This window comes from Streptomyces sp. NPDC015032 (genome assembly GCF_043080425.1).
In the GTDB taxonomy this organism is placed as follows: domain Bacteria; phylum Actinomycetota; class Actinomycetes; order Streptomycetales; family Streptomycetaceae; genus Streptomyces.
In genome coordinates this window covers 1-56655 of sequence record NZ_JBIBVN010000028.1, presented here as the reverse complement: position 1 = coordinate 56655, position 56655 = coordinate 1, and the positions used below count along the sequence as shown (strand labels likewise).

The following is a 56655-nucleotide window of genomic DNA, read 5'->3' as shown; positions in this document are numbered from 1 at the left end:
GAAGTAGTTGGCCGAGAATCCCATGGCCGAAGCGACCGGCAGGAACAGCGAGATGATCGCGAGGAACGCCGCCGCGGCGAGGATGGCCGGGGCCAGCCCCGTCAGCTTGGCCATGCCCGGACGCGAGGCGCTCTGCTGCACCGAGCGCGCGGCGCTCTGGGCCGCAGGGGCGACGCGGTCGTTGAAGAAGTCCCGGGCTCCAGAGCTCTCGGCCGCAGGCGAAACCTTGGCATTGAAGAAGTCCCGGGCGCCGTTGGCGATCTGCTTGGCCCCATCGGCCATCTGCTGCATCGACGGATCACAAGGTCGGCGCTCGGGAACAATCAACCCGGCATGGACGGTCGCCTGGTACTCAGCCATCGTCGGCTCGCGGTGATGCGTCTGTCGGAACCCGGCGGACCACTGCTCGGCCGTGACAACGGGCGGGAACCTGCGGCCGTGGCGACATAGCCTGCGTCGATTGATCGGGTATCTGTGACTGACCTTCAGTCATGATTGCCCCCCGCTTCCTCGCGTTCAGTCCTGCGTGTCCAGGCGGTGTCCTCTTCCAAGGGACCAGCGTCTCGGCTCCACAGTTCTACACTGCATCCCCGAGATCCCAGATCCCGACCACGCTCGGGAGCCGAAACCAGCCCTCTTGAGGACCACCTGATTCGACTTCCGAGCTTCCTTCTCGCACATCAGCACTTGCGACCGCATTCACAAACGCACTATCAGTATTGCAGATTGCTGTACCGGATGTACCACCAAACAACAGAAGGCCAGTCAAAGTCGCCTATTCATAGGCGACTTTGACTGGCCCAGAGCTAGCGGACTCAGCTGTCAAGCGTCTCCTCGGAGGTTGTCGAGCCGATGCTCAGTCAGTGCCAGTGCTACTTCGGATTGGTTGAGCGCATGCTCGCCGTCCTGGATGCGCCACTGAAGACGTTGCACCGGCGGGGCGTCCTCTTCCTGGATCGCCAGGTCGCCGAGTTCGCGCAGCTCTGCGTACGCACCTTGCAGCTGCTCCTCGTGGTGTGCCGCCCGGACCCGGAGGCGTGCGACTCGCTCTTTCCACCAGCTCAGTCGCGACTCGGGGTCGAGCGTGGTCTTCCCCTCGAGCCAGGCACGAAGCTCGGCCTGGTCGACGTCACTGGGAAGCCCGGTGCCGAACGGACCTTCGGGTTCCGGAATGTCGATAGGGATGTGCGACAGCAGCACTGCGGGGGTCGTGTCGAGCACATAGGCGATCGCGACGAGATCGTCGACGGTCACGGGGCGAGCACATCGCTCCATCTCCGCGAGGGCGTCGGCTGAGATCGGGTGATCGAGCATCAAGAGCACGTAGGCCAGCTCGTCGATGGTCAGCTCGCGCAGCTGGCGGTAGTGGGTGATGGCGTCGGACACAGCAAGGGACGTGGGAAGGGGCGACGGCATACATCGATCATAGGCGTGCTCGGCGCGGCCCCAGGTGGGTTGTGACGTACTCCCTGGCCGTCGTCACAAAGACAGTCACAGAGGCCCGGGAGCAGTGCTCTGTGCGGACGGGTTCGAGTTCGCGGTGCTCGGCGATTACAGGGTCGACGTGAACCGGCTGGCCGCGCGGGTACGCGCTGAGGCCGACGCGGAGATCGGCCACTGCTACCTGGAGCCGGACCCGCATGGCGCGGGGTGGAAGCTGACCCGGTGGCCCGGCTCGTACTTGGTCATCGCCCGCAAAGTGGAGTCGATGCACGAGATCACCGTGGGCAGGGTCCGGTCCCAGACCGGGATGACCACCCGGAACCGCGACCAGGCCAGCCAGGCGCAGAACAGCAACGTCTCGCGCTCGCTTCCACCGCCCGGACCAGGGACTTTCGGGCCCCAGCCCCAGTCGAACTGCAACCAGAGACCGGGCTCGGTGATCCATGGCCGATAGGTACGGCGGTGTCCGGCCCGCCAGCGTTCCTTGGCCTTGGCCACCGCTCGCCGGGTCGTGCGCTCGTCGCCGGTGAATCCCAGCAGTTCCAGGCGTTCGTGGAGCTTGTCGGCCCGCACCGTGCCCTGCGAGCGGTCGACCCACTCCTCGATCTTCGGGATGAACGGGTCAATCAGCTTCGGTCGCGCGACGGGGCCGTTGACCGGCCGGCCCGCGTCCCTCATTTGGGCGTACCGACGCACGGTCTTCGGATCAACCCCCGCCAGCGCAGCCGCCGAATGCGCGCATCCGGTGGCATCGAGAGCCTCGAAGATTTCCATGATCTCCTGTCAGACTTCTTCAAGATCCCTCCGGGGGTGAGTTGGTTCGCTGCCAGGCAGCACCGAGCCAACCCCCGGAGGGATCACCTGTTCGGAATCGACACGAATGGGTCCACGGAAAGGGAGATCAGCTGTCCGCAGATCAGGACCTGACTTGTCCGCCTACAAGGATCTTGAGCTGTCCGCTCTCACATCGCCGCGGTCGCGTGGGCGTCGACGCTGCCGCCCTCCAGGCGCCGCAGCATATCGATCCGGGCAGCGGCACCGAGGAGTTCGTCGAACACAATTGAGCGCTGTGCCCGGCAGTGGGCCGCGCACAGCCTGGAGATGGGACGCCCTCTCTGGCGGCGGCTACGCAGCTGTGCCGTCGGCGCGGATCGGGGCCGGGAGCGTGCGCAGGCGCTCGGCCAGCTCCGTTGCCAAGGAGATCGTCGAACTGTCGAGCAGGCGCCCGAGGCGGGCCAGGCGGTCGCGTGCGGTCGCGCGGAGCCGCGGCGGAGGGACGAGGTCGAGCACGCCCAGCGCGCGGGCGGCTGCTTGTTCCGGTGCGTTCCGGGCTTCGGCGAGCGCGAGGACGAGCGTAGCCGCGACCCACGCCGGTGTCTGGTCGGGGGCGGCGGCGATCGATTCGCGGGCGACGTCGGCAGCGCGGTCGCAGCGCTTGAGGGTCAGGTATGCCTCGGCGACGTGGAGACGGTGCTCGGCGCGGTCGTAGCCGAAGCGTCCGGGCAGTTCGGCCGCGGAGCGCATGATCTCGTCGCTCTCGCTGACCACGTCGTCGGCTTCCGAGGCCCGTTGCAGGGCGGCGAGCGTGGGCAGCAGTGCCCAGCCGAGGAGCTGTGCCCGACGCAGGCCCTCGGGTGCGTACTGAACGCCGTATTCGGCGTGTCGGCGGGCGTGGTCCCAGTCGCGGCGGGCGGTGGCGACCATGGCCAGCGCCCCACTGGCCCAGGCGGTGAGCGCCTTCTCCTGGGTGGATTCGCCAAGGGCTCCCGCCAAGGTGAGGTGGGTGCGTGCCCCGGCGCGGTCGTCCAGGTGGTAGGCCAGGTTGCCAAGGAGGGCCGAGAGCCATCCGACCTGGCGTCGAAGACCGTACGCTGTCTCGCGGTCAGCCGCTGCCGTCGCGGTGGAGAGCAGGTTGCGGGTCCCGCGGACCTCTTCGAGCAGGACGGCGGGCGGGTGCTTGCTGTAGTTGAGGGCGTAGTGCTCCACGGCCGCCTCGGCCAGGGCAACCAACGCCGGGGAGCCGCCAGGGGCATCCAGCACGGCCCACTGGACGGATTCGCGGATGGCGGGCAGCCCGCTGGCGGTCGTCATGGGTTCCTTCCGGACGATGTTCATCTCTTCGCTCTGATGCTGACCGTAATGGAGTGGCGGCGGAGTCGCGCATGTGCTGCACCACAGGCAGCGTGTCACCAGCCCGAGTTGGTCGGGGCGGGCCCCATACGCCCGGGAAATCATCAGCCGGTACTCGTCCCCGGGCTCCTCCTGGCCGTGCTCGTACCGGCACAGCGTTGCCGGCGTCAGGCCCGGCGGCAGTAGGCCGTCGGCCCGGTAAACGACGGCCACCTCGCGGATCGCCTGGGGCCGCGACCACCCCAAGGCCAGACGCCACGCCTCCAGGGCCGTCAGCTCCGGCAACGCCGATCGAAGGGTAGTGACGATCCGCTCCTGGGTGTGCCCGTCGCGCTGGCACTGAGCGCGGATCCGGGATGCCTCCCGCTGGATCTCCGCGCGACGACCTCGGGTAACCCCGCCCACTGCCCGCCCCTCCATCACATCCCTAAACCGTCCAGGACGGCATTGGTGACCCCGGACAGACATTGCACAGACCCGTCAATGTTCCTACGGATGACCGGCAATGACGACTGGTCAGGTCGAGGCGCATCGTAGATGACACCCGGCGCCGGGTTCCGAGCATCCGGTCGATCCGCCGACCTGTGGCCCCTCTCAGAACGATGCCGGCGTGTACGGCGTGCCCGAGCTGGCTTCCCCAGGTGGGCCGACCTCTGCGGGAATTTCTCCGGCGGCTGGAGCTGCCAACTACGCGATTGACGAAGGGTGATCATGCACCTCGGTCCCGTTCCACTCCCGCCCGGTCGCCTCGCTGTCGGCAAGAAGTTCACCTTCGAGGCTGGCCACAGCTTGTCCGGACTGCCGCAGTACAGCGGCCTCAGCACCGTGGGTGCGGAGCGCGTCCATCCGCGGCTGGAGACATCCGGATGATGACCAGTGCGCTCTGCCCAGCCGCTCCCCTCCGTCTCCGTCTCACACCCTGCGGTCTGCAAGTTCAACGACTGTTCGGACGGTTCGCGCTGCCGGGCGAACTGGCCGTCAGAAGGCGCGCCTCACTGGTAGGTCCAGTTCTGGCCGGTGCCGCGATACTCCTCGACGGGGATCGGTTGGGTTCCCGGGTCCATGCGGGAGCGGTACAGCTTGCCATCGAGGTGGTCGACCTCGTGCAGGGCCAGGCGCGCCAGGCCGTGGTCGAACCGGGTGAGCCGGGGTGTTCCGTCGATGTCCGTGTGCGCGATGACGATGTGGAGCGGTCGGGGGACAAGGCCCCGTACGTCGAAGAACGACAGGCAGCCTTCGTACTGCCGGTCGGTTTCTGCCGAGGACTCTGCGATCGTCGGGTTGAGCAGCACGATCGGGTTGGATCCGTCGCCGGGAGGGACGACGACGGCGGCGGCGCGGCCGATGCCGATCTGCGGGGCGGCGATGCCCATGCCCTTGCCGAAGTCGTGGAGCTCCTTGACGCGCGTGATCGCGGCGTCGAGTTGACCTACGACATGGCGTGCATCGTCGGCCTCGGCGGGGAGATCGAAGGGCTGAGCGACGGTCCGGAGGAGGATGTCACCTTCCTGGACGATGCCTGCGGCGGCCATGAGGGCGCTGGGGGTGAGGGTGTTCACGGGCTCGCTCTCTTGAAGGTGTGCGGTCTTGAGCCGCCATTCCATGCGGTACCGGGCGTGGAGTGGCGGGTCCAGGGTCGTCCAGGTGTAGACCGTGTGGTCTTCGTCGACGACCTGGGTGGGAGGGGTGTGCAACGGCGCGAAGCTGGCGCTGAGGGAGGTCTCGGTGCCCCAAACGGTGGGCTGCAGAGCGGTGGGGAAAGAGAGGCTGACGGTGAGCTGGCGGGTGGGCAGTCGGACGGCCCGCTGGAACCAGGGACCCCATTTGTCGGCAGTGACCGAGTAGCTGTAGGCGATTCCGGTTTCCTGCCCCGGGTAGAGGGGGAAGCGGGTGCGAGTGTTCGCGAACTCGAGCCAGACCTCCTTGAAAGCGTCGCGGTCGTGCTTGACCACGCGCCCCATCTCTTCGTCACCGCAGTGCGCTTGGAGCTGGAGTTCTTCCCAGGTCAGAGGATGGTTCCGGTACAGCGCGTTGGAGCGTTCGGGCTCGCCGGGGTAGCGGTCGACGGCGATGCGGACGAGGTAGCGGGTGATCGGCTCCGTACCGGTGTTGCGCAGGCTCCGGTGCATCGTCAGGTGGTAGACGGAGCCGTCGTAGCGCAGGTCCGCGGTGTCTTCCAGAACGAGGATCCCGGCGGACGGCGGGGTCTCGGCCGCCTCCGGAATCGGCTGTGCGCTGCCGTCGACTTCTTGCCACGCCTTCCAGATCTTGCCACCCGCATCGAGTTCCTTGTCGAGGCGACGAGCGAGGTCCGAGGAGCCTCGTTCCCTCTCGGATTCGAGGTGGCTCACGTACGACGGCGAGATGCGCAGACGACGGGCCACTTCCGCCTTGGTAAAGCCACGCACCTCACGGAAATGGGTCAGCTCGGCCGCGAACGGCGACGGTTCCCCTTGGCCTGGCATGTGAAGCCCCCGTAGGTGAGTTCGTGCGTTGCGTGAGTGAGCGCGGCTCACCGGTGCCTCATCCTGCCCGCTTCGGGCTGACTGTCACCAGGCGATGGCGGAAGCAGTCCGGCCTCGCCCGCATGGCTGGCGGATTCTTCTCCGCCAGCAGACCCCAGGTCCACAAAATCCACCGCCCCGGACACGGTTCGGGGGACCTCGGAAGGACACACCCATGCCTCGAACTGCCGCACCGCGTCACGCGGTGCTCATCTTCTCCGGCGGCCTGGACAGCGCCGTCACGGCCTACAAGCTCCTCGACGACGGCGTCATCGTGAGCCTGCTGTCGTTCAACTACCTGCAGCGCCACGTCAAGGAACTGGCTCACGCCGCGAACCTGGCCGACCAGCTCGGCGTGTCCCACGACATCGTCGACCTGACATCACTGGGCCGGATTCTTGGCGGATCCGCCCTGACCGACCCGGCCATCAAGGTGCCGCACGGCCACTACCGCGCCGAGACCATGCGCAGCACGGTCGTCCCGAACCGGAACGCGATCATGCTGGAGATCGCGGCCGGGGCCGCGGTCGCGGCGGGGGCGGACGCCGTGGCGTTCGGCGCGCACTCCGGGGATCACGCAATCTACCCGGACTGCCGGCCGGAATTCTTCACCCTCATCGAAGCGTCCGTGAAGGCCGGGAACGAGGGGCACATCGTCTCCGACTTCCAGCTCGTCGCCCCGTTCCTGCAGCTCACCAAGGCCGACATCGTGCGCGAGGGCGCCCGCCTGGGTGTGCCGTTCGAGCTGACCTGGTCGTGCTACGAGGGTGGTGAGGTGCATTGCGGAGCCTGCGGGACCTGCATGGAGCGCCGGGAGGCGTTCGACGAGGCCGGGGTGACTGACCCCACCCTCTACGTGCGGACGCCGAAGGGCGCCGCCCGATGAGCAGCCGCCAGCCCTTCTTCCGGATCGGGAAGATGTTCCGCTTCGAGGCCATGCGACGGCTCGACGGCGGCTATGACGGCCACTCGTTCACCGCGGAAGCCGTGCTGTCCTCCGGTGTGCTCAGCCCGGAGGGATTCGTTGCCGACTTCGGTGATCTGGCCCCTCTCAAGCGGTACATCGACGGAGCTCTGGACCACCGGATCCTGAACGACTGCGTCAAGGACGCCTCGAACGAGGGGCTCGGCAAGCACCTCCTCGGATGGGCGCAGAGCCACCTGTCGGCCGGCGTCGCCTCCGTGCTGGAAGAGGTCCGGGTCCGGACCGGGAGGCCGCAGCCTCTCCCGCCGGCCGCATTCGCCGCTTTCGAGGCGTCGCACCAGCTGCGCGGGCTGCGCGACGGGCATCCGTGCGGGCGCCTGCACGGCCACTCCTACGTGCTCAGCGTGCCCGTCTCCGCCGTTCCCCGGCCGGGGGACGTCCCTGTGTTGCTGCGGAACCATCTGCGCAGCGCCATGCACGGCACAGTGCTGAACGAGGTGGTCCCCGGGTTGAACCCGACCTCGGAGAACCTCGCCCAGCACTTCTCGCGGTGGCTGACCGACCGGGCCATGGGCGGCGCGTGCGTGCGGGTCTCGGAGACGGAGTCCAGCTGGGCCGAGTACGTGGGAGGCATAGCGTGAGCACACTGCGACACTCCGGCTTACGCATCCGGGTCTCGGAGAAGTTCGGCGGCACGGTCCAGGGCGAGGGCCCCAGCACCGGGGTGCCGGCGTGCTTCATCCGTCTCGCCCTGTGCAACCTCATCTGCTCGCCGTGCGACACCCCCTACACCTGGGACCACACGCGGTACGACCTGCGCAAGGAGGCCCACTACGAGAGCGTCGAGGAGCTCCTCGCGTGGGCCCTGGACCAACCTGAGGACCTCGTTGTCCTCACCGGCGGCGAGCCGCTGATCCAGACGGCCGGCCTGACCGAGCTGGTCAAGGGACTGCGGGCCGCCGGTCGGACGGTGGAGATCGAGACGAACGGCACCATCGCTCCCTCCAGGGCCCTGGTCGTTGCCGGACCGTACTTCAACGTCTCCCCGAAGCTGTCCAGGTTCGGAGCCGCCATGGCGGAGACGCGGCGGCTCGTCCCAGACGTTCTGCGGGCCTTCGTTGCCACCGGCCGGGCCCGCTTCAAGTTCGTCGTCTCCGAACCGGCCGAGGTGGCCGAGATCGCCGTGCTGGAGGCGGCCTACGCGTTGACCGACATCTCGGTGATGCCGGAGGGCACGGACCCGGAAGTGATCATCGCGGGGATGCGCACCTTGGAGGGTGCGGTACGCGAACGGGGCTACCGGCTCGGCACCCGCCTGCATGTGCTGCTGTGGGGTGACGAACGTGGCCGCTGAACATGCCGGCCCGGGCGGGTTGGTGGTCGTGGCGTGCTGCAAGGAGAAGCGGGTGACCACCGCCCCGGTTCCCGCGCTCGACCTGTACGAGGGGTGGGTCGTTCCGCTCATCCGCGACAGGGTCACCGAGCACAGCGGGCTGCGCAGCCGGGTCCTGGTGCTGTCTGCGTTCTATGGGCTGGTCACCGCCGACGCACCCGTTTCCACGTATGAGCAGCCCATGACCGAGGAGCGGGCACGCGTCCTGGCCGGGACGGCGCCCACGGTCCTGCGCTGGCATCTGGCCCGGTTCCCCTCCTCCGAGGCCCTGCTTCTGATGGAGCCCCCGTACGCCCAGGTGCTGGGCCCGGTCCCGGTGGCCAGGACACGCCTGATCACCGATCCGATGGTCCGTCACGCAGAGATCCACGCCGTCCTCGACTCCTGGAGCTGGCCGTGACCAACCGCATCTTCGAGAACCGCCGCATTTGGCGGCTCACCCGTGACGACTTTCTCGCCGCGGCATGCCTGATTGCGGACCAGGAAGCCGAGCGCGCTCCGGCCGCTGTCCTGGGCATCGCCCGCGGCGGTGTCCGCCTGGCCGAGATCGTCGCCGAGCGGCTCGGCGTCCCGGCTGCCGTCGTCCGGGCCCGCCACAACGAGCCCGAGGGCATCCAGCAGGCTGCCACCGGCCGGATCCTCCTCGACCACGAGCACAACCATGACGCGCTCGCCGCGCTGCCGGCCTCCTGCCCGCTGCTGGTCGTCGACGACATCTGCGGCTCGGGGGCGACCCTGCACGCGGTCGTGGACACGCTCACCACCACGGTGAGCCCGTCCGCGATCCGTACGGTCGTGCTCTGCCGCAACGAGGGCTCCGACTACCCGCTCGACAGCTGGGGCTGGGATGTCGCCGACTGGGTCCACTTCCCGTGGGAGCCCGAGCCGGAATGCGGCCGCATCGAAGTTCTGCCCCCGTTCACCGGTCTCCGCAGCCGTATCAGGCCGCCGTGGACCCGTGGCTGACCGGCGCCGTCTGCACCCGTCCCCCTTCCACGGATCAAGAGGAGGCAAGCCCATGTTCGGCCTGAAGCCCGGCGACCGTGTCCTGGCCGTCGCCCCGCACCCCGACGACGAAACCCTCGGCGCCGGGGGCGCCATCGCCCGCCTCACCGCCGCCGGGATCTCCGTACACGTCCTGGCCGTGGCGTGCCTGACGCAGCTCCGGTGGGGAACCCCCACCGACAGCCGGCTGCGACAGGGAGAGTTCAACGCGGCCTGTGACGTCCTCGGCGTCACCGGCCGCCGCATCGCCTGGAGCGATGTGGCCCCGGCCGGGGACCTCGCCGGTCATGTCGCGGAACTGGTCCGCCTCATCGAGGACGGCCCTGACCTGTCCCTGGCCGCGCTGGAGCCGGCCGCGCTCCTCATCCCGGCGGCGGGAGCCGTTCACCAGGACCACCAGGTTGTCCACCAGGCCGCCTACGCGGCGGCGAGGCCCAGCGGAGCGTTGCGTCACTGGCCCCGGATGGTTCTGGGCTTCCACGGCCCCGAGGACCACGCCTGGAGCCGGGAGGACACGCGCCCCACCGTGTGGGTCGACGTCACCAGTACGGCGGCGGTGAAGGACAAGGCGCTGGAGTGCTACGCCCGCGAGCTGCGTGATGGCGGCCACCCGCGGTCCCTGGAGCGGATCCGGGCGATCGACTCCGCGACCGGGGCGGCGTGCGGCGTCGAGCGGGCGGAGGCATTCGTGGCCTACCGGATGGCGTGCTGATGGGCGACGTACTGGTCGCCCATCAGCCGGCCTACCTGCCCTGGCCCGGCTACTTCTCGCGACTGACCGACGCGGACGAACTCGTCCTGCTCGACGACGTGCAGTTCAACGAACGAGGCTGGCAGAACCGCAACTACATCCGCGGCGCCGCGGGCCCGGTCAGGATCACCGTGCCGGTGCGCCGCCGCTTCGGCCAGAGGATCACCGACACCCGGATCGCCGACGGCGCATGGGCCGGGCGGCACTGGCGAAGCCTCGCCCAGACGTACGGGCGCGCCCCGTACTGGCCCGAGCACCGGGAGGCTCTCGAAGCCGTCTACCGGATGCCGTGGACTCACCTTGTGGACCTGAACGAGGCGCTGTTGAGGCTGCTGCTCGATGCGTTCGGCCTGCCTGTGGCGATGGTCCGCACCAGCGATCTGTCCCCGGCCGGACGGCAGACCGGCATGCTCATCGATCTCTGCCGCCAGCGGGGCGCGACGCGCCTGCGGGTGGGTACCGGCGCGCTGGCCTACCTCGACCACCGCCTGCTGGCCGAGCACGCGATCACGGTCGAGGTCGCCACGTACTCCCATCGCCCCTACGGCCGCGCGCCGGGCTGGCGGCCGGCCCTGAGCGCCCTGGACCTGCTGCTGCACCAGGGCCCGAACGCCGCTTCCATCCTCCGTGCCGGTGCACGGACCGAGACGAAGGTCAGCACCTGATGACGAGCCTGGACAACCCGCTGCCGCGCCCGCGTGTGGATGGCGAGCGGGTCGCCAACCTGTGCCGGCAACTCCTTGAGGCTGTGGGCGAGGACCCGCAGCGCGAGGGGCTGCAGGGCACCCCGCAGCGGTTCGCCCGCTGGTGGACGGAGTTCCTCGACCACGACCCCGGCCGCACCGACACCCTCTTCGAGGAGGACCTGCCCGCCGGCACCAACCGCGTCGTCATCGTGCGGGGCATCGTCGCCCGGAGCCTGTGTGAGCATCATCTGCTGCCCATGAGGCTGGAGTTGACGATCGGCTACCGGCCCTGCGGCAGCGTGCTCGGACTGTCGAAGTTCGCCCGGATCGTCGACACCCACGCGCACCGTCTCCAGCTCCAGGAGCGGATCGTCGACGGCGTCGCCGCGGACGTGGCCAAGGCGACCGGATCGGCCGATGTCGGGGTGGTTGCCGACGGCGCGCACCTGTGCATGAGCATGCGGGGCGTCCGCCAGGACCAGGCCCGCACCCTGAGCCACAACCTCAGCGGCGACTTCGCTGACGAGGGTGCCCTCGGCGGGCAGCTCCTCGCGGCGGCCGGGGCCGAGCAGCGGTGAGCGGGCGAGCACCCGGACAGGGCCGTCTTTCGCCGGAGGCAAGCCCGCGTGTGCTGGTGAGCGGACCGGTTCTTCCTCCGGGGAACGTACCTGCTGCCCAGGACGCGTCCACGGTAGCGGCTGGCGTCGATCCGGTGAAGTGGATCCGCATATCCGGCGGCACGGTTCCTGCCGGAGAGTGGCACCCCGCCCAGGAGGCGGCGGGGCTGTGGTGGGCGGCGACGCCCCTGACAGTCGCCGGGGTGCCGGTCACCGGCCTGACACTGCCCCATGCCGCCCAGCTCGCTCACCGGCTCGGTGCCAGGGTCCCGACGTCCGCCGAATGGGAGTGGATGGCCTCCGGCGGAGTCCGCCGCTTCCCCTGGGGCGACGACGCACCGAGCCGAGGCCACGCCAACCTGCGCGGCCTCGGTCCCGGCCACCCCACACCGGTCCGAACCCGTGCGGCCGGCCGCACCCCGGACGGCCTGTGGGACGTCGGCGGCAACGTCTGGGAGTGGACGACGGCCCCCTGGCGCCGTGACCGCGTCGCCCTGCTCCGCGGCGGCTCCTACAACTCCCTCGCCCAGTACGCCGAGTGTGCCCACGCCAACGACGTCCCGCCCGGCATCACCTCCCCAGGCATCGGGCTGCGGCCCGTCAGAGACACCGCCCCCACCCCGCCAACCCATGGAGACACCCCATGAACGTCGCCTTCGTCCTGCTCACCCACAACCCCGACGAGCCCGCCGGGATCGAGCGCAGCATCGCCGCACTCGCCGTCGGCCTGCGCGAACTCGGCCACCACGCCCTGATCATCGCCGCCGGGGCGGGAACCGCCGCCGACGGCGAGGACCTGCTCCGCCTGACCAGCCTGACCCTGCCCCGACCCGCGCTGGAGGAGAACCTCACCGCCCTCCTGGCCGATCCCGCTCCCGTGGAGGAAGAGGTCCGCGGGCTTCTGGCCGGCCACGCGGTAGACCTGGTGTGCTGGGTGGACGCGGTGTGGGGGCTGGGCTACCTCAGCCCGGCCCCGGCCGGGACGGCCACCGCACTGATGGTGCACGTCCCGCGCACCGACGCCCCCCTCTACCGCAGCCTGGAGCACCGCCCGGGCCGGGTCCTGACGATCAGCGATTTCATGGTCGAGGAACTGGCCCGCGAGGGCGTGGACTCCAGCGACTGGGCCGTGCTCCCCAACGCCCTCATGCACACGCTCACGCCGCCGGTGCGGGACGAGCGGGAGGCGCTGCGCGAGCGCGGGCCGGTGCGGATCGTGGCCCGGGCCGAGCCGCACAAGGGCATCGCCGAACTGCTGAAGGCGTACCCGGCCGGGCTGGGCAGGCCAGTGCAGATCGTGCTGGCCGAGGCCGGATTCGAGTACTGGCCGGGCATGCAGAACGAGGTGGTCACCGAGTGCCGGGCCCTGGCCGCTGGTCTGCCCAACGTGGAGATCCTTCCGGCCCTGCCCTGGCAGGAGGTTCCGGGCTTCCTCGCGGGGGCGGCCGTCACAGTCGTGCCCTCGACCAGCCCTGAGACGTTCGGGAACGTCGCCGCGGAGGCACTGTCGGTGGGGACGCCGGTGGTCGGCTACGGGCTCGGGCACCTGCCGGCCCTCACCGGGCCGGCCGGGCGGATGACCGCGCTGGAGAGCGGGCCCTGTGTCGTGTGGGAGGCGGTGACGAGCCTGCTCGACGACCCGGCGGCCTACCGCACGGCCTCCGACCAGGGGCCGCGTCAGGTCGCCGCCCACACCCCGGCGGCCGTCGCCCAGGCGTTCCTGGACGCGACCGGCCCGGCCAGGTGAGCGGGCGTACGGCGGCGCACTCGCTGATGCGGCAGGCCGTCGGTGAGCGGGCGCTGACGCGGGCCGCCCGCCAGTGCATGGGGCGCACCGGCTCCCCCGGTGCCGACGGCATGACCTGGAAGACCTTCCGCCAGGACCTGCCTGGTCGCATCGAGGCGCTGTCCGCGGCCCTGGCCGACGGAACCTGGCGGCCCGGGCCGCTGCGCACCGAGGAGTTCGACGCCTGGGGCAAGCGGCACACCGTCACCATCCCCACGGTCACCGACCGGATCGTCCACCGGGCGCTGCGCAACGCGATCGAGCCCGTCCTGGAGCGGGACGCCTACCCGCCCTGGATGTTCGGCTGGCACCGGCGGGCCGGGCGGCCCCTCGCGGTCGCAGCCGCCGCACGCCACCTGAGCGCCGGCCTTACCTGGGTCGCCGACATCGACGTCGCCGCCGCCAGCCGCGGCGTCGCCCTGGAGGAGGCGGTCACCTCCGTCGCCCGCTTCGTCCACGACGGCAGCGTGCTCGCCCTCCTGCGCCGCATCCTGACCGCGCTGCCCGACCCTCTCGCACCGGGCAGCGGCCTGAGCCCGATGCTGACCAACCTCCGAATGACCCCCGTCGACCAGCAACTGACCGGATGGACGGCCGTGCGGATGACGGACAACTACACCCTGTTCGCCACCACCGAACCCGAGGCTGAATCCGCCTACCGGCACCTGACCGGACTGCTCACCGCCCACGGGATGAAGCTGGCACCGGCGAAGTCGAAGATCTGGCGCCCGAACCCGGAAGACCTCTACGCCGCCGGCTGACACACAAGGAGGAGCCCTCGTTGTCCACGACCAACGCGCTGCTGTACTGCGCCGTGAACGGCATCGCCAACAACACCAACGGCATCGGCCGCCAGACCAAGACCTTCCTGGCCACCCTCGCCCGCCACCACCACCGCCTGAGCGCGCACACCGGCGCCTTCACCCCGTACCTCGCGGTCCCCGAGCCCGGCCCGGCCACCTGGGGCTACAACGAGGACGACCTCCGCTACGCCCGCCGCGTCGTCGAAAGGCTCGGCGGCCAGGTGATCACCCTGCCCTACGACACCCGCCGTCCCTTCTGGCACCCGGACACCTGGCGGCACCTGTCCTGCGAAGCCGCCCGCGCCGCCGGACACCTCGCCGACCGGCACGAGAAGGTGCTGGCCATCGGCGTCGACACCCCCTTCGCCGGACTCGCCCACCACGCCGGCGCCCACTCGGGCGTGGAGGTCCTGCTGGCCTTGTTCTCCACCGCCCGCATCACCGAACGCCCCCACCCCGACTTCGGCCGCGTCACCTGGGAGGAAGAGACCATCGCCGCCGCCAACCGCCACCCAGGCACTTGGGTCGCCGACATCGGCAACTTCCTCACCCGCCACCTCAAGGACCAGTACGGTCTCGATCCGGCCAGCCTCCGGTCCTGGCCGTCCGGGCTTCACCTCACCTCCGCCGACCTCACCCCACCGACCAGGACCGAAGCCGAACGCATCGTGCGCGCCCTCGGCATCCCGACAGGTCGGCCGGTCGTCGCCGCAATCGGGCGCACCGACCACACCAAGGGCCTCGACCTCCTTATCGAAGCCCTCGCCCCGCTGCGCGACGACGTCCACCTGGCGATGGTCGCCGTCCCGACCGATGACGACCGCGCCGCCCTGCTGGACTCCTACCGCCACCGCAGCGCCGACCTCGGACTCAGCGCCACCATCGTCAGCCGATACGACCGGGACATCCCCCGCACGCTGGCTGCCTGGCCCGACACCTTCGCCATGGCCGTCCCCAGCCGCGGCGAGACCCTGGCCAACATCGTCTTCGAGACCGCCCTGTGGGCCCAGCACACGGGAGCCGTCGTCCTGGCCCCGAACATCGACGGCTTCCCCGAACAGATCACCGACGGCCGCACCGGCCTCCTCTACGCCCCCACGCCCGGCGCCCTGACTGCCGGCCTGCGCCGGGCGCTCACCCTGACCAGCGACGAACGCACCCGACTGCGCACCGCCGCCCACCGCAGAGTCGTCGCCGAACGCAACGCCGCCGAACACCTCGCGATACTGCTGGCCACATTCTGGCAACCCCGCACCACCCCCGTGGCTAGACTCCTTGGTCATCCGGCACCGGATGCCCGTACGCCGCGGTCACAGGCACCCACCAGCACGCAGCACCCCCTGGAGGCCACGCCATGACCGCACCCCTGCTGCTCGTCGACGGCCACTACCTCCTCCACCGCGCCTGGTACGGGTTCGCCGCCCGCATCACCAGCCGCGACAAGACCATCGACCGCACCGGCGTCTTCGGCTTCACCGCGCTCCTGCGAAAAGCACAGGCACAGCACGCCGACGGATTCGAGATCTTCGTCGTCTTCGACTCCGAGGACGGCTCCCAGGCCCGCGCCGGACAGGACAGCGACTACAAGGCCCAGCGGCCCGCCCCCGAACCCGGCCTGATCGAGTCCCTCGCCCTGGTCAAGCACGCCCTCGACCACACGGGCGTCCGGTGGATCGAGCAGGACGGCTGCGAGGCGGACGACGTCATCGCCACCCTGGCCACCGGCGCCCGCGCCGAAGGCCGCGCGGTCGACATCATGACCACCGACAAGGACTACATCCAGCTCCTGGCCGACCCCAGCGTGCGCCTGCTGAACACCGGCCTCGCCATGGAGCGCCGCTACACCGCAGGCGAGCACATCCTCCCCCGCTACGGAGTCCTCGCCGAGCAGTGGCCGGACTTCCGCGCCCTGATGGGCGACCCCGCCGACAACATCGGCGGCGTCCGCGGCATCGGCGCCAAGACCGCCGCCCGGCTCCTGACCGACGGACGCCGGCTCGAGAACATCCCGGCCGACGAGCTGCGCCCGACCTGGACGGCGCAGTGGCAGCAGGTCCTGCGCTGGCGCGAGATGATCAAGCTCGACACCAAGACCGCACTCCCCGACAACCTCCTCACCACCATCCCCGCCGCGCCGCTGCCCACGGCCGCGCACGTCCTGGAAGCGCTGGACCTGTGGTGACCGGGCCAAAGATCGCGATATGGGACTTCGACGGAACGCTCGGCCACCGCCGCCACGGCACCTGGGCCGAGTGCCTCCTCGAAGTCCTGGACATCCAGCAGCCAGGCCACGGCTGGGCGTTCCCCGAGATGTTCGAGGCCCTCGCCACCGGCTTCCCCTGGCACGCCGCGCAGGACCCCCACCCGCACCTGAACGACCCCGACGCCTGGTGGGACCACATCACCGCTGTTGTCACCGGAGCACTCACCCGCCTCGGCACAGCCCACCCGCAGGCCGCGGCGGCAGCCACCCGAGCCGCCTACACCGACCGCACCGCCTGGAGCCTCTACCCGCGAGCCCTTCGCGTCCTCGACCAGCTCACCACGCACGGCTGGCAGCACGTGCTCCTCTCCAACCACGTCCCCGAACTCCCCGCCATCCTGGCCGCCCTCGGCATCGACAACCGGTTCCGCGCGGTGATCAACTCCGCCGCCAGCGGCTACGAGAAGCCCCACCCTCAGGCATTCCGCCTCGCCCAGGAAGCCGCAGGCCCCGCCCAACGGCTCGTCATGATCGGCGACAACCCCCAGGCCGACGCCGCGGGCGCCCGGCACGCCGGGATCGACGCCATCTGGGTCCGGCGCAACCAGCACACCGACACACCCGACCTCGACGCAGCCGCAGGCATCCTCCTGACCCCTATCCCCATTTCGAACCGGCGCCACCCTGCCCTGCACGAGGTACCCCCGCTGGAGCCAACCGCCCCCGGAGCCCTGCCGATCCGGTAACGTCACCGAGGTCCGCACCGCGGAAGCCCGGCAGCGCCCCGGCCCATGGCGCACCGGAGCCACCGTGCACGACACCATCCCCGCCCCCGCGCAGGCCGACTGCCTCACCGCCTTCGGCGCCCTGCGCACCGACACTGACCCGGACCCCGAGACGACGATCGAGCTCGGGGAGGGCTGCAACCGTTTCCCGCCCTCCCCGGACCTCGCCCGCTACCTCTCCACACTGCTGGACCGCTTCATCCGCGACGAGACCCTCTCCGCGTACGCAGGACGCCGCCCGGCCGGCAGCCGGGCGGCGACGGCCGAACTCCTCGGCAGCCACCTGAACATGCACCTGGACGCCGCGGACATCTTCTTCACCCGCGGCGGCACCGAGGCCATCAACCTCACCATCGCCCACCTCGCCGAAACCGGACACGGCCTCGTCCTGCCCCTGCCGAACTACTACGCCTTCGACCAGTCCGCCGTCCGCTGGGGAGCCCCCGTCACCGCCTACTACCGGCACGACGGCGCCCTCCACCACACCGGCACAGCCCTCGCACCACGCACTTGCCTCGTCGAAGTCCTCCCCAACGGCGTCACCGGTGCCCACCACACCCTGCCGAAGCAGGCCAGGCCGGACTTCACCCTCATCGACATCCCCTTCCAAGTCTGCGCCGAGGGTCCTCAGACGGCAGCGATACTCCGCGACCGCGTCCACGGAATCGTCCTGGAAACTGCTGCCCTGATCCTCGTCGAAAGATCTCTCCCTGCCCGGCCTTCGCGCGGCGGTCGTCGTCACGCGGAACAAGGCACTGCGGGGCCACCTCCGCCGCGACCGGTTCGAGCGGATGGCCATGAGCGGCGACCCTGTCGGCGAGGTCGTCATGCTCTTCTACGCCTCCCTCCTCGCCGTCGAGGACGCCCCCCGCGAGCAGACCCGCAAGCTGATGCAGATCGCCCAGGACTGCGTTCACCGTGCCGGTCTGCCCGCGCTCCCCGACGAGGAGACCTACCTCCGCGTCCGCGACCACCTGTCCGTCATGAGCGAACGCTTCCGCCGCAACGCGCTCGCCATCGAAGATCCCCGGTCGCCGCTCCAGCCCATCACCGGCCTCCAGCCCACCACCGGCTACTCCGCCTTCGCGGAACTCCGCGCACCCCAGGAAGACTTCCTCCAGTGGGTCGCACGGTGCGGACGATCCGGACTGCGGCTCAACCCGACCGTCGTCCACGGCGGCACCACCGCCGCCTGGGAAACGCTGTACCCCGGTGCTCAGCTCTTGCGAATCAACCTCTCAGAGGACCCGGCTGCCGTCGATCAAGGTCTGAGCCGTCTACGTCACTTCGCGGCCGACCCGTTTCCGTGGGCCCTGGAAGCGTGCGGCGAGCCATCCCGCGAAGAGAGCGGAACGGGCCGTTGACCTGACCCGCCGAGCAGATGTTCGTGACGTCGGCAGAACCCGCGCACTGGCCGGCCGCCGTACGGCTGCTGATGTTCACGACCGGCCGCAGCGCCTGGAGAGTCGGTGTTTCGGCCAATCCGCCTCAGGCAGGATCTCTTGCGCGGCAAGGGTCGGTGCACTGCGCACCTTCAGGAATCGGCTCAACCGCAGCATGGGCAGCCCGACCGAAAGCGCAGGTGTTCGAACTCGGTGCGGCGTCGTTGAGCACGGCGACACCACCAGCGTGCCCGCGAGGGGAACTCCTTGAGGGGTGCTCCGCGTTGCAGGCCGCCTGGAAGGGGATGTCGGCCTCCGCCTCGATCGAAGACTCGCCCTCGTGCACGTACATCGCCGCTCTCGGGCGCGTCTGGGGAGATACGGAGCGAATCAGGACCGGGCTCGCCACTGAGTCGTCAAGGCCCGTGGGGGGAGAGCCAGTCGGGATCGCATAGGAGGAGACCGTCGTCAGGGGCAATGGGCAGCGCGTCGCCGGTCAGAGCCGCGTCGGCGAGGCGCGCGGGCAGGTGCGCACAGGGCAGGTCGAAGAAGGAGTTCGGCGTGCTCGGCCGGGGAGGGCAGGGTGCGGGGGCTGTGCGCGGGGCGTCGAGTGTCAGCAGTTGGGTCGCTTCCTTGAACGCCTCGTCGGTGAGCACGCTGAAGATCCGTACCGGTTCGCCTAGGTTTTCCCAGCCGACCACGTCCAGGAGGCCCGGCGCGACCTGTAGTGCGGGTGTCTCATCGGCCCGTGGACGCAGTGCGACCAGCCGCCGGGGCCCGTAGGGGAAGGCCACCAGGAGCAGGGATCGCTCGCACACCGTGTCGAGCAGCCGCAGGGCTTCCTCGGATCGGTTCTCGATCATGGAGCGTGTTACGCTCCCCGGCCGTTCGGCTGCGCCGCTGGAGACGAGAGCGTGCATCAGTTTCGGCTCGAGGAGACGCAAAACCAGGTTGCGGCCGAGAGTGACGGTGCTCGGATCGCCCCCCACCTCATCCTTGGTCCGATTGAGCAATCGGCCGATCACCAGCCTCGCTCGGGCGCTGTAGTCCACGGAGCGGCGCAGGAAGTCGTCGCGCAACGGCCCGGTGCTGGAAGTCGGGCGGGACAGAAGCGAGTCCGCGAGGCCGCGCAGGGCCCTGCCGTTGCCGTTCTGGAAGGGTTCAGGCTTGCGGGCGTTGTCCAGGAGCGAGTCGATCTTGGACTGGAGAAAGCGGTGGGCGTCGAGCCATAGAGGCAAGATCCAGTCGTTGTTCAGGCGGTCGAACCTCTTGGTGCCCTGAAGCACGTCGAGGTAGAGGGTGTTGAGGTCGGTGGTCCAGGTCCGTCCGTCCTCCGCGCGGATGTGGGGGCGCAGCGTGGGAGGCAGTACGGGCAACCGCTGGAGGAGGACCGCGTCGGGCGAGGGGGTGGCCGGTTCGGTGGCTGCAGCCCGGTCCAAGAGGAAGCGCACCGCAGCGCCGCCTGTCACCGTCGTAGCCCTGTTTCTGCGGAATAGGGAAGGCCATTCCTCGGGAGCCACCGGCTGTTTGGAATCCACCAGCTGTCCGGTACGTAGCGTCGTGGGCCCGGGGTCGATGACGAGCAGGAGGTCACAGTGGACGATCTGCCGCAGTTCTTCCTCGGTCACACGCAGCGAGCGGGCGAGGCGGGTGCCGGCCTCGCCGCTGAGGTACCAGGGGTGGACCACCGGAGCAGGAAGCTCGATGTGGCCGAAGCGGCGCCCGCGTTCCTCGGGCGAGACCAGCGTGCGCCCGCACTGGGCGCACGTCTGGCCGACGTCCCAGTGGCGGTGGCGTTTCCCGCAGACGCACTCGTCGTCACGGTGCGGGCCGAAGATGTCGGGGCACAGGAGCCCACCGGGTACCGGCCGCCCGGTCCTCAGGTCGAGGAGGGAGTCGTTCAACACTTCGCCGTACGAGAGGGCGATCACGTCGGCGTCGGTCATCGGGCGTAGGCGGACCGCGCCGGTGTCGAGGTGCGGCTCGATCCGGGCGCCCCGCAGTGTCAGGTCGAGTCGGCGGACAGCGTACGGCGGCGCGTCGGACAGGTCGCTCGCCCGGTCCCCCGGGGGACATAATGATCCGCCGCCCGACTCCAGCGCGGCCCGCAGCTTCCTGCGCCAGTCCGTACAGTCGCTGCGCGGTCCGTACAACTCCATCGCCAGATGGCGCGCCCCCTGCCCGACGAGCCACTTGAAGTCCTCGGGCTCGACTATCTGTGCGCCGTTTCCGCCGGTGCTCTGTAGTGGCTGGTTGATGAGGGAGTAGTTGCCGACGGAACGGGCTCCGGTGTCCGGCCCTGCCAGGCCGTGGGCTGCGAGGCGGACGCGGACGGTGCGGGTGCTCTCGCCTGCGGGCGGGGCCCAGGGGTGGTCGGGCGCCACGATCAGGTCCGGTTCGTCCGGGCTGCCCGCGAAGTGTCGGAGCGCGGGCCCGCCGAGGACACCGCACACGACCGCGCGGGCGCCGGCCTCGTCGTCCAGGGCGTCCCCGTGCTGCAGCGGCTGGTCCACGGCGACCGTAATGCTGAGGCGGGTCTGCGGGTTGCCGATATGAGTCAGGTGCCGCCCGGGTGCAGCGGGGATGGAATCGGTCGCCAGGGCACCGGTTATCCGCTGCTGAAGAACGTGCCCGGGGAGCCGGCCAGGCATCCTCAGTGACGTGTCACACAGTATCTTCGGTACGTCGTCCCTGAAGATGGCAGCCAGCAGGCGTTCCTCCGGCGTGCGTGGTGCCTTATCGCCCAGGGGGGAGGCGGCCCCGACAAGGAGTTGCCCGGGTAGCACCGGCCGGCCCGGGGTGGCCAGGCCGCAGGGTTCCAGACTCGACCTGTGCTCGTCGGCCGTGAACGGAGGTCTCGCGGTGAGGCAGGCGCCCTCGCACAGCGTCGAGCCCACCTGGTGCAGCGTCGGAACGGTGAGTGCGTCCGGGCCTGATAGCCGCTCGTTGACCAGGACGGCGGTGCCCTGCAGCCGGGGCGAGGCGACAACGGTGACCTGTGCGGACACGCCACCGTGACCCACGAGATCGCCGATGCCGAGACCGCTCACGCCCACCCCGCGCAGCCTTAGCCAAAAGCCGAGTGTGTAGCGCGTGCCTGGCCACCACACTCCGCTCGACAACTCCCGTGCGTTCCATATTAGTTCACGGCGGAACCGGGCGTACGAGCCTCGGTGTGTCAGCAGGGTGCGGCGTAGCGCAGCTTCGAGGAGCGGGCCCAACTGGGTCCGTCCGTCGTAGCGCAGCATGTCTTTGAGGCCGAGGAACCGGTCGCCCTCGCGGTGGTCGGACGCCCATGCGTCCCAGAAAACGGCGGGCGCATCGAAGACGATCTCGCCGTTCCGTTCCCGCACACCGAGCGGGAGTGGGACATCCATCAGTTGAAGGCGCTTGTGCCGGGTCGTTCCCTGCGGGTCCTCGACCACGAGGTCCAGCGTGAGCGGCACCGTGAAGTGGTAGGCGTCAGCCTCCTCGTTCCGCAGCCGCCACAGGTTCGTCAGGGTGACCCGGGTCCCGCAAGCGGGACAGACGGCGTAGCCGATGGGGCCTGTGCAGGTGGAGCAGGGGAAGTCCGCGGTCGTGCCGGTGATCCTGCCGTTCCCCGATACGGCCCCGCACGGGCAGGCATGGTCGTAGCGCCGGGCGAGACCGGTCAACCGGCCGCAGGAGCAGGTCCATTCGCCGAGTTCGTAGCCGGCCAGGCGCAGGCGGGCCCCGTCAGACCGGCGGCTGGCGGAGGGGGCGCTGTCGCGGAAGGCGCGGCCCAGCACCGCGGGCAGTCCATTGCCGGTCCGCTCGTGCGGGAGCCGGTCCAGCTGGAGGAAGTCGGCGTACTCGCGGCAGTGCTCCTGGGCCAGTGCGCTCTCGGGTGTTCCGAAAGGGTGCTGCTCCAGGAGAAGCACCTGGACGTATCTCAGGAAGTCGGGCTGCCGGGTCAGGAAGTAGCTGCGCGCCACGTGCAGATCGCCGCGCAGCGCGTTGACCCCGAACATGGACTGGCGCAGGTGCCGGAAGCGCTCGTCGAGGACCGTGTCGTGCAGGTCGTCGGGCCGCTCTTCGTCCGCTGCCAGCCGGGTGGTGTTCTCGATCGTGTACGGCGTGGGGCACTGGCGCCAGCTCCGCGCATGGGCCGCGAGAGCGTTGCGGATCCGTTTGCTGGACACCAGCGCGTTGACATCGTCACGCAGGGAGCGGTCGAACGGCATCGGCTATCCGATCCTGGCGCGGCCCCGGAAGTACTCCCGGAAGCGTGCGTGGCAGAAGCTGTACTCCTCATTGCCGCGGTGCGGTGCGAGGCCGGGCACGACCCGGCGGTGGACGAGCAGGAAGCGGTGGATCTCCCGCAGAATGCTGTCGAAGTTCAACCAGGTGAGCCCATCGACGAGGGTGCACAGGTCCATCCCCGAGAGCGTGCCCGCCTCCAGGAGGAACCCGAGGATCTCGACGTGCTCGGCTCGGTGGGCACTGCGGTTGAGCTGTTCCAGCTGCTGGTCCAGATAGCCCTCCAGACCGGTAGGGACACGCTCGACATTGTCGCGGGTGAGCACACCCGTGGCCGCGTCTTCCACCAGGAACCGCACATAGAACGGGTCGCCGGCCGAGACCCGGTGCATCTGCGCGACGAAGTCCGCGTCCCGCGCCAGGACGGCCGCCGAGCCGCCCGCCATCCGCAGCAGTTCGACGAGCGCCTGCTCGTCCAGACCGGGCAGGCGCAGATGCAGGCCCACGTCGGCCGGGGACAACGCGATGTCGTCGAGACACGACCGGTCCCCTTGTGCTCGGCCCGAAAGCACGAGCACCAACCCCTCCGGCAGCCGCCGCGGCAGCAGAGTCCGCAGCTGGTCCGGCGGATCCAGCTCGTCGACAGCGTCCAGCAAGACCACCGTCGGCTCCTGCGGCGGACGCTTCATGAGGGCGTGGAACTGCCGCTCCAGGCTCTTGAGCCCGCCGCCGCGCACATGGGCGGGGTCCAGCTGCTCGCACAAACACTCCAGTGCGTCCTCGGGGCTGGTGGGGTCGAATCCGCCGCCCCTGCGCCGGTACGCCTGGCTGATGAAGTGGTAATGGAACTCAGGGTGTTGACGGACCAGGTCCGCCAGGAGAGAGGTCTTGCCGTATCCCGACAGCGCCTCCACGAAGACGTAGCCGGTGGCCCGGTCCCGGATGAACTCCATAACCTGCGCGCTCTCGTTGCGGCGCCCCGCGAACAGCCGGGTGTGCTGTTCGATGAGATCACTGAAGAAGTCCCGCGCCAGCGGCTCGCCCGGTGCTCGCACCTCCTGCTGCTCCACCGCCTGCTGGTGCAGGCGCAGAAGCGGATCCGGATCCGTACGCAGGACCTTCGCCAGAGCGATCACGGTGGCCCTGGTCGGGACGCCCGGTCCGTTGAGCGCCTTGCTGACGGTGGTGTGGCCCAGACCCGCCGACCTCTCGACAGCAAGCATCGTGATACCGAGCTCGGCCCGCCGGTCCCGCAGCAGCAGCTTGAGCTCCTCCAGAGGCCGCGCCGCCCCACCCCGCCCGTCCGTCATCGCAATGAGTGACCTCGTACAGATTCGTTCGCACGAACGCCGGTGTACAACGCCTCCGGCATGGTCGTGCTCGGACAACTCTCCTACAAAGAACGGAGCTTGACCCATGTCCGTCGCGCTGGCCTCCCCGCCCGTGTACGCCCTCATTCTACTTGTCGCAGTCCTCGCCGCAGCCTTTCTCTCTCTTCTGGTTGCAGTCGTCGCAGGACTGCTCACGCGCTGGGACGGTGCCTCCCTGCCCGGCTCTCTCCTCCGCGCGGGCACGGTCTTCGGCGCCGCCATGACCCTGCTCTGCGGCCTGATCGCGCTGGGCGTGGCCGCGACGACCTGAAGCCTGCCGCTCCTACGGCGACCCGCTCGGCCAGGTGCTCGCGTTCATCCCTGTTGAGTAAACCGACGTGGCTTTCCCCGGAGTACCCGCCTCGTAAGGTCCCAGACCGCCACCACCTGCCTGGCATCCGTGTACTGCGCGGGCGCCCGCTGCCATTCTTCGTCGGCCAAACCCAAAGGCGAGGCCGTAGCCCAGATGTGCGACTTCCAGCGCCAGGGCCTGGGCATCCAGCGCGTGGGCGATGCGCCTGGGCGTGTGCGCTGATATCGCCCAACGCCTCGTTCAGCCGCCCGCCTGTAGCTCGGACGATGACCCGTCGTGCACAGATGCCCTGATGAAGTCGACGATGGCCTTGAGGCCCGGTCGATAGCCATCCGAGGTATCGACCGTCAAGGTAGGGACGTCCAGCGAGATGGGCACGAAGGAGTCAAGGGAGTGCTTGCCGGTGGCGATCGCTTCAAGCAGCTCCTGGTCGCCGTGGGCAGCCCGGTGCACGTTCTCCTTGGCCCGCTGGGCAATACGGTCGCGGGCGACGTCGGCTGCGGTGGTGCAGCGGATGACGCGGAGGTGCGCAAGACCGGTGAGCGGTTCGAGATTCGGCCGCCACAGCCGGTCCTGGAAGGCGGCTTCGGCGACCACCGTGACGCCAGCTTTCAGGAGCACTTTCAGCACGCCGAAGAAGGCGTCGAGGGTTGGGTAGTTGAGGGGGTCGTCGCCGCCGCTCCGGTAGCCAGGGTGGGACAGGACCATGCCCTGTTTGATCTCGTCTCGGATGATCGCAGGGCACCCGAGGGCATGGTTGAGTTCGTGCGCGAGCGTGGTCTTCCCTGTTCCGGAACTGCCGTGGACGATAACGAGTGTCGGTGTGCTCATCGCGTGTTTTCGCAGGTCAGCATGAGTCCCGGGCATGGCGCTCCGATCGGGCGAGGGCGGATGAGCGCAGTGTTCTTCGCGAGCCGGAAGGCAACGATTCCGGGCTCGCGGAACAGTCTGGCGTATTCGCGGGGGTGGTGTTGGGCCATCGAGGGGGCAGGTCGGTGTTCCATCAGGCGTTCGATGACGAAGCCCGCCTCGGCGATCTCTGCGACCCAGCCTGCGTGGTGGCGGCGAACCGGACCGACAGGTGTCGATGCTGCCGCCCTCCGGGCGCCGCAGTATGTCGAGCCGGGCAACAGTACCGAGGAGTTCGTCGATGGAGCGCGACACTCTGGTCCCCCAGTGGTTATTCTTGTCGCCTCACAGGGGGAAGGTAGAACGCCGAGAGCGTTCCCTCCTCACTTCGATTGAGGAGGGAACGCTCTCGTAGCAGTTGCACCTGCGGCTAGGGGCTGAGGTCGAACCTAGCCCTGATCGGCGCCGAACTCACCGTTGCTGGCGGCATAGACGAAGCTGCTCCAGGCCTCCGTGGGAAGAGTGAGGTGCGCTCCCTGCTTGTTCTTGGAGTCACGTACGTGTATGACGCTTCGGGCGTCTCGCGACGCGCCTGACGGCGAGGGCACCGCGCACTCGATGCAGTCGCCTCCGTTCTGGCCGCTGTAGCTGCTCTTCCACCATGTGAGTTCCTGTTTCAACAGAGACTCTCCTTTCCTTGATGTTGGCGGCCTTTCGATTGAAGGCCTCCCAGGAGACTGCCTGGGCAGCAGCGCCGCACCGAACCCGCCACCGGGACGACCGGCGCGCTGAACCGGCCCCGACGCGTGATCGCGGCGGCATAACGTGCGCGCGGAACACGCCCACGCATGCCTGCAGGATGGAACGCGCCGCCATGAATACGCGCGGCGCTGCTGTCCTGCGCACGGGCGTGTTGCCCGTCAGGCTGGCTGAGGGATGCCGACGAGGCGGCTGTACGTGTAGGCGAAGGGCAGGTCGACGTACCTGCGGAGCGACACCGGCTCGGCGCAGCACACCACGGCCAGGGAGGGCGTGCCGTCGGTGGTGGTCGGTTATCGGCCCTCATCGCCCTTCGGGGCGATCTTGTGCAGGTCGCGGGTGAACTCGACGATCAGGTGCCGTTCGTCGTCGGTGTCGAAGAGTTCGTCGTCGCGTTCCTCCAACTGCTTCAGCAGCTTGCCCAGGTCGTGGCCGGCCCTCTTCTGCGTCGGCCCGAGGAGGGCCTTCAACGAGAGCTCGGCGAGCTGCCGGGCGAGGAAGAGCGCCGGCTGTGGGGCTCGGGCGTCGATCGCCGTGATGGCGGCCGTGTGGAACTCGGTGAGTGTGTCCTCGGGCGGGCTCACGCAGTTGGTGCGGGACAGGCACAAGGCGTCCGGCCATTCGTGTTCGGTGTCCATGGTGCCGAAGGGTTGATGTAGGTCATGGCGGGCATTGTGTCTGGCTGTGTCACGAACGGCTTTTCTCCGGACGAGCAACGTGTGCGCGCTGTTGTCCTTTGTGGCCGTCATGTCCCCCTGCATTCAGTAGAGTTGGCTGGTTTTGCTACTCGTGGCGGAATCCTCTCGTGCACCACTGGCCACAGCTGTGACGTCACTCACTCGGTGCGCGGCACGCTGCCGCAGACATGCCACACCTGACGCGGCGTCACCCCAGGTCAGGACCCATGTACCGACCGTCACTTGATCACGTTCCGCCGATAGGCGGTCTCGGTGCGTGATTTCCGGCCGGGCGGACATGCGCGATCAGCCGATCCGGCCGATTGAGTAGTCCGCGACGGCACCCCCAAGGTGCCGGGCCCGCATCAGCCCTCAATGAAGAGGTTCCATGACCGACGACGTCCGTGAGGAGACCGCCGGCCGCAGCCCCGTGGCCGAAGCCCCGCTCCCGCTCCCGCTGGAGTTCGAGGCCCACTACCTCACCAACCAGGAAGCGTTCCACGAGTACGCCCTGTTCATCCTGCACACGAACGACCGCGCCGAGCGGGCTGTGCACCGCGCCTTCCTGGAGATCCTGCGGCACTGGGACGGCCTGCTCGCCGAACCGGACCTGCAGGAGCAGACCTGGCGGATCATGCGCCGCGTCGTCATCGACGACCTGATCGGCAGCCTGCGCGAGAACCTCGCCGCGATGGACAGCGGCATCGGCCTGTACCCGGCCCTCAGCAAGCTGCCCCCGCGCCAGTTCGACGCAGTCGTCCTGCGCTACATCGCCAAATACGACACCAAGCACATCGCCTGGTACATGGGCCTCACCCCCAGCACCGTCAACCACCACTGCCGCAAAGCCCAGGAACGCCTCGCCCCCGTCTACCGCCGCGCCACCCGGCCCATGAAGAAGGACACGCTGTGAACACCTGGGAGAAGGCCTTCGCCGACGCCGACACCTCCACCCGCGAACCCCGCCGCCCCTTCGACGTCGGCGCCGGACTGCGCCGCATCGCCCAGGACGCCGGCTACGTCCGCCCGGCCCCCCTTCACGCTCCCCGGGCCCCGGGCGCCCGCCGCCGTCTCGGCGTCATGGCCCGCTGGAGCGTGACCCAGGCCGGGGCCGCCGCCCACATGGAGGAACTGGCCGCGCTCCTCGGCGACGACGACAACGCCGCCCGGTTCGACGGCTGGACCCCGAACGTCGACATCGACGGCGTCCAGGTCTTCGCATGCATGCTCTACCTCGCCCACCAGCCCGAAAGCGCCCGCTTCTGGTGGAGATTCGCGGCCGGCGCCGGACACGGCGGCGCGGCCTACTGCCTCTACCTCGACCACCTCGGCCTCGGCGAGGACCGCGAAGCCCGCTTCTGGAAACGGCAAGTCACCACGCTCTTCCGCACCGGCCCCATCCGGACCCCCGCCATCGACCCCGACGAGTTCCTGGAAGCCCTGGAAACCTTCACCGGCTACTCCGCCCGCCACTACACCTGCCGCACCGTCCCCACCCGGCGCCTGGAAGCCGAATTCGAGCGCCTGGCCGACCAGGACACCGACGGCCTCGTCTGCCGCCCCGACGCCCGCCTCGCCGACCGCATCCACGAACTCGCCAGCCAATGAAAAACCCGGCCGGGGCCGAAGGTTCCTACGCCGCCCAGCCCCCGCCGGACCCCAACACAACCCCGAAGAACGGAGCACCTCCGTGCACAGTAGCCACCACCCCGACACCACGGACCAGAACCAGCGAATCCACCACACAAAGCACTGGCTCGCACGCCGCCGCCACGCCCTGCTCTCCAGCGCCCTCCGCGGCGCCGCCTACGCCACCGGGGCCGGGATCGTCGGCCTCGGCTTCTGGTGGATCCAGCAACAGCCCTGACACGGACCCGCGCCGCCCATCGACGGACCCGGCCAGAAGATCGGTCTACCGTCAATCACCGACGAACCGCCAGCGGCACGGCCGGGCCACCACTACACAAAAAGGCCGAAAGATCGCCCTCCGGTCCCACGCCCGGGGGCGGCTCGGTCCAACGGGGAGGCCCGGCAGCTTGCGTGATCACCGTCATCCTCCGGCTGCGCTGGCGCACTGAGGCCCGCAGCCGACTGGACGAGAAGTTCACCGTGATCATCGTCCTGGCCCTGAGCGTCAGTGCCCCGTGCCACGCTGTTCCCCAGCCCGGCGGTGACCTCACCTCGAAGCCGATGCCACCGCCGGGCAACACCGGGCAGCTGTAGGGTCCGCGTTCCGATGTCACACGGCGACTCCATAAGCTGCGCTCTCGTCTGAATCCGCACTCCATGTCATCTTGATCATTCCGGATCTCGTGTCATTTTCCTGCGCGGTGACTTGAAGACGAGGGGCTCTCTTGGAGCGTGGACTTCAGTCTCTCCTCGGTCTCCCTCAGTGCCTCACGCAACTGATCCCGTTCGGCCTCGGTCTCCCGCAGCCGCGCCATGCCCGCCCTGAGCTGGTCCCGCTCCGCGCGCAAGATTCTGAGCTCTGCCGTGGCCAGTTGCAGGTCGGCCGCCAGTGACTCGGCCGAGGCGTCCGAGCCCATCTCCGTCTCCCGTGGCGAAAGAGGTGGGTGCGGGCGCGCTCGGCGCCCGCCGGGAACTCAGAGCCGCTCAGGCGCCTACGGCATGTCCGTGGAGTAGGCCCAGGTCGCCCGACCTCGGTTCACGCGAGATGGAAGTTGGGCGACCTGGGCCAGAGGGGACCGCGTCAGGCAGGGAAGGGTCAGACCTTCACCAGGTCGTACGTACCCGTACCGTCCTGCCTGCCGCTGGAGTACTGGCGGATCAACTCCCCGTCCGCGTACCGGTCGTGGCCCAGCATCGAGCCGGTGTACTTGTTCTGCAGGCCGATCTTCGAGCCGCCAGGTACGTCGCGATAGATGTAGAACCGCTGGAGGTCGTCCTCCCCGCAAGGGGCCGTTGTGAGGTAGGCCTGCTCCTGGTTGGCGATGTTGGCCGGGATGGTCGCGCACCCGCCATTGCCCCAGTTCCACAGGGACGCCTCGATAACCCCGTTGCGCTCCGTCACGTTGCACAGCCGCCAGTTGTCCAGGTGGGCGCTGGTCCAGTTGGATTCGCGCAGCCGGATGCCATCGTTGGCCAGGACCGGTGCGCTCCAGTTCAGGGGCTTGCCGGGGACGTGGATCCTGTAGACGTCAGGCTGGCAGTTCAGGGCGGCCCGCGTGGCGGGCGCACTGGTCCGCGCGGTGGCCGCCTTGCCCGCTGTGCCCTTCGCCGCCGCGTTCCTGGCCGCGGTGGCCTTGGCGGAGGCCACCGGCCCTGGTGCGTGTCCGGCCCGGGGCGGGGTCTCGCAGTCCAGGAGACCCTGCGCCTTGCGCATGATGCTGTTGGCGGGCACCTTGTCCTCGCAGCGCACCGCGCCCTCTTCGAGGGTGGTGTAGGTGGTGTAGCTGCCGCTGTCGGGTCCCTCGATCCACTTCAGCGCCCAGCTGCCGTCGCCCTGTTGGACGCGGTTGCAGTTGAGGCTTCCGTAGGTGCCGGTGACCTTCTTGGTGCCCTTGTAGACGCCGTAGTAGCCGGGGTCGTTGAAGTTCCAGCTGACCGAGGTCGACTCGCTGCTGGTGGAGGAGTAGTTCACCTGTACGTTCAGGCCCAACATCGCGCCGACGGTGCCGAGGGCCTCGACGGCGAAATCGCCCTTGATCTCGCCGTTGAGGCCGACGGAGACCGAGATGGTGGTCTGGGTGCTGGTGGTGACGTTCTGGTAGCCGGTCGAGCCCGCGGTAACGTACCAGCCCTTGAAGTGGGTGATCGTCGGGGCGACCTCCGTGCTCTTGATGATCGGGTGGCGTTTGCCGAGATCGGCTGCGGTACAGGCCTGGCCGGGCTGGACCGTCTGCCCGGCGGCGGCGGGCGCGGCCGGGGTGGCGGCGGCCGGGGTGGCGGCCAGGCCCACGGCGGCCGTCGCCGTGGCTATGAGCGCTCCGAGCCCTCTGCCCAGGCGGGTTCCTGTGGTGCGGCGCATCGTCGTTTCCCCCTGCTGTGCGTGGTCCGTGAGGTGAATGTGAGTGAAATTAGCGCCGCCGGGGGCGGCAGGGCGATACGACAACTGGCCAAATGCGAAGAACTGTCCCGTTCTCGGTTGGCATGAACGGGAGTTGCCCGGTTCCATACCTTCGGTGTGCCCGCCAAGGGGCCACCGACGGAAGGGACCACCTTGTGAAACACGCCAGACGCGGCATGGCGGCGATAGCCTCACTCGCCCTCACCGCAGCCCTTCTCGCCCTGGGTGCCCCACCGGCCGCCGCCGCAAGCCCCAAGCCCCCCGCGTCGGCCCCGGGCATCGAGTACACGGCCAAGCCCGGCGACGGTGCTCAGCGCAGCAGCAACGGCAAGGGGACGGCGGAGATGCCGATATCCCCCGACAACCCCGCAGGCACCGAGTGGCTGAACGACTGTCTCGGTTCCTCGGACGCCCAAGACCCCGACGGCCGCGTCTACAACCGGTTCAAGTGGTGCCAGGAATACGAAATCAAGAACAGTTACTACAAGAAGGTGGACGGCAAGAACGTCCTGAAGGGCACCAACAGGATCAAGTTCCAGGCCGCCGCCATCGGCTACAACGACACCCGCGCCACCCGCGTCTTCTTCCGCGCCAAAACCGGCCAGGTCAACTACGACGGGTGGAACCCCTTGGAGAAGCGGACCGTCGCCCCGAACCTGAAGCTGGAAATCACCCCCGAATGCGTGCCGGGCGCCAATCAGCCCACCACTGCCACGTGCGGCGTCGGGCGGTCTCCGGCGAAGATGGAATGGGCCCAGTGGAGCAACTTCCCTGACTGGGTCTACTGGGACGTCTCCTCCAGCGGTGGCAAGGGCGAGGACCAGGTCGCCTTCCACCAGTGGCGCCTCTACATGAACGGCGCGAGCCCGGGATACGAGCAGAGCACCGAGCGCGGTGAGGGCCCCCCGATCGGTATCCGCTGCGACTCGGCCGACTACTTCAAGCACGGCCCCAAGAGCTACCCGCACGCCTGCATCTACACCAACGCCTACCCGGTGATGATCTACAAGATGAGCGAGAACCCGCAGGTCGGCCAGCACATCCGGGACGCGCAGAACAACCCGGACTCCACCTGGCCCAAGAAGCCCAAGGACGGCCACTCCAAGAGGATCCCCGGCAAGTGGCATGTCAGTGAGGGGCTGCGCGGCGCCCCCCTGCACCGGGTGCCCAGCCGCGATGAGGGCGGAACGATCGCCGACGAGAACGAGAGGTGGAAGAAGTCGGCGTGCGGGCAGAACAAGGGCCTCAACCCGTGGGCGCCGTACTACGACGCCACGACGGGCCTGCCGCCGTATCCTGCTGGGCTCCAGTGCGACGAATACCCGTTCTCGTCCACCGACGAGGGCGCGTCCGACCCCAAATGGGATTTCTCGGTGCGGGCCGTGGGCGAGACCGACAACACCTCGGCGGGCGCCAAGCTCCGCGTGTTCTACACCAACGACCGGATCCTGATGTTCCTCGATGACTTCTGGGTGAACGTCGTCGACGCGTGACCTTCCAGGTCCCGGTGTGAGTCCGCTCATACCATCTGAAGCGCCATCGCTCTCCCCTTTTGGTGAGGATCGGGGTACGGGCGGTGGCCCGGCCGCGCCCCGACCCCTTCCAGGGGGTTGGCGCCCTTCCCCGGCGTTCCGGTCTGCTACCCGGCCACACAGCCCAGGCGGGCCTGGAGGTAGGTATGCCGCAGCCCTTGTGGACCGGAGCGATCAGCTTCGGCCTGGTCACGATTCCGGTCAAGATCATTAGTGCTACCGAGGACCGGTCGGTCCACTTCCATCAGGTTCACCTGGAGGACATGGGCCGGGTCCGTACCCGGAAGGTGTGCGAGCTCGACGACGAGGTCGTGCCGCAGGAGGAGGTCGGCAAGGGCTACGAGCTCACCAAGGACCAGGTGGTCCCAATTTCTGATGAAGAGCTCGACGAGATGCCGCTGCCGACCGCCAAAGCGATCGAAATCATCGCGTTCGTCGACGCCGACAGCATCGACCCGATCCGGATCAGCGACTCCTACTTCCTCGCCATCGACGGACAGGTCGCCGCCAAGCCCTACACCCTGCTCCGCAAGGCGCTGGAACGTTCTGACAAGGTCGCCGTCACGAACTGCCGGGCAACGGGACGACGACCCTGCGGGCCCGTTCCGGCACGGACATCACAGCCGCCTACCCGGAACTCAGACCGCTGGGCTCCGCGCTCGGCCGACCTGCGGTCCTGGACGGTGAGATCGTCGCTCTCGACGGCGAGGGGCACAGTGATTTCGCGCGGCTGCAATCCCGGATGGGGCTGGCCGGATCACCGGCGAAAGCCGCCCGCATGGCAGAGTCGGTACCCGCCCACCTGGTCCTGTTCGACGCCATCCACCTGGGGCAAACCAGTCTGATCCGGCTGCCGTACACCGAGCGCCGTACCGTGCTGGAAGACCTGGGCCTGGACGGGGCGCACTGGTCGACACCCGCAGCTGTCGTCGGACATGGCGCCCAGGCCCTGGAGATGACCCGGGCCGCGGGCCTGGAGGGGCTGGTCGCGAAACGGCTCACTTCCGTGTACGAGCCCGGTACCCATGGATCAAGATCCGCCATGTCCGCACGGCCGACGTGATTGTCGGCGGGTGGGTACCCGGCCACGGCCGGCTCGCAGGTCTCCCCGGCGCGCTCCTGGTAGGGGAACAGCACGAGGGCACCCTGCGGTACGTGGGCAGCGTCGGCACCGGGTGGAGCGACAAGGAGCGCACCACCCTCGCAGCCCTGCTCCACGTCGCCGCAGCCGACGAGTGCCCGTTCGACGAGACACCCGACTGGCTCCTGTTCTGACTTCGACCTCAGAACAGTACCGCCGGTCGGCTCCGGAGGTACACGATCGGCCCCACCCCTGCTATGGGGTGGGGCTTCTTCGGATAGCGGCCCCACCGATGGCGCCGCCGGCACGGAGACTGAAGAGAAGATCGGGCGGCCGTCATTGACGAGCTCAGCACGACCGACTGCCGCACCGGGGGCCCCGACTGATCTACCCCTTCTCGCGCTTCGGTTCACTACCTCGGCCGGCACCACGGCTGGGTGACAGCCGGTCACGTACAGGAAGGCGGTGGGCCGCGCCTTGTAAACTCAACTGCCTGGCCGAAGGGTATCGCCGTGCTGGGCGAACCCAGCGTTCACGGGGCGGTGCCCAGGTCGTATGACGCGCTCCAGGTCTCGTTGTAGCTGCTGAGCCTCGTCGCGAACCCGGGCAGGAACGTCACCCTTCTCTTGGACAAGGCGGTTGTAGATCGGGGTCTGCGGAATCTCTCGAGGCACGGGTGAAATCTACTTTCTCGGACTGGGCTGCGGGCGGGCAAGGATCGTTGCCTGCCCCAGGGCGCCGTTCCGCTTTGGCGCGAGCCGTGGCTGGTGGCTCGTTGCGCTACAGACGCTTCAGGGGCCTCCAGCGTGGCCGCCGGCAATGGCCGCGTATCGCAGCGAGCAACGAACCCCCGCTGGTCGACGGGCTCAGCATCTTCACTCAAACTCGGACGCCACGGGGAGATGGAACCAAACCTCGGAGCGACCAGTTCCATCCCGTCCATGCTCGCGAGGATCTCGTCGGGCTGGCGTACCAGGTAAGGCGGAGTGTCCCCCGACGCGTATGCCGCCAATGCGGTCGGCTCTACGGTGTGGCGATCGAGCTCGGCGAGCCGGGCCAGCTCGTCCGTCCCGATGTAAGCCCACGGACCGCGGCGGACAGGAGCATGTCCGCCGCGTCCGGCCGTCCGTGCGCACGCCCCGCGTAGCCCGCCGCGGCAGGAGCACACCACCTCACTCCAGCACCCCAGAAACGGCAAAGCCCCCAGCCTGCGTGAGTTCTCGTTTTCGTTGCGCTCGTACGTACGCCGACCGGTTCACTGGCCAGCTTCGGCGGCCAATCTCGGAGCGATCCGTGCGCACCGAGCGGCGTACTCCTGGAGGTGTCGGACCCTGAACTGTTCGGCGTCCCAATCCTCGTCGCGAACCTCGCCGCCCGGCCAGATGTAAGCGAGACCGCGACCTCCGGAAGTCAGCGTCACCTCACGCAGGTCGTAGCGGTTGTCCTCGAAGGCGTCGAGGATCGCCCACTCTCTCCGGCTGAGGTCCGTGAGCAGCACCCCGAGCGCCGAGGGGCCGGGCGCCGCCACGAGCCCCGGGTAAACGCGCCCTTCCAGGGACGCAGCGCGCCAGCCGGGCGCGCTGGCCGATATGCGCTGCGGTATCCGGTTGATCAGGGCTTCGAGGACGGCGTCGAACTGAAGCGTCCCGTACGCGAACAGGCGCGTGACGTCCGGCGAGAGTCGTTCCCGGCGACCGGAAGACGCCGGGACCGGGGAAGGGTGTGTGGTTGCATGACGCATGATCGTTCCGGTCATCACGAGTTGGACAGGTACATGGCGTCATAGGTCGGGGATTCTGGAGCGTGTTTGATCTCCCCCATCACCGTGTACCCCCACCGCAGGTAGGCATCGTGCGCCGGCTGATTGTCGATGATGCAAGTCAGTGTGGTGGCGCTCTCCGCGCGTCCTGAGATCACTGTGTCGTGGATCCTTCTGCCAAGGCCCTGGTTCTGGTACTCGGGGTGGACCATCAGCTCTCGGAGCCAGAAGACCTGCCCGGCGGCGGCGAAGGTCTGGAGCTGCGCCGGCCTCTGATGACTGAGTGAGGTCCACCATGGCGTGTCGGCGGGCAGCGTGGCGCCGTGCACGTATCCGATGATCTGCCCGTCCCGGCGCGCGGTCACCGTCTCAAATCCCTCGCTGCCGAAGGCGGCCTCCAGCCTCTCACGGAAGGAGGTGACGGAGAAGAACGGGTCTCCGATGTACGGAGGCGTGTCGTACACCCGGGCGTATACCCCGACCATCTCGTCGGTGATGGCCTTGACCGACGCCCCGTCATACCGCTGATACTCCGCATCCACTGGCTTCATCTCTCCTCTGCTGAATCACGCGACGACTGCGCGGATCTCTTCGATCAGGTCCCCTACCCCGCGGGCGCGGTAAAGAGGTGCTAGTCCGTCGTGGACGATCTTCAGTTGTTGGACTGCCCGAGTGGAAGACATGCCCGCTGTCCGAATCAACCCGATGGCCTTCCTCGTGGCATCGACGCCGTGATCGATGTCCCCTGCGCCGATGGCTGCGCTCGCGAGCCTGCCGAGGCACATGCCTCTGTTTCGCGAGTGCGCCACGTCCTGAAGCTTCTCCGACTGCGCCAGAAGCTTCTGTGCGCGAGCGGTCTGGCCGAGGTCGAGGCGGCACATACCTTCCAGGCACACCAATTCGGCCTGGTTGAGGAACGTCGTCCAGTCTGGGTCGCGTTCGTCCGCCCCTCGCTCCCACTCCTTCCACGCCTTTCTGATCGCGGATTCGCAGTTGAAGGCGTCGCCAACCCGGGCGTGCCCCTGCGCCTCACGGATCGCCAGGAGTGCCGTGACCCGCGTCGGCGCGCTCCACATCTCGGCGTGCGTCTGCGCGAGCCGGGCGAAGCGGATCGCCTCCCGTCCCTTGTTCAGGTCCACGGCCTGGCGGGCCATGTTGCTCAGGGTCCGGCTGGAGAGCACATCGTCGCCGGTCAGCATTGCGGCGTTGAGCGCCTCGGAGAAGTATTGCCGGGCCTGCGTGTGAAGCCCGGCGTCGTAAGAGAACCAACCGAGGCTTGTGGTGAACTTGCCCGCGAGTGCGTGAAGTTGCTGGCCGAGCTGTTCGTCGTAGATTCCGCGGTCGATCATGTGGTGCACCCAGAGCAGGTGAGCGCGTGTCGGCCGCCAAAGCCGGTTGCCGCCGAACTGCTGGTCCTGCGCGTCCATGTCGTCCGCAGCCTCACGCAGCAGCTCGACCTCGTCCTCGGCAATCTTCCAGTCTGCGGAGCTGGCCGCGTCGGTCGTCGTCTGAGCCAGCCACGGCGGGGGCTCCTGGTCGCCCCCGGATAGAAACGGGATCGCCGCGGCCGACTGCTCGATGAGCGGGACCGGCGTCACGACGGGCACAGCGAAATCAGCACAGGCGTCTTCCTCGGCCCCTCTACGGAGGCCCAGCTCCGAGATCGACTGTCTGAAGTACAACTCCAGGACCACCCGCGTATCCGGGTGGGGGAACGGGCGTGGCCTTGTCTCGCTCTCCCACTTCGACATCTGTCGGACGGTGAAGGTCGGGCGCTTCGAGACTCGCCCTTCGGCATCAAGCTGTCCCGCCAGGGAGTTGAGTTCGTCGACCGCCATCTCCTGGGTCCGGCTACGGCTCTCGCGTAACACTTTCATCGGGCTGCGGCTCACCGGATACCCCCTTATCAACCCGTGTCAGCACACCGTAGCGGTCATCTCGCAGGCTATGTGAGGTGTCGTCCGCGAAAGCGCAGGTGAGAGGGAAAGGGCGCCCAAAAGGGCGGGTGAAGGGCGGGTAGGAGGCGGCCAATGTTCTAGCGAAAAGACCTGTTCGCCACCCCGAACCCTCCGGTGCACTAGGTGACGGCAGACGCACTGTGCGTACTGAGGTTCCAATTCCGACCTGGGAGGGCCATGGAGACCTGCACCGTGACTGGCGAGCACGACCGCCTGTCCGCGTGGTTCGCCGCGGCGACCCCCTCGCCGGCGGAGTCCATGAGCGCCTGGCTCCATGCACCCGACTTCCCGCGGCGCCTCCCCACTGGCATCACCTTCGATGTCGTGTTGGCACACTGCTCCCTCATTGAGCTGGCGTACGACATCCTGCGCCGATACGAGCAGACCGTCGGACCAGCCGTCCGCTTCACCAACCTGACCACGGCAGCCGTCCTCGTGCCGCCAGGCACCGCAGACCGCTGGGGCAAGCTCATCACCGGTGTTTCCTGGCTGGAAGAGAAGGCTGTACCAACGTGCCTCGGCACCGGCCACGCGGTCCGAATCCCCGGAATCACGCCCTCAACTCAGAGCGTGCCGGTGGAGTGGCTGGAGGCGCCCAGCACCGAATCGGCCATAGGCGACGCCCCTCTGCTCACCGCTCCGGTGCAGCTGGTCCGCTGCCTCGCAGAAGCACGTTCCCTCCTCGCCCCCGACGACGAGTGGGGCCCGCTCAGCAGGGCGGCATCCGCAGTCCGGGCGGTCCTCCAAGCCCCCCAGAGGACGTGATGACAACGACTCCCGCACGGCCGCGCCGCGCCCCCCACCGCGACGACGACCTCATAAGTGCCACGTTCGAGATCAAGCAGCGACCACCAGACGAGCCCCCGCCCCCCGAGGACGGCAACAAGGTCGGCGTCATGCGCCGCCGGACCCGAGAGCGCCTGAGCGCCCGCGGACTGGCCTATGTCGCCGAGGAAGCTGCCTTGATCGTCTCCGAGCTGGTCACCAACGCCATCGTGCACAGCGGCGGCCGAGTGATCACGGTGGCGCTCTCGCTCCGCGCCGGCTTCCTGCGCATTGACGTACGCGACGGTGTCCCTAGCTTCCACGCCCTGCCCAGGGCGTCCTGCGACGCCGACGAGAACGGCCGCGGCCTGGTGCTCGTCCAGTCGCTCGCCGAAGAACGGCGAGGCTCTTGGGGTGTTGAGGACGGCGGCGCCACGACATGGTGCGAACTGAGTTTGGCGGCGAGCTGATGACGGGTACCGCGATACACCAGAGCGAGCGGACCGAGCCAGCGACAGCCCAAACCAAGGCCCCCTCGGTTCCAACGCCCCCCGTGGTCGCCAGCCCACAACGTGCAGGAAGCCCTGTGGTTCCTGAACGGTATGCGCAGGTGGAAGCCGGTGGACTGGTACGAGGTGTCCGGCGACCTGGGCACGGTTCTTGGCGACGTTCCCGCCCTGGCAGGAAATCTTCATACCGCCCGTGCGTCAGCACCCTCGTGCCAGGCTTCCGGCTCGCCGTCGACAATCCGCCCTGCGGGCTCGGGCTCTTCGTAGCCCCTGAGACCGGGCACCGGGTCCAATGCGTTGCGGTCCGCACGCCGCCCCCGTCGGTTGCGGCCCGCTTCTCCGGATCCGGTGGTCGCTTCCCCCGCCCTCCTCTCGTACTAACTTCTCTGAGGATCCTCAAGTTCATGTCTGATCACGTTCGTTCTGTCTGGTCCCTCTCTGGGCTCAGGCGAAGCCGTCGGCCGCTCTTCGGTACTGAAGTCGGCACGGCGTGGACTGTGCCGATGTCCCGGAAGAGTTCTGTCGGCATCCGTCTGGTGGAGCATGTGCGTGGCCGGGCAGCCTGTCTCATCGGCCTGCTGAGCAACGGTGAGGTGACCGTACTCTGGCCCCCGCCCAGGCAGGACGCGGTGGAGGACCGGTCGGGAAACACGCCCGCACAGTTCGGTGTGGCAGCCTTCTGGCGGCAGTCGTGACCGGAACCTTGAGACAGGCTTCTCCCGGCTTGACCGGAGCACGAGGCTGTCGTGGTACTTCGCCGCAGACACAAGGCCCTGAGGTGAGGTTGGGCCGGCAACTGTCGCCGCCCTCGCCGGAACAGCCAGCGCTCAAGGGCAAGCACTGTACCCCTGGAACCATGGGCGAGTTACCGGCTGCTGGCGTCGGCCCAGTAGTGCGTGAGCATCTGGCCGGGCCAAGCAGGCTGACGTACAGGGTCGCGGGGTCCCATTTCCTCGAAGTAGGGTGCCAGGTCGATTACCGGGGTGCCGTCGACTGCGTCGAGGTCGGTGACCAGGAGGTCTCGGCCGTTCACGCCGAGCAGGCGCGGGTAGCTGATGGCGAGCTGATTCGGCCTTCGGTGGTTGCGGTGGACGAACGTTCCCGTCGCAGGCCAGCCGCTGTTGCCGCGCGGGCTGCGTGCGTGGAGCTGGACGTCTTCGGGGTGCGCGAGATGGAAGTGCCACGTCACCGTCAGATGACTGAAATCCTCGATGCCCTGGAGGGTCTCGACCGGGTAGGCGTCGTGGAGCCGGATGATCGCTTCGGTTCCCCCCTGGTAGTCGTCCAGGACGTCGGTGTGGCCGCCCACCACCGTGGCGATCGGGGTGATCTCGATCGGATTCTCTGCCATCACTGTTGTTCCCTTTCTGTCCCCGGCACCGCCGGTGCACTAGGCGCGTGGCGGTGGGGGCCCGGTCGCGTGGTCCGGTCAGCCTATGGTGCGCAGCATTTCGCGGGCGCGCTGGTCGAGTTCGGCGACGTGGCGGCCTCCGCGTTGACGGACCGGGGAGAGGTCTTGCTGCATGCGTACGAGGATGTCGCGGGTGCGGCCGGAGTGGATTCCGGTCATGGCGTCCAGGGCCTGGGTCCAGGTGTGGCATGCCTCGTCGAGGCGGCCTTGGCGGACCTGGACGGCGCCGAGGTAGCCCAGGGTCACGCTGTGGGTGCGGGCGTAGAGCTGGCGGCGTCGGGTGGCGACGCTGCGCTGGAAGTGGATCTCGGCGTCGCGGGGGTTTCCGAGGTCGCGCAGGGCACAGGCGGTCTCGTGTGCCAGGGACGCCTCGGCGAAGAAGCCGACCCGGTCCGGGGCGTCTCCGGCGTGGCGAGCGAGGTCGCGTTCGGCGCGGCTGATCGCTGCGAGGGTGCCGGTGCGGTCGCCGGAGGCGGCCAGGGCCCGGGCGTGGACGATGCCCAGCAGCGCTTTCTCTCGCCAGCTCGCCCGGCCGTAGCGTGTCGGTTCCATGGATGCCGAGGCGAGGTCGAGGGCCTGACGGGGGTGTCCGAGGTCGACGGCCTGGTGTGCCATGGCGCGCAGGATGTGTCCGGCGAGGGGACCGTCGCCGGCTTCGGCGGCGAGTTTCGCCGCGAGGATGAAGTAGCGCTGTGCGGGTCGGTGTTCGGAGGCGTCGAAGGCCATCCATCCGGCGAGGTAGGCCATCTCGGAGACGGCGGAGTGCAGGTCGCGGCGGATCTGTTCGCTGGGGAGGCGCCTGGCGAGGAGCGGGGCGACCTCCAGGCTCAGGTGTGCGGCGAGTGCGGAACGGCCGGCAGCGCCTCCGCGCTGTTGGTCGCGGGCGGAGAAGAAGGTGGTGGTCTGGCGGATGTCGTCGATGTCCGCTGTGGTGACGGTCCGGGGCGAGTTCGCGGGGCGTCCTGTGACCGTGGTGGGAGCTTGCTCCCACCACGCGGGGCTGGGGATGGCAAGCCCGGCCACGGAGTATGCGGTGCCAGCCAGTACTTGGCGTCTGTGCAGCATGTCGAGGTCGTCTCTTCCCAACTCGGCCAGCATGGTCAGCGTATTGACGCTCCAGTCGGAGGTGTCGACCGCAGCCTGGCCCGGGCCGGGGGCCAGTCCGATGTCGCCCAGGGTGATGGGGCGGCCGAGCTTCCGCGTCAGCGTCTCGCAGAGGATATGGGGTGCCGAACCGCTGGGGCGCGTACCCAGGACCCACATGGAGATGTGGGACCGGCTGATGCCGTACAGCTCGGTGGCTCCGGATTCCTGAGCGACCCGGAGAACGGCGGCGGCGGCCTTCGGCTGCGACCAGCCGGTCTCCGCGATCCGCGCTGCCAGCGCTTCGTTGCGCGTACGAGCCATGGACGATCCCTGACCTCAAAACGATCTTTGGCGCCTTTGGCGGGGTTCCCCTTGCTCGGGGGCTGCCCACCAACGGTGTTTCACGGTTCTCTCAACGTAGCTGTTTTCAGAGCGCGTTCACATCCGTACGTGATCCGTCAACGGTGCTCGTCGCTTTCCGGTATCCGATTCGCCCCAAGGAGGCAGCACGTGCTTCTTCGCTCAGTGGCCTCTCGCTTCATCCCTGTATCGCCTGGTGCCACATCGCGGGCCAGCCGCGGTCAGGGGTTGGGGCACGCTCGCGCATCGGTCGTCGCGGCAGCCGAGACCGTCACTCTCGTTTTGAGCGAGGACGCCTCGGTCCCGGCCGCCGTTCAGGACGTGGCAGACCTCGCCGAGCACCTGCGCGGCCATCTCATGCAGCTCGGTTCTGAGAGGCCGCGGACGGGACCACGGGCACAGGCGCTGGGCGCAGCCCGGGAACTGGCTGAGCAAATACCGCCGACCGACGACTTCCTTGAGTCGCGTGTCCGTCTGCGGCGACTGGACGTCGGTGCTCAATCAGACGAGCCATCGGCCCGTGTCTGGTTCACAGCATTGAGTAAACGGCAGCCGCGCCCATCGAGAGTCCCGGCCTCGCTCGCCTCGGCCGGATGCGCCAGACGCCCCGCTCCGGCGGCCGCCGTGATCGAAACCTCCCGACGGGCCTGCCCCGTCCTGACCGGAGAGCTGATGACTCCCCTGCTGAGCACTCGCCCCCTTCACCCCGTAATAGTGCATTTCGGCAAGGCTCCCGAGCTTCCGGACGCTTGCGACGTGGTCCGGGTCGGTCTGGCCTTGGGCCTGAACGCGATGGCCCACCTTGTCGAGACAGAGAAGGCGGTCGGTCCGTGCCTGGCTTGCCGCCAGCACGCGACACTTCTGATTCCGGTCAAGTCCGGCACTGCTGACAGGTGGATCGACACGCACTCCGAGTGCAGCCGTCACGCCACGGTCAGGACCATCAGGTGCGGGCAGAGCTACGGCCGGCCCTGCGAGTCCTGCGTCTGGGTGGAGCAGCTCAGCCTCGGTGCCTGCGCGACGACTGATCCGGTGGCGTTGTACGAGGCGCTCAGTGTGCAGTCGTCTCGCCTGAGGCGCGGCGCGGGGCAGTTGGCCGTCTCACCGGTGCGGGAGATGTGCCATGCATGAGCATTCACACGCGCCCGGGCGACGGAGAATCCGGCGCCCAAGCCACTACAAAGCCGGTGCCGCCATCTTCGCCCCTTCGCCGCCGGATCCGTTCCGCGGCACCGATGGCCCTCACCGGCGGGGTCCTCACCAGCCCCATCGTGGCCGCCATAGGAGCAGTCGCACTCCTCGGCGCACGGCCACGCACCGGTTCCCGCTGCGCACCAAGGCCATTTTCGACGCCGGCCGGGACGGGCCGCCCTGGCCGGCGATCCACTTCGCCCCCACCGCACGCCGCCCTCAAGGCCCCCGCCACAGATCGGACACCATGAACAGCCGCCCTGCGCGTATCGAGGACTCCGCGCTCATCGGAGCCACGCAGACCGCCGCCCTGGTCAGCCGTGACGGCTCGGCCAACTGGCCTTGTCTTCCGCACTTCGACTCGGCCGTCGTCTCTACCAGCATGCTCGGCACCGAGGACCACGGATGCTGGCGCATCGCTCGCGCCACTCCCCCGGGCGTCCCTGCCCCGCACGCGGACCAGCGCCGCTATCACGGCGACGGCTACTCGCAGATCCCCGAAACGCTTTCCCTGCTCGGCCTGGGCGAGGGCGCCGTCCCTGTGGCCGAGCTGACGTGTGCGGCGGCGCCGGTGATGGCCGCATGAACACTCTGATACAGCACGCCATCACGGTGGTGCCGTCGGCGCTGGCCCTGGCAGGCGGCGGCACGGCGTGGCACTACCGGGAAAGGGCGAGGGCGGAGCAGCGGCGGGCAGACCGGCTGAGTCGGCATGCTGATACGACCAAGCAGCAGACGCGGGCGGTCGAAAACGTGCTCGACGAGCTGGCCTCCGGCGTGATTCCGGCGCTCCAGGCGGCATCCGCGCGGGCCGGGCAGGGCCACGGCGCCGACTTGTCCGTGCCCGAGGAGATCAACGGGTTGATGGTGGCGAACCGGCTGCGGGAGGTGGCCGAAGCCCTGGCCCGCGCTGTCCGGCAGGTGCAGCACGACGCGCAGCAGGCCGTGAGCGCGCAGGTCGCCGAGGTCCAGGAGGAGGCTCGCGCCGATGCGGCCGATGCCCGCCGGGCTTCGCAGGAGGCGACCCGGGCGGCGGTGCGGAGCGTCGCGTCGTCCCTGGTGGCGACCGCCTCCAAGGTCAGCCAGCAGATCAGCGAGGGGATCCGGCGGCCCGCTGGACACGACGACTACGCGGCGTGGGTGGGCATCGATCAGCTCGGCCACCAACTGCTGCTCGCGGGCCAGAGCTATGTGGTGCTCAGCGGCGGGAAGCTGACGCGGCGTTGGCCGGCCACGTCGCTGACGGACGTGCTGCGCGCAGCCATGGGGTACGTGCAGGGGTACGAGCGGATCCGGCACGAGGAGTCCGATATTGCGGTGACCAGCCGCGAAGTCGGGCCGGTCGTGCACACCCTCGCGGTCCTGCTCGACAACGCGCTGCGGTACTCGCCGACGACGGTGGACGTCGAGCTGCGGGAGGGCCACCACGGCGTCACCGTGATGATCGACGATTCGGGGCTCCAGATGAGCCCCGAACAGCTCGTCGAAGCTCGGCAGATCCTGGCCGGCGAACGGCCGGGGGATGTCACCCGCCTCGGTGCGCACCCGCGAACCGGGTTCCCGGTGGCCGCGATCCTGTCCCGCGCATACGGATTCCGGGTCGAGGTAGAGGCGCCGAACGCCCGCATGGGCACCAGAGCAACAGTCTTCATCCCCAAGGACCTGCTCGCGAAACTGCCGCCCGGTGTGTCCGGCCCGGAGGCCCCGGCCGTGCTGCGGGCGGTGCCCGAGCCACCTGTGGCCACCACGGCGAGCGGGCTGACCGTGCGGCGCACCGCACCAGCACGCTCCGCGCAGGCAGCGCAACAGCCCGCCCCTGACGGGCAGCCGGCGCGGCCCGGTCGCTCCAGCGTGGCCACCGCCTGGGCCGCAGGCACCCGGCGCGCCCGTCAGACCCCCACAACGCACGGTAAGGACCCCGCATGACCGGTTTCGCGGACACGCACTCCAACCCACTCGGCTGGCTGCTCGACAAACAGCTCGCGGGCGTCCCCGGCGTCCAGGGCGCGCTCCTGATCTCCAGTGACGGCCTGTTGTCGTCCCGGACATCCACCCTGGGCCAGGAAGGGGCCGAGAAACTCTCCGCGGTCACCGCGGCTCTCCGCGCAGCCGCGCTGTCATACGCCGAGCTCTCCCGCGGAGGCGGCGTCCGCCAGGTGGTGCTCGAAACCGATGTCCGCCTGTACCTGGTCACGCGGGCCGGGCACAACATGCTGCTCGGGGTGGAGACCACCGGCCTGGATGTCGATGTCGCCGCGATCACCGAGGAAATGATCCGGCTCGCCGACCGCGTCCACGACAAGACGACGGTCGCGGACAGGCAACCGGTCGTGGAAGAGCCAGAGAGGTGACGGGCCCGCGGCACGATCCGGACATGGTCAGGCCCTACGTCCGTACCAACGGGCGGGTCCGTCCGACGCGGCCCGACATCCACTTGGAATCCCTGGTGCGGGCTGCGGCCGCTTCGGACGCTTCCCTGCCGGCGGACTCCCGCCGGGTGATGGCCCTGGTCGGCGGAGCGCGGGGAGCTCTCGGGGTGGTGGACATCGCGGCCGGCCTGGAGCTGCCGCCGTCCACGGTCCGCATCATCGTGTCCGAACTGCTCGACAGCGGCCACCTGGCCACCCCGATCAGCTCCCGTCCCGACCAGCCCGAAACGAGCCTTCTGGAGGAGGTGCTCCGTGGACTGCGCGCCAGTCTCTGAACCCGTCCACACGACCGCCATCCGGTCTTTGAAGATCGTGATCGCGGGCGGGTTCGGGGTCGGTAAGACGACCTTCGTCGGCGCCGTCTCCCAGGTGCAGCCACTGCGCATGGAGGAGACGATCACCCAGGCCAGTGCCGGGGTGGACGACCTGCGCAAGACCCCCGGCAAGACCCACACCACCGTCGGGATCGACTTCGGGCGCCTCCACATCAGCGACGACCTCGTCGTCTATGTATTCGGCACGCCCGGGCAGATCAGGTTCCGTGCGATGTGGAAGGACCTGATCGAAGGGGCGCTGGTCGTCCTGGTCCTGGTCGACACCCGGAACCTGGACGCCTCCCATGACGCGCTCAGCCTGCTGGACGAAGCGGGGGTTCCGTACGCGGTGGCGATCAACCGCTTCGTCGGCGCGCCCACATACCCGGCCGCCGAGATCCGCCAGGCACTCGCGCTGGAGGACCACGTCCTGCTCACCGCGTGCGACGCCCGTGACCGCCGCTCCAGCGTGAAAGCGCTGATCAGCGTCTTCGAGCACCTGACCTCCGCCGACTCCGCTCATTGGAGCCTCACCCCATGACCCCGCCCTCCTCCGAGGCATCCTCGGCCCGTGTCGCGATGTACGAACCCGGGTTCGCCGCCGACCCGCACGCCGTCTATGACTGCATGCGCCAGGTCCATGGCCCCCTCATCCCGGTCGATGTCGACCCCGAGGTGCCAGCGACGCTCGTCATCGGCTACGACCAGGCGCGGCGCATCCTGCACGACGAGGTCCGGTTTCCGGCCGACCCCCGCACTTGGCAGCAGACGATCCCGGACACGTGCCCGGTCAGGCCGATGATGGAGTGGCGACCCAACGCGTTGCGCTCTGCCGGGCCCGAGCGCGCCCGCTACCGGGACGCCAATGTTTCCGCGCTCGGGGCGGTCGACCAGCACGCACTGCTCGCCCTGGTCGAGAAAACCGCCGACGACCTGATCGAAGGGTTCAGTAAGGCCGGCCACGCCGATCTGCTCGCCCAGTTCGCCTGGCCCCTCACCTTCCGTGTCCTGAGCGACCTGATGGGCTGCCCCGACACGATCGGACGCCGTATCGCCGACGGCATGGCCCAGGTCTTCGACGGCGTGAACGCCGCCTGCGGCAACGCGATCCTCGCCCAAGCGGTAGCCGACCTGGTCGCGTTCCGGCGCGCCCACCCCGGCGACGACATCACCTCCCGTCTCATCGCACACCCTGCCCGGCTCGACGACAGCGAAATGGCCCACCAGCTCGTCACCCTCTACGGCGCCGGCATCGAACCCCTGGTCAACCTGGTCAGCAACACCGTCCTCAAGATGCTGACGGATGAGACCTTCTGCGGAGACGTGCACGCCGGAGGAGCCACCGTCCGCCAGGCACTGGACACCGTCCTGTACTGGGACCCGCCGCTGGCCAACTACTGCATCAGCTACCCGCCCTACCCCGTCGACCTCGACGGCTACGTGCTGCCCGCGCACGAACCGGTCGTCATCTCCATGGCCGGCTGCAACAACGACCCCGCCCTCGGCAACACGGCGGGTGACCGGGCCCACCTGGCCTGGAGCGCCGGACCGCACGCCTGCCCGGCACGCTCCCACGCCTACCTCATCGCCGAGGCCGCCATCACCTACGTGCTGGACGCCCTGCCCGAGATGGACCTCGCCTGCCCGGCCCAGGAACTGACCTGGCGGCCGGGCCCCTTCCACCGGGCCCTGGCTGCACTGCCCGTGACCTTCGCAACCCCCCTGCCCGACTGAGCACACACGGAGGAGAACCGCATGGACAGCAGCGCTTTCGCACTGAACCCGCAGGCACCCGACCGTACCGGCGAGGACGCCGAACTCAGGGCCCGCGGCCCCCTCACCCGCGTCGACGTCCTCGGTGTCGAGGCCTGGGCCGCCACCGACCCGGAGTGGCTACGGCAGTTGCTCACCGATCCGCGGGTCTCGAAGGACGCGCGGGCCCACTGGCCCGCCTTTGAGACGGTGACAGCCACCTGGCCCCTGGCGCTGTGGGTCAGCGTCAAAAACATGTTCACCGCATTCGGGCAGGACCACCGCCGTTTGCGCAAGCTCGCCCAGTCGGCCTTCACCGCCCGGCGCACGCGCGACATGATCCCCGTCATCGAGTCGATAGCCGATCAGCTCCTTGACGACATCGACGCCACCCACAGCCCCGGTGAGCCGGTCGACCTGGTCGCCGCCTACGCCCGCCGCCTGCCGATCCTCTTCATCTGCCGGCTCATGGGACTGCCTGAGCAGGAACACGAACGGGTCCGGCGCCTCGCCGATGTGATCTTCTCGACGTCGCACAGCTGGAAAGAACAGGAAGCCAGCCAGGCGGAGCTCTACGCGCTGCTGCGCGACCTCGTAGCGCTCAAACGCGAGACGCCCGGAGATGATCTGACCAGTGCTCTCGTCGCCGCCCGCGACGAGGAGAACGATGCGCTGAGCGAGCAGGAACTCGTCGACACGTTGCTGCTGATGATCACCGCCGGGTTCGAGACCACGGTCGGCCTCATCACCAACGCGTCCCGCAATCTGCTCACTCACGACGGCGAACTCAACCTGATCCGAACGGGGCGCGCTGGCTGGAGTGATGTTGTCGAGGAGACGCTGCGTCGTGACGCGCCCATCGCGAATCTGCCGATGCGGTATGCGGTGGAGGACATCACTCTCCCTGACGGCAGCGTCATCGCCGCCGGCGAGCCGATCCTCGCGTGCTACAGCGCGGCCGGCCGTCACCCGGACGCGTACGGCACGGACGCCGACCAGTTTCTCGTCCTGCGTGTCAACAAGGAGCATCTCGCCTTCGGACACGGCGCCCACCTGTGCCTTGGGGCACCCCTGGCGCGCGCCGAAGGCGAGATCGCCCTCGCGACGCTGTTCGACCGCTACCCCGATATCCGTCTGTGCGACGCCAGCGACGACATTCCCGTCCCCAGTTTCATCACCAACACCAGCATTCGGCTCCGGGTCATCCTGGGAGCCGGACGGCAAGGAACCACACGATGAAGACCCTCACGTCCGCTACCGCAACCGGCAGCCTGGCTCCCGGCACGGTGCCGTCGACCGCCCGGATCACTGACTGGCTGCTCGGCGGAGAACGCCACCACCAGCCAGCAGACCGCCGACTGGGCATGCGTGTGCTCAACGCCGCACCCTGGACCAACGAGGCGCTCGACCTCAACCGTCAGTACGCGCACCAGACGGTAGCGATGCTCCGAGCCTGCGGGATCCGGCAGTTCGTCGACCTGGGCAGCGGCCTGCCGTCCCTCAACCCGCGCTACCCCCACACCGCCCTGTCCGCCGGCCCGGACGCCACAGTCATCCACGTCGACTACGACCCGTACGTCATCGAGCACGGACCCAAGCTCCTGAGCAGTCGGCCGGGACTGCACCGCTTCGTGCACGCGGACCTGCGGGACATGCTCCAAATCCTGCATGAACTTCCCCTCCACGGCCTGGACCCGTCCCAACCGACAGGATTCCTGCTCCACGACGTCCTGCCCTGGATCCCCGACAATGCGGACGCCCGCGCCAGTGTGGGAGCGGTACTCGACGGGGCGCCGCCCGGCAGTGTCCTCTCCCTCACCCACTCCACCGGCGCCCTCTGCCGTGACGGATCAGCCGCGGCCGCGGCACGCTGCTTCACCGAGGCGCGGCTGCCCCTACGCCTGCGGAGCGCCGAGGAGATACGCGACCTCACAGAGGCGTCCACCCGCCCCTGGCCCATCCGTGCCCCCGGCATCGTGCCGGTGGGCCAGTACCACCCGAACCGGTCCCGTACAGCCCTCCCGCCGCACCACGGCGGCAGCTACGCGGCCATCCTGCTCCATCCCGACCCCGGACGCGTCTGACCGCCCCCAGCCAGCCGCGCTCGCAAAGGCGACAATCCTTGCGGACGCGGCCCCCACAGGGCCCCTCCGACCAACGCGGCCACCGCAAGGACCGGTCGCGAAATAGGCACCGGAGAAGGCGGCGCAGCATCTGTCGGCGGCCGTCCCCCGCGGCACCGCCCGCAGCCCTGCGCCCTGGCTGTCTTGCGCCTCTCCCTTCCGGGAGACAGCCTGCCCAGCCGCTTCACAGACAGAAACACCGTGCCCACGCCACCGATGGCCTCGGTCTGGTGATGCCCAAGCTCACGCCACTGCGCGAAGGAGCAGGCATCACCAGGCCATCGGCGGGCTGGTCCGGCGCCTACGCCGCCATCGCCGTCAAGCCCTCGGCGACCTGACAACGACGACAGGAACGTCTCCCGTGACTACCGCAACCCCGAGCACAACTCCTCCCGAAAATGGCTGCTCCCACACTCCTCCCTGCCCCGAAGCGGTGGCTCCCGACTGCGACGCCGCACGGCTGAAGCGCTACGTTCCGGAACAGGGCTGGAGCCTGCTGTGCAACGGCGTCCTCCTCTTCGACGACACCGGTGAACTGCTCCCGGACGGAAATGCGGTGGCACCGCGCCGCCCGATTCCCAGCAGCCACCCCGTCAGTTCGAAGGTTGCGGCGTGAAGACTCGTCGCAGTCTGGGCATGGCCGACCCTCCGACCGGACGTGTCGTCACAGGTACCTATCTGCGCTACCTCCGTGAGGCCAACAAGCTGACGGCCGCCGAGGTCCACGGCCGGGCCCACATGTCGCACTCGGACCTGAGCCGTGTCGAGTCGGGAGGCCGGGCCCTTGCCCTCTCCGAGGCCGCGATGTTGCTTGCCGGCCGGTACGGGATCTCTGAGGCCGACTTCGAGGGGGTCGTCCGGTTCATTTCGGAGACTGAGTGGTACGTGAAGGAGCGATTTCCCTCGCCGTACCCGTATGTGGCAGTTGATGGACACCAGGGGTGGGAGGACCGTCTCGCGGCTGTCGAGCAGCGCGCCGATGCCGCCCGGTTCTTCAGCACGTGGCTCGTCCCCACGTTCCTGCGGATTCCCGGGTATCCGAATGCTCTCACCGGCCTGCGGGCTGGCGCACATCGGATTCCCCGCCCCGAGGGCATCGGTGCCGGCGGCGCAATGGTTGTGCTGGAAAAGTCCGTCCTCGCCCGCGCGTGGCGGGGACCAGTCTTTGCCGACCAGATCCTGCACCTCATCACCGCTGTCGACCAGGGACGTATCCGACTGCGGATTCTGCCGCTGGATGCCCAGCTCAACCCGTTGCCCGCCGCCCTCACCGAGTACGTACTGCCGGGCGGCATGGTCCTCTACGCCACTGAGGAGGCCGAGAGCACGACATATCAGAGCGGGTTGGCGGCAGAGTCCCGATTCGGCGGTTTTCTTGACCGGGCTGTCGACGCGTCCGTGGCAGAGGCTGAGTCACGTGAACTGCTGCTCGACGCCCGCAAGGCGGTACTCGACGGGACGCCGCCCTCACACTTCCTTTCCTGATCCGACAGACGCGCCGGATCCGGCGCGATCCTTCCTGAAGACGTTGCATCTGAATGTGGAATGAAATGCGCAGTTCGCTGCTGGCAGGACCTGCTGTGGCCGGGCCGCCGGCCGGAGATGGCGGCACAACTCTGCCGGGCCCTTTGAACGTTACCCATGTGCCCTACATCGCCATGACCGCCAACGAGTGGTTGCCGGTGCCTGACCTGGTCGCTGGGCAGGACGGATGGATCGCCTACCGCACCCCGGGACCCTATGACCGCTACCCCGACATCGACGTCCTGCTCGCCCGCACCGAGGGCACCCCCGGCGGCCGGGTCGATGGAGCCCACCTTTCCGCCATCCGTCAGTTCCACTGCATGGACCGCCTTCTCTGTCAGGGCTGCGGCCGCCCGGCCACTTACGTCCCGGGGAAGGGGTGGCTGTGGGTTCTGACCGAGTTTCTGGAGTCAGGACAGCCCACCGCCGTCACCGGCCCGACCGACATGCCGCCCTCATGCGCCCGGTGCGCTCTGCACAAATGCCCCGTCCTGAAAAGGCGCGGGCGACAGCTGCTGTGGGTCGCCGAAGCCGACGTGTACGGGGTGTACGCCGACCTGTACCCGCCGCCCAGCGGCGCCGTGGTGACGGAGCAGCTTGTGCCACTGGAGGACCAGACGACCTTGTCGACCGCGGTGGCTTCCCGGCTCGTACGCATGGTGCACCGTGCCACTCCCGCGGACCGGGGCCTGGTCGCCGAACTCGCCGCCCAGCAGCAGTCGGGGAGGATGTGATGCCATCGCAGGACGCGCATCCGACACCCCGTGAGCGGGACGTCATCGGGCTTTTCGCCGACGGGGTCGCTCCGGGCGCGGCCGCCGAGGCTCTGGGCATCAGCGTCGCCTCGGTGAACCGCCATGCCGACAATGTGCAGGGCAAGCTGCGGGTGGAGACACGCCGGGCGATGCTGTACGTATGCCAAGCCCGCCGATTGGTGGACCGTCCCGACCCGGCCGAGGTGCTCGACCTGGATCCGGTGACGGAGCTGGTGTGGGCGGGGTTGCGCCTGGACGTGCCGGACTGGCAGTTGATCCGCGTACTCGCTGCCATGGCCCGCGTGGAGCCGGCCGAGGTCCATAGCGTGCTCAAGGGACTGACGAAGAAGTACCAGACCTCCTGGCTCGGGCTGATCCGGCTGAGCTTCGCCCATGGGGTCCTGTCCGGGAAGGAGGGGACAGATCCGGGCAACGCCGTCGGTGTGAGGCCGGCCCCGAAGGGGAGCTGCCCGTGGAATCTCCGGTGGAAACGGTGCCGCGTACTGAAGCTGCGCGCCTCTGGCCTGAGTATCGAGGAGTGCGCGCAGGCAGCCGGGGCCAGTAGGAGCATGGTCTATGCGCATTTGCGTGCATGCGCTCATATCGCCGGCGTCAAAGCCCATCGTGCACTCGTGCACAAGGCTTTGTGTGCAGAAGTCCTTGAGCGGCCCGAGCGTACGAAGGCTATGGACCTGTCCGAGACGTTGGCCGCCGTGTGGCGAGGGCTGGTCCTGGATGTGCCGGATTACGATCTGCCCAGCGCGATCAGCAGGCAGTCCGGGCTGCCGGTGAGTGAGGTCGCCTTCCAGCTTGAGCGGTTGCGGGGCATGGGCATGGCGGACTGCCGCCTGGTTCTCGCGGGCTGGGAGAACGGCGTGCTGGACGAGCAGACCACGGTGCTGGCCCCACCGGACTTCTTGCCTGTCATGCCCCGCAGGAGGCCCCGGCCCCACGAAGGCTCCAGCCCGATGGCGCTCGACGGTGGTGAGCGCCGACTGCTGACCCTGGTGGCTGTGCACGGGCTGACGGTCGAACGCGCCGGAGCGGTCATGAAGATCACCACCGACACCGCACGTGCGTATATGCGCGGCTGCCTGCTGACGGCGAAGGTCGGCTCGGTCCTGGCGCTGACGCACAAGGCGTGCCTGGAGCGTCTGCTGCCCTCACCACCGCCCGGGGAGTGGGAAGTGGCGGACGATGTCCGCACCGTGTGGCGGGCCATGGTCCTGGACACCCCCGCGGACCGCCTGCCCCGTGACATTGCGATGGTGACCGGTCTGCCCCAGCGCCGCGTGGAGGAGTGCCTCGGCGAGCTGCGGGCACACGGCCTGACCGACTGCCAGCTCGTGGTCGAGGGCTGGGCGCGCCAAATCCTTGATACTCAGGCCGGGCTGACGTTGCCGCGTCTGGAAACCCGTCTCGCTGCTCCCCTCCCCCGCCGCGCCGCCCGCCCGGTCCAGGACCCGGACGACCCGATGGGGCTCGTCCCCGCGGGCCACCGACAAGACCCCCTGCCCGAAGCGAGCCACACCGGTCTGGAGGGCAGGCACGTGGCCGGCGAGGTCTACGACTTCGTACGGATCACCCCCGGGGCATGCCGTGCCCTGCTGGAACAGACCGGTGCGGGCCGGTGGGGTCCCGTCCTGGGGCTGCCCGCCGCGCACACAGCCGTGCTGGTCACGGAAGCGAGGTCGGGCGGGCCGGGACGGCGCGGAGCCGTAGGCCGGTTGTGGGCGCGCGGCGGTGTGGTGCGGCTGCCCGAGCCCGGCCGTCGTATGGCACCCGACGGCCCGTACTGGGCGACGCCCGCACACCTGCCGCTGTGGGAGCCCAACGTGATCGCGTGGGTTCTCAGCCTGCACGAGCCCGCCCCACCCTCACCTACGGACGTGCGTGCGCTTCAGCGTGCCGGGAGGCCGGCATGACCCGACAGCAGACATGTCCGACCGCTCTGGTGGGGGGTGCGACCCTGCGCGATGCCCGCGAGCGGCACATGATGCTCCCCGAGGAGCCCGCCGATCTCCTGGGCATCGGCCCGGACACCGTGCTGGCCATGGAGAGCGGCAGCCGTGCCGTCAGCGCCTCGGCCATCACAGCGCTCAGCCGTCTCTACCGGTGCGGGGCGGACACGAGGGCGCTGCAGCGGCTCATGGCCGGTGCCGCGGAGCCGGAGACTCTCCGGGACGGTGAGCCGGGCCATGCCCCACGGCTGAGAGCGTGCGCACGGCAGGCCGCGAGCGTGCGGTGGCTGTCGACAGTTCGGCTCCCTCCCCCGTTGCAGACCCGTGCCTACGCACTGGCCGCCGAGGAGCACTCCACTGCCCTGCGAGGCGCCCCGCTCGCCCCGGGCGGCGACACCGTCTATGTACTGGACTCACGGGTGATCACGTGCGGCAGCGGCACGCCCTCCCTCATGGCAGAGCAGCTCGCCCACCTGATGCAACTGGCGGGCAGCGGAACCGTGATTCGGGTCGTCGCGGAAGCCCACCCGATTCCGCAGCCGCCCGGGCACCTCGTGGAACTGACTTTCCCTGCTGGGCGCGTGGTGGCCCAGCCGTCCGAGGACGGGGTGACGTACCACCGCTCGGACGGTTGGTCGCGCACGATTGATGACGCATTCAAGGTCACCGATCCGGCTTCCTCGCGTGAGGCTCTCGCACAGGCGGCCGTGCTCCACCGCGCAGGCGCCCGGACCACGACGGGGCCACTGTGATGCCCAGCCGCAAGCTTTCGGTCGCGTATGTCCTGACCGGCCTGGCGGTTGTGGGCTCGATCACCGCCGCCGCGACCTTCCGCCCCTTTCGCTGATCGGATCACCTATGACCTCCTCCACCCCGCCTCGCGCCGGACAGGCCCCTGCCTCGCAGAGTGCCGGCCGCACGTCGTCAGCAGACGCAAGGGTCACGGCGATCCGGGACCGGATCACCGCCGGCCACTACATACCCGGTACCCGGCTCACGCTGAACCAGCTGCACGGTGTCACCGGCTACTCACCCGCCGAGCTCCGCTCCGCGCTGGAGCAGCTGGCTCGTGCAGGACTCGTCCACGGCCGGTGGCGGGTGACCGACCACCGGCCTGGCGACCATGCGGTCCGCCGCACGCATGACCTGCTCACAGCGATGATCGATCACGGCACCTTCCCGCCGGGCACCGAAATGCCCACGCGGACCGACCTCTCAGCGATCCTTCTGACCACCCCACTCATCCTGTCCCGAGCTCTGCAACTCCTGGCCGCCGAAGGAGTCCTGCACCTCTCCGGCCGCTCCCGCCCCCGTGTGCTGCCGCCCCGCTCCGGCCCTTCCCCGGCCGGATGGCCGGCAGGCAACGACGACGATGTCCTTGCCGCACTGCCGCAGCGACGGAGCGCGGGAATATCGCACTGCCGGGACGTCATCCAAGGCATACGTGACAGCGCCCGAGAGCGGTGGCACAGCGGCATCTGCCTGCCCGCCGAGGTGATGACCATGCAGGAGACGCTGCAGGGGGACATCCTGTCCCGTCTGATTCTTGCCGCCTACGCGCAGGTGAACGGCCGGCCCAGGGGCGAGTATCCGCGGCTGAGGTCGGCTGCGGCCCGGGCCATGGCCTGCGCGACCCTGCCCGTCGATGGTCTCCTGTACGAGCGGCTGTTCCGGTTCGCCGTTCTGGCAACCTCGCTCGCGGACTTGGCCGACGCACTCGACTCCCGCAACGTCTGCCGCGCGGCAGTGCACCAGGACAGCGGCCTGACCGGCACCGTGGAGGCACCGGCTGCCGGGCCTTCTCTCACCGTCTCTGCCGGACATACCCGAACGGTGGGCATGTGATGCCCGTCGTGACGCACCCCGCCATACGGGCCATGGGCGGATATCTGCGAGACGCACGCGAGCGCCGCTGCATCCTCCCCGAGGAGCCTGCCGAACTGCTGAATGTGAGCCCGGAGTCCGTCCTCGCGATGGAAGCCGGACACACCCAGATCACGCCCCAGCACATCGGCCTCCTGTGCCGGCTCTACCACTGCAACAGCGACAGCGACGCGCTGAAGCACCTGGTCAGTGCTGCGATACACCGGTCGGCCGATGTCGCTGACGCCGCCTCGGGACATCACCGGCGCCTGACAGGATGCGCCCGCCAGGCCAAAGCCGTGCGGTGGCTGGCAACCGATCTGGTCCCGCCCCTTGTGCAGACTGCCGCCTACACCCACGCAATCGACAGTCCGCCCCACGCTCTTCCCGACGCCCCGCTGCCCTTCCAGACCAAGCCGGACATCCTTCTGGACGAACGCGTCCTGCACACCGCATCGATCAGCCCGGACGTGATGGCAGAGCAACTGCAGCACCTCCTCGACCAGGAGGACTTCGAAGTGCGTGTGGTACCCGGGCGGATGCCGTCGCGTCCCGCCCGGATGGTCCTGATGACGATGCCGGCCGGATTCGTCATCGCCCATCCGGCGTCCCACGGCGTGCTGTACCGGCCCAGCGAACAGCCGCCCCCGCAGATCACCGAAACGTGGAATCTCACGACGCCCGCGTTGTCCCGTCATCTCCTGGCGCGCGCCGCGGAGCAGCAGCGCGCCCGCATCCGGGTGCACGCGGGAGCGGTCTGATGCATATACCCACCCGCCCCAGCCCACTGGCATCGCCCCGGCCACCGGCCGGCTCCACGACAGCCATCGCTGTGTCCGTCAGTGGATCCAGTTCCACTCACCGCGACATCAGTGCCCTCCTCAGCCGCAGTGCGCACCGCGGTATACGGCTGACGCACCCTCACGCATCACACCGGGTCCGGGTCCACGTCACTGAGGCCGTGGGCGACGCGTGCCAACTTGCCCTGAGGCAATTGCACATGGCAGCACCAGGCGGCCGCACCATCCTGGTCACCGGCAGCATCGGCGTGCACGGCGTCACCGCGGTGGCCCCTCATGGCGTTTCCGCAATACTCCGGCACTCCGAACTCTCCGATGCCCCCCTTCTCGCGGATGTGGTGGCGACCGTGGCCGCAGGCGGATACCGCATCCCAAGGGATCTGCGCAGCCAGCTCCTCAACGCTGTCCGTCTGTCCGAGAGCCAGTGTCTGCTCGGCCGGCCTGGTGACCTGATGTCTCCGGCCGAGCTCGACATCGTGCGCCTCGTTGCGCGGGGTGTCACCAATGCAGGCATCGCCCGCTCCACAGGCAAGAGCGAAGGGAGCGTCAAGAAGAAGTTGCGCGTGCTCATGCAGCGGCTGGACACCCGCTCGCGCGCGCACCTCGTCGCCTACGCCGCCCGCCGCAACCTCTTCTGAATCAAAGCCGCTCCGAACCGCCGCCGCCCCCTCATCCACGGATTACTCCGCATCAGGTTGTGGCGCGCCCCACACGACCACGACCCACACTTCAGAGAAGGACCACCAATGACCAGGCGTATCGAGGATTACGCACTCATCGGAGACATGCAGACCGCCGCCCTGGTCTGCCGGGACGGCACAGTGGACTGGCTGTGCCTTCCCCGCTTCGATTC

55 protein-coding genes and 3 pseudogenes (1 of these 58 only partly in view) are annotated in these 56655 nt (G+C 69.0%); 41 read left to right on the top strand and 17 right to left on the bottom strand.

Annotated features, from left to right (window positions below):
• From ACF08M_RS30145 to ACF08M_RS30125, 5 genes and pseudogenes are all read right to left on the bottom strand, one after another.
• A protein-coding gene (locus ACF08M_RS30145; RefSeq protein WP_392188420.1) for a hypothetical protein crosses the window boundary here: on the bottom strand, positions 1 to 360 show its 5' portion. 339 nt of this gene lie to the left of the window's left edge; only the first 360 of its 699 coding nucleotides appear in the window; its start codon is at positions 358 to 360; its stop codon lies beyond the left edge, outside the window.
• A gap of 462 nt (positions 361 to 822) precedes the next feature.
• Positions 823 to 1386: a DNA-binding protein gene (locus ACF08M_RS30140; protein WP_392188419.1), complete on the bottom strand. Its 564-nt coding sequence runs from the start codon at positions 1384 to 1386 to the stop codon at positions 823 to 825.
• A gap of 300 nt (positions 1387 to 1686) precedes the next feature.
• Positions 1687 to 2217: pseudogene (locus tag ACF08M_RS30135) on the bottom strand (IS21 family transposase); the annotation flags it as partial.
• 351 nt (positions 2218 to 2568) lie between these two features.
• The gene (locus ACF08M_RS30130) at positions 2569 to 3534 is read right to left on the bottom strand and encodes a Twin-arginine translocation pathway signal (protein WP_392188418.1); all 966 of its coding nucleotides are present in this window, start codon (positions 3532 to 3534) and stop codon (positions 2569 to 2571) included.
• A 1031-nt stretch (positions 3535 to 4565) separates the two neighbouring features.
• Positions 4566 to 6038, bottom strand: a complete 1473-nt coding sequence (locus ACF08M_RS30125) for a peptide deformylase (protein ID WP_392188417.1) — start codon at positions 6036 to 6038, stop codon at positions 4566 to 4568.
• 214 nt (positions 6039 to 6252) lie between these two features.
• Here ACF08M_RS30125 and queC point away from each other — a divergent pair, with 214 nt between their 5' ends.
• From queC to ACF08M_RS30050, 15 genes are all read left to right on the top strand, one after another.
• Complete coding sequence (queC, locus tag ACF08M_RS30120; RefSeq protein WP_392188416.1) at positions 6253 to 6963, top strand: 7-cyano-7-deazaguanine synthase QueC; 711 nt, start codon at positions 6253 to 6255, stop codon at positions 6961 to 6963.
• On the top strand, positions 6960 to 7643 hold the full coding sequence (locus ACF08M_RS30115; RefSeq protein ID WP_392188415.1) for a 6-carboxytetrahydropterin synthase: 684 nt from the start codon (positions 6960 to 6962) through the stop codon (positions 7641 to 7643). The genes queC and ACF08M_RS30115 overlap by 4 nt, the downstream gene beginning before the upstream one ends.
• Positions 7640 to 8356 (top strand): 7-carboxy-7-deazaguanine synthase QueE, encoded by a 717-nt coding sequence (locus ACF08M_RS30110; protein WP_392188414.1) that lies wholly within the window; start codon positions 7640 to 7642, stop codon positions 8354 to 8356. Before ACF08M_RS30115 ends, ACF08M_RS30110 begins: the two co-directional genes overlap by 4 nt.
• Positions 8322 to 8795 carry a DUF6884 domain-containing protein gene (locus ACF08M_RS30105; RefSeq protein ID WP_392188413.1) on the top strand — a complete coding sequence of 158 codons (474 nt, stop codon included), beginning with the start codon at positions 8322 to 8324 and terminating at the stop codon, positions 8793 to 8795. Before ACF08M_RS30110 ends, ACF08M_RS30105 begins: the two co-directional genes overlap by 35 nt.
• The gene (locus ACF08M_RS30100) at positions 8792 to 9361 is read left to right on the top strand and encodes a phosphoribosyltransferase (RefSeq protein ID WP_392188412.1); all 570 of its coding nucleotides are present in this window, start codon (positions 8792 to 8794) and stop codon (positions 9359 to 9361) included. The genes ACF08M_RS30105 and ACF08M_RS30100 overlap by 4 nt, the downstream gene beginning before the upstream one ends.
• Positions 9362 to 9413: 52 nt before the next feature.
• Positions 9414 to 10112 (top strand): PIG-L deacetylase family protein, encoded by a 699-nt coding sequence (locus ACF08M_RS30095; protein ID WP_392188411.1) that lies wholly within the window; start codon positions 9414 to 9416, stop codon positions 10110 to 10112.
• Positions 10112 to 10816, top strand: coding sequence for a WbqC family protein (locus ACF08M_RS30090; protein ID WP_392188410.1), 705 nt, complete (start codon positions 10112 to 10114; stop codon positions 10814 to 10816). Before ACF08M_RS30095 ends, ACF08M_RS30090 begins: the two co-directional genes overlap by 1 nt.
• A complete protein-coding gene (folE, locus tag ACF08M_RS30085) occupies positions 10816 to 11415 on the top strand; it encodes a GTP cyclohydrolase I (RefSeq protein WP_392188409.1) in 600 nt (199 codons plus the stop codon). The genes ACF08M_RS30090 and folE overlap by 1 nt, the downstream gene beginning before the upstream one ends.
• A gap of 134 nt (positions 11416 to 11549) precedes the next feature.
• On the top strand, positions 11550 to 12101 hold the full coding sequence (locus tag ACF08M_RS30080) for a formylglycine-generating enzyme family protein (RefSeq protein ID WP_392188408.1): 552 nt from the start codon (positions 11550 to 11552) through the stop codon (positions 12099 to 12101).
• Positions 12098 to 13201, top strand: coding sequence for a glycosyltransferase family 4 protein (locus ACF08M_RS30075; RefSeq protein WP_392188407.1), 1104 nt, complete (start codon positions 12098 to 12100; stop codon positions 13199 to 13201). The genes ACF08M_RS30080 and ACF08M_RS30075 overlap by 4 nt, the downstream gene beginning before the upstream one ends.
• Positions 13198 to 14001 (top strand): reverse transcriptase domain-containing protein, encoded by an 804-nt coding sequence (locus tag ACF08M_RS30070; RefSeq protein WP_392188406.1) that lies wholly within the window; start codon positions 13198 to 13200, stop codon positions 13999 to 14001. The genes ACF08M_RS30075 and ACF08M_RS30070 overlap by 4 nt, the downstream gene beginning before the upstream one ends.
• A 20-nt stretch (positions 14002 to 14021) precedes the next feature.
• Positions 14022 to 15401: a glycosyltransferase family 4 protein gene (locus ACF08M_RS30065; protein ID WP_392188405.1), complete on the top strand. Its 1380-nt coding sequence runs from the start codon at positions 14022 to 14024 to the stop codon at positions 15399 to 15401.
• Complete coding sequence (locus tag ACF08M_RS30060; protein WP_392188404.1) at positions 15398 to 16225, top strand: 5'-3' exonuclease H3TH domain-containing protein; 828 nt, start codon at positions 15398 to 15400, stop codon at positions 16223 to 16225. Before ACF08M_RS30065 ends, ACF08M_RS30060 begins: the two co-directional genes overlap by 4 nt.
• Entirely contained in the window at positions 16222 to 16992 is a 771-nt protein-coding gene (locus ACF08M_RS30055) for an HAD family hydrolase (protein ID WP_392188403.1), read from the top strand. The genes ACF08M_RS30060 and ACF08M_RS30055 overlap by 4 nt, the downstream gene beginning before the upstream one ends.
• An 836-nt stretch (positions 16993 to 17828) precedes the next feature.
• Positions 17829 to 18395 carry a hypothetical protein gene (locus ACF08M_RS30050; protein WP_392188402.1) on the top strand — a complete coding sequence of 189 codons (567 nt, stop codon included), beginning with the start codon at positions 17829 to 17831 and terminating at the stop codon, positions 18393 to 18395.
• 434 nt (positions 18396 to 18829) lie between these two features.
• On the opposite strand, the gene ACF08M_RS30045 is transcribed toward ACF08M_RS30050, so the two are convergent.
• Both ACF08M_RS30045 and ACF08M_RS30040 read right to left on the bottom strand, forming a co-directional pair.
• Complete coding sequence (locus ACF08M_RS30045; protein WP_392188401.1) at positions 18830 to 22618, bottom strand: hypothetical protein; 3789 nt, start codon at positions 22616 to 22618, stop codon at positions 18830 to 18832.
• Positions 22619 to 22621: 3 nt separating this feature from the next.
• Positions 22622 to 23944 (bottom strand): helix-turn-helix domain-containing protein, encoded by a 1323-nt coding sequence (locus ACF08M_RS30040; protein WP_392188400.1) that lies wholly within the window; start codon positions 23942 to 23944, stop codon positions 22622 to 22624.
• 106 nt (positions 23945 to 24050) lie between these two features.
• Between ACF08M_RS30040 and ACF08M_RS30035 the strand changes: the two genes are divergently transcribed.
• Positions 24051 to 24275, top strand: a complete 225-nt coding sequence (locus ACF08M_RS30035; protein WP_392188399.1) for a hypothetical protein — start codon at positions 24051 to 24053, stop codon at positions 24273 to 24275.
• A gap of 282 nt (positions 24276 to 24557) precedes the next feature.
• Here ACF08M_RS30035 and ACF08M_RS30030 read toward each other — a convergent pair whose 3' ends face one another.
• The 3 genes from ACF08M_RS30030 to ACF08M_RS30020 all read right to left on the bottom strand — a co-directional run bounded on the left by ACF08M_RS30030 (position 24558) and on the right by ACF08M_RS30020 (position 26563).
• Entirely contained in the window at positions 24558 to 25148 is a 591-nt protein-coding gene (locus tag ACF08M_RS30030; RefSeq protein WP_392188398.1) for an AAA family ATPase, read from the bottom strand.
• A gap of 467 nt (positions 25149 to 25615) precedes the next feature.
• A complete protein-coding gene (locus ACF08M_RS30025; RefSeq protein WP_392188397.1) occupies positions 25616 to 25846 on the bottom strand; it encodes a DUF397 domain-containing protein in 231 nt (76 codons plus the stop codon).
• Positions 25847 to 26218: 372 nt separating this feature from the next.
• Complete coding sequence (locus ACF08M_RS30020) at positions 26219 to 26563, bottom strand: hypothetical protein (RefSeq protein ID WP_392188396.1); 345 nt, start codon at positions 26561 to 26563, stop codon at positions 26219 to 26221.
• Between the two features lie 427 nt (positions 26564 to 26990).
• Between ACF08M_RS30020 and ACF08M_RS30015 the strand changes: the two genes are divergently transcribed.
• The 4 genes from ACF08M_RS30015 (at position 26991) to ACF08M_RS30000 (ending at position 28825) form a co-directional block, all read left to right on the top strand.
• On the top strand, positions 26991 to 27515 hold the full coding sequence (locus ACF08M_RS30015) for an RNA polymerase sigma factor (RefSeq protein ID WP_392188395.1): 525 nt from the start codon (positions 26991 to 26993) through the stop codon (positions 27513 to 27515).
• Positions 27512 to 28210, top strand: a complete 699-nt coding sequence (locus ACF08M_RS30010; protein ID WP_392188394.1) for a hypothetical protein — start codon at positions 27512 to 27514, stop codon at positions 28208 to 28210. Before ACF08M_RS30015 ends, ACF08M_RS30010 begins: the two co-directional genes overlap by 4 nt.
• 82 nt (positions 28211 to 28292) lie before the next feature.
• On the top strand, positions 28293 to 28469 hold the full coding sequence (locus ACF08M_RS30005) for a hypothetical protein (protein ID WP_392188393.1): 177 nt from the start codon (positions 28293 to 28295) through the stop codon (positions 28467 to 28469).
• Between the two features lie 173 nt (positions 28470 to 28642).
• Positions 28643 to 28825 (top strand): hypothetical protein, encoded by a 183-nt coding sequence (locus ACF08M_RS30000; protein WP_392188392.1) that lies wholly within the window; start codon positions 28643 to 28645, stop codon positions 28823 to 28825.
• 92 nt (positions 28826 to 28917) lie between these two features.
• On the opposite strand, the gene ACF08M_RS29995 is transcribed toward ACF08M_RS30000, so the two are convergent.
• Both ACF08M_RS29995 and ACF08M_RS29990 read right to left on the bottom strand, forming a co-directional pair.
• A complete protein-coding gene (locus ACF08M_RS29995; RefSeq protein WP_392188391.1) occupies positions 28918 to 29148 on the bottom strand; it encodes a hypothetical protein in 231 nt (76 codons plus the stop codon).
• Positions 29149 to 29327: 179 nt separating this feature from the next.
• The gene (locus ACF08M_RS29990; RefSeq protein WP_392188390.1) at positions 29328 to 30590 is read right to left on the bottom strand and encodes a hypothetical protein; all 1263 of its coding nucleotides are present in this window, start codon (positions 30588 to 30590) and stop codon (positions 29328 to 29330) included.
• 194 nt (positions 30591 to 30784) lie between these two features.
• Between ACF08M_RS29990 and ACF08M_RS29985 the strand changes: the two genes are divergently transcribed.
• From ACF08M_RS29985 to ACF08M_RS29975, 3 genes and pseudogenes are all read left to right on the top strand, one after another.
• Positions 30785 to 32122 carry a NucA/NucB deoxyribonuclease domain-containing protein gene (locus tag ACF08M_RS29985; protein WP_392188389.1) on the top strand — a complete coding sequence of 446 codons (1338 nt, stop codon included), beginning with the start codon at positions 30785 to 30787 and terminating at the stop codon, positions 32120 to 32122.
• A gap of 185 nt (positions 32123 to 32307) precedes the next feature.
• Positions 32308 to 32728, top strand: a pseudogene (locus tag ACF08M_RS29980) (Ku protein); the annotation flags it as partial.
• 1 nt (position 32729) lies between these two features.
• A pseudogene (locus tag ACF08M_RS29975) lies at positions 32730 to 33418 on the top strand (ATP-dependent DNA ligase); the annotation flags it as partial.
• A 1079-nt stretch (positions 33419 to 34497) separates the two neighbouring features.
• Here ACF08M_RS29975 and ACF08M_RS29970 read toward each other — a convergent pair.
• From ACF08M_RS29970 to ACF08M_RS29960, 3 genes are read right to left on the bottom strand one after another with little or no spacing between them, the layout of a single operon-like run.
• Positions 34498 to 34998: a gamma-glutamylcyclotransferase family protein gene (locus tag ACF08M_RS29970; protein WP_392188388.1), complete on the bottom strand. Its 501-nt coding sequence runs from the start codon at positions 34996 to 34998 to the stop codon at positions 34498 to 34500.
• A complete protein-coding gene (locus ACF08M_RS29965) occupies positions 34998 to 35552 on the bottom strand; it encodes a GNAT family N-acetyltransferase (protein ID WP_392188387.1) in 555 nt (184 codons plus the stop codon). The genes ACF08M_RS29970 and ACF08M_RS29965 overlap by 1 nt, the downstream gene beginning before the upstream one ends.
• A 15-nt stretch (positions 35553 to 35567) precedes the next feature.
• The gene (locus tag ACF08M_RS29960; protein ID WP_392188386.1) at positions 35568 to 36893 is read right to left on the bottom strand and encodes a hypothetical protein; all 1326 of its coding nucleotides are present in this window, start codon (positions 36891 to 36893) and stop codon (positions 35568 to 35570) included.
• A gap of 258 nt (positions 36894 to 37151) precedes the next feature.
• Between ACF08M_RS29960 and ACF08M_RS29955 the strand changes: the two genes are divergently transcribed.
• Complete coding sequence (locus ACF08M_RS29955) at positions 37152 to 37724, top strand: hypothetical protein (protein ID WP_392188385.1); 573 nt, start codon at positions 37152 to 37154, stop codon at positions 37722 to 37724.
• Positions 37724 to 38194, top strand: coding sequence for an ATP-binding protein (locus tag ACF08M_RS29950; protein WP_392188384.1), 471 nt, complete (start codon positions 37724 to 37726; stop codon positions 38192 to 38194). Before ACF08M_RS29955 ends, ACF08M_RS29950 begins: the two co-directional genes overlap by 1 nt.
• Before the next feature lie 904 nt (positions 38195 to 39098).
• Here ACF08M_RS29950 and ACF08M_RS29945 read toward each other — a convergent pair.
• Complete coding sequence (locus ACF08M_RS29945) at positions 39099 to 39584, bottom strand: SAM-dependent methyltransferase (protein WP_392188383.1); 486 nt, start codon at positions 39582 to 39584, stop codon at positions 39099 to 39101.
• A gap of 78 nt (positions 39585 to 39662) precedes the next feature.
• A complete protein-coding gene (locus tag ACF08M_RS29940; protein ID WP_392188382.1) occupies positions 39663 to 41051 on the bottom strand; it encodes a Tat pathway signal protein in 1389 nt (462 codons plus the stop codon).
• Positions 41052 to 42528: 1477 nt separating this feature from the next.
• Between ACF08M_RS29940 and ACF08M_RS29935 the strand changes: the two genes are divergently transcribed.
• The 16 genes from ACF08M_RS29935 (at position 42529) to ACF08M_RS29860 (ending at position 56440) form a co-directional block, all read left to right on the top strand.
• Complete coding sequence (locus ACF08M_RS29935; protein ID WP_392188381.1) at positions 42529 to 42867, top strand: trehalase-like domain-containing protein; 339 nt, start codon at positions 42529 to 42531, stop codon at positions 42865 to 42867.
• Positions 42864 to 44207: an ATP-binding protein gene (locus tag ACF08M_RS29930; RefSeq protein WP_392188380.1), complete on the top strand. Its 1344-nt coding sequence runs from the start codon at positions 42864 to 42866 to the stop codon at positions 44205 to 44207. The genes ACF08M_RS29935 and ACF08M_RS29930 overlap by 4 nt, the downstream gene beginning before the upstream one ends.
• Positions 44204 to 44632, top strand: coding sequence for a roadblock/LC7 domain-containing protein (locus tag ACF08M_RS29925; RefSeq protein WP_392188379.1), 429 nt, complete (start codon positions 44204 to 44206; stop codon positions 44630 to 44632). The genes ACF08M_RS29930 and ACF08M_RS29925 overlap by 4 nt, the downstream gene beginning before the upstream one ends.
• Positions 44633 to 44655: 23 nt before the next feature.
• Complete coding sequence (locus ACF08M_RS29920; RefSeq protein ID WP_392188378.1) at positions 44656 to 44985, top strand: DUF742 domain-containing protein; 330 nt, start codon at positions 44656 to 44658, stop codon at positions 44983 to 44985.
• Positions 44963 to 45565 carry an ATP/GTP-binding protein gene (locus ACF08M_RS29915; protein ID WP_392188377.1) on the top strand — a complete coding sequence of 201 codons (603 nt, stop codon included), beginning with the start codon at positions 44963 to 44965 and terminating at the stop codon, positions 45563 to 45565. The genes ACF08M_RS29920 and ACF08M_RS29915 overlap by 23 nt, the downstream gene beginning before the upstream one ends.
• The gene (locus ACF08M_RS29910; protein ID WP_392188376.1) at positions 45562 to 46758 is read left to right on the top strand and encodes a cytochrome P450; all 1197 of its coding nucleotides are present in this window, start codon (positions 45562 to 45564) and stop codon (positions 46756 to 46758) included. The genes ACF08M_RS29915 and ACF08M_RS29910 overlap by 4 nt, the downstream gene beginning before the upstream one ends.
• Before the next feature lie 21 nt (positions 46759 to 46779).
• Positions 46780 to 48015, top strand: coding sequence for a cytochrome P450 (locus ACF08M_RS29905; RefSeq protein ID WP_392188375.1), 1236 nt, complete (start codon positions 46780 to 46782; stop codon positions 48013 to 48015).
• Positions 48012 to 48860: an SAM-dependent methyltransferase gene (locus ACF08M_RS29900; protein WP_392188374.1), complete on the top strand. Its 849-nt coding sequence runs from the start codon at positions 48012 to 48014 to the stop codon at positions 48858 to 48860. Before ACF08M_RS29905 ends, ACF08M_RS29900 begins: the two co-directional genes overlap by 4 nt.
• A 400-nt stretch (positions 48861 to 49260) precedes the next feature.
• Positions 49261 to 49515 (top strand): DUF5999 family protein, encoded by a 255-nt coding sequence (locus tag ACF08M_RS29895; RefSeq protein ID WP_392188373.1) that lies wholly within the window; start codon positions 49261 to 49263, stop codon positions 49513 to 49515.
• Complete coding sequence (locus ACF08M_RS29890) at positions 49512 to 50384, top strand: Scr1 family TA system antitoxin-like transcriptional regulator (RefSeq protein WP_392188372.1); 873 nt, start codon at positions 49512 to 49514, stop codon at positions 50382 to 50384. Before ACF08M_RS29895 ends, ACF08M_RS29890 begins: the two co-directional genes overlap by 4 nt.
• Before the next feature lie 158 nt (positions 50385 to 50542).
• Positions 50543 to 51157 carry a hypothetical protein gene (locus ACF08M_RS29885; RefSeq protein ID WP_392188371.1) on the top strand — a complete coding sequence of 205 codons (615 nt, stop codon included), beginning with the start codon at positions 50543 to 50545 and terminating at the stop codon, positions 51155 to 51157.
• Complete coding sequence (locus ACF08M_RS29880) at positions 51157 to 53103, top strand: LuxR C-terminal-related transcriptional regulator (protein ID WP_392188370.1); 1947 nt, start codon at positions 51157 to 51159, stop codon at positions 53101 to 53103. The genes ACF08M_RS29885 and ACF08M_RS29880 overlap by 1 nt, the downstream gene beginning before the upstream one ends.
• On the top strand, positions 53100 to 53891 hold the full coding sequence (locus ACF08M_RS29875) for a Scr1 family TA system antitoxin-like transcriptional regulator (RefSeq protein WP_392188369.1): 792 nt from the start codon (positions 53100 to 53102) through the stop codon (positions 53889 to 53891). The genes ACF08M_RS29880 and ACF08M_RS29875 overlap by 4 nt, the downstream gene beginning before the upstream one ends.
• Positions 53892 to 53997: 106 nt before the next feature.
• Complete coding sequence (locus ACF08M_RS29870; protein ID WP_392188368.1) at positions 53998 to 54984, top strand: GntR family transcriptional regulator; 987 nt, start codon at positions 53998 to 54000, stop codon at positions 54982 to 54984.
• A complete protein-coding gene (locus ACF08M_RS29865; RefSeq protein WP_392188367.1) occupies positions 54984 to 55763 on the top strand; it encodes a Scr1 family TA system antitoxin-like transcriptional regulator in 780 nt (259 codons plus the stop codon). The genes ACF08M_RS29870 and ACF08M_RS29865 overlap by 1 nt, the downstream gene beginning before the upstream one ends.
• Positions 55764 to 56002: 239 nt before the next feature.
• A complete protein-coding gene (locus tag ACF08M_RS29860; protein ID WP_392188366.1) occupies positions 56003 to 56440 on the top strand; it encodes a LuxR C-terminal-related transcriptional regulator in 438 nt (145 codons plus the stop codon).
• Positions 56441 to 56655: the final 215 nt, after the last annotated feature.

Coding starts and splice junctions, on each gene's coding strand:
- ACF08M_RS30130 (WP_392188418.1), bottom strand. CDS start 3,534: ATGACGACCGCCAGCGGGCTGCCCGCCATCCGCGAATCCGTCCAGTGG.
- ACF08M_RS30115 (WP_392188415.1), top strand. CDS start 6,960: ATGAGCAGCCGCCAGCCCTTCTTCCGGATCGGGAAGATGTTCCGCTTC.
- ACF08M_RS29905 (WP_392188375.1), top strand. CDS start 46,780: ATGGACAGCAGCGCTTTCGCACTGAACCCGCAGGCACCCGACCGTACC.
- ACF08M_RS29990 (WP_392188390.1), bottom strand. CDS start 30,590: ATGCGCCGCACCACAGGAACCCGCCTGGGCAGAGGGCTCGGAGCGCTC.
- ACF08M_RS29945 (WP_392188383.1), bottom strand. CDS start 39,584: ATGGCAGAGAATCCGATCGAGATCACCCCGATCGCCACGGTGGTGGGC.
- ACF08M_RS30030 (WP_392188398.1), bottom strand. CDS start 25,148: ATGAGCACACCGACACTCGTTATCGTCCACGGCAGTTCCGGAACAGGG.
- ACF08M_RS30050 (WP_392188402.1), top strand. CDS start 17,829: ATGAGCGGCGACCCTGTCGGCGAGGTCGTCATGCTCTTCTACGCCTCC.
- ACF08M_RS30075 (WP_392188407.1), top strand. CDS start 12,098: ATGAACGTCGCCTTCGTCCTGCTCACCCACAACCCCGACGAGCCCGCC.
- ACF08M_RS30015 (WP_392188395.1), top strand. CDS start 26,991: ATGACCGACGACGTCCGTGAGGAGACCGCCGGCCGCAGCCCCGTGGCC.
- ACF08M_RS29930 (WP_392188380.1), top strand. CDS start 42,864: ATGAACACTCTGATACAGCACGCCATCACGGTGGTGCCGTCGGCGCTG.
- ACF08M_RS29860 (WP_392188366.1), top strand. CDS start 56,003: ATGGCAGCACCAGGCGGCCGCACCATCCTGGTCACCGGCAGCATCGGC.
- ACF08M_RS29925 (WP_392188379.1), top strand. CDS start 44,204: ATGACCGGTTTCGCGGACACGCACTCCAACCCACTCGGCTGGCTGCTC.
- ACF08M_RS29935 (WP_392188381.1), top strand. CDS start 42,529: ATGAACAGCCGCCCTGCGCGTATCGAGGACTCCGCGCTCATCGGAGCC.
- ACF08M_RS29920 (WP_392188378.1), top strand. CDS start 44,656: ATGGTCAGGCCCTACGTCCGTACCAACGGGCGGGTCCGTCCGACGCGG.
- ACF08M_RS30060 (WP_392188404.1), top strand. CDS start 15,398: ATGACCGCACCCCTGCTGCTCGTCGACGGCCACTACCTCCTCCACCGC.
- ACF08M_RS29875 (WP_392188369.1), top strand. CDS start 53,100: ATGACCCGACAGCAGACATGTCCGACCGCTCTGGTGGGGGGTGCGACC.
- ACF08M_RS29950 (WP_392188384.1), top strand. CDS start 37,724: ATGACAACGACTCCCGCACGGCCGCGCCGCGCCCCCCACCGCGACGAC.
- ACF08M_RS29995 (WP_392188391.1), bottom strand. CDS start 29,148: ATGGGCTCGGACGCCTCGGCCGAGTCACTGGCGGCCGACCTGCAACTG.
- folE (WP_392188409.1), top strand. CDS start 10,816: ATGACGAGCCTGGACAACCCGCTGCCGCGCCCGCGTGTGGATGGCGAG.
- ACF08M_RS30105 (WP_392188413.1), top strand. CDS start 8,322: ATGTGCTGCTGTGGGGTGACGAACGTGGCCGCTGAACATGCCGGCCCG.
- queC (WP_392188416.1), top strand. CDS start 6,253: ATGCCTCGAACTGCCGCACCGCGTCACGCGGTGCTCATCTTCTCCGGC.
- ACF08M_RS29865 (WP_392188367.1), top strand. CDS start 54,984: ATGCCCGTCGTGACGCACCCCGCCATACGGGCCATGGGCGGATATCTG.
- ACF08M_RS30095 (WP_392188411.1), top strand. CDS start 9,414: ATGTTCGGCCTGAAGCCCGGCGACCGTGTCCTGGCCGTCGCCCCGCAC.
- ACF08M_RS30035 (WP_392188399.1), top strand. CDS start 24,051: ATGTCCGTCGCGCTGGCCTCCCCGCCCGTGTACGCCCTCATTCTACTT.
- ACF08M_RS29965 (WP_392188387.1), bottom strand. CDS start 35,552: ATGAAGCCAGTGGATGCGGAGTATCAGCGGTATGACGGGGCGTCGGTC.
- ACF08M_RS30045 (WP_392188401.1), bottom strand. CDS start 22,618: ATGCCGTTCGACCGCTCCCTGCGTGACGATGTCAACGCGCTGGTGTCC.
- ACF08M_RS29870 (WP_392188368.1), top strand. CDS start 53,998: ATGACCTCCTCCACCCCGCCTCGCGCCGGACAGGCCCCTGCCTCGCAG.
- ACF08M_RS29910 (WP_392188376.1), top strand. CDS start 45,562: ATGACCCCGCCCTCCTCCGAGGCATCCTCGGCCCGTGTCGCGATGTAC.
- ACF08M_RS30040 (WP_392188400.1), bottom strand. CDS start 23,944: ATGACGGACGGGCGGGGTGGGGCGGCGCGGCCTCTGGAGGAGCTCAAG.
- ACF08M_RS30090 (WP_392188410.1), top strand. CDS start 10,112: ATGGGCGACGTACTGGTCGCCCATCAGCCGGCCTACCTGCCCTGGCCC.
- ACF08M_RS29900 (WP_392188374.1), top strand. CDS start 48,012: ATGAAGACCCTCACGTCCGCTACCGCAACCGGCAGCCTGGCTCCCGGC.
- ACF08M_RS30020 (WP_392188396.1), bottom strand. CDS start 26,563: ATGGACACCGAACACGAATGGCCGGACGCCTTGTGCCTGTCCCGCACC.
- ACF08M_RS29880 (WP_392188370.1), top strand. CDS start 51,157: ATGCCATCGCAGGACGCGCATCCGACACCCCGTGAGCGGGACGTCATC.
- ACF08M_RS29970 (WP_392188388.1), bottom strand. CDS start 34,998: ATGACCGGAACGATCATGCGTCATGCAACCACACACCCTTCCCCGGTC.
- ACF08M_RS30125 (WP_392188417.1), bottom strand. CDS start 6,038: ATGCCAGGCCAAGGGGAACCGTCGCCGTTCGCGGCCGAGCTGACCCAT.
- ACF08M_RS29940 (WP_392188382.1), bottom strand. CDS start 41,051: ATGGCTCGTACGCGCAACGAAGCGCTGGCAGCGCGGATCGCGGAGACC.